The organism is Arenimonas sp. (genome assembly GCF_047602345.1).
GTDB lineage: Bacteria > Pseudomonadota > Gammaproteobacteria > Xanthomonadales > Xanthomonadaceae > Arenimonas.
Genome location: NZ_JASGHN010000010.1, coordinates 229559 through 285161 on the forward strand (window position 1 = coordinate 229559; position 55603 = coordinate 285161).

Below are 55603 nucleotides of genomic sequence, written 5' to 3' on the forward strand. Positions count from 1 at the left end.
AGGGCCAGCGTGAAGATCATGAAACCCAGGCCATGGGTGATGCCACTGGCACCGATATGGAAACCCTGGGTGCCGAGCAGCCAGGTCCCCAGTCCCGCACCGAACCAGATCAGCGGCAGGGCGCGCAGGGTTGCGCGCGGGAAGACCGTGCCGGTCAGCGTGCCCAACACCAGGATGGAGAACGCGTTCGAGCCCAGGTGGCCGACCGAGCCATGCATCAGCGGCGCGGTCAGGATGCCGACGAGCCCCTCCACGCGTTGCGGTTGTATGGCCAGAGCCTGTGTCCAAGGCCAGGCGTTCTGGGCGAAGAAGCACAGGCCCAGCAGCACGATGACCCCGAGGCTCAGGTTCAGCGCACGCTTGAACCGCGCCAGTACGCTCGGGGCCGCCGCGAGTTCGGCATCAGGGTCGGTATCGTGCAATTGCATACGCAGAACATGGGGCGTGGCGACGCCAACGCAAGGGCGCCGACGCCGCCACCCCAGCTTACGCGGCTTCCTGGGCCTTGTCCGCCGCGCGCGGCGGAATCCACAAACTCAACAGCATCGCGCTGCCGATCAGCGCCGCGACCACGCCCAGGGACAGGGCCACCGGGATCTTCACCACGTCCAGCAGCAGCATCTTGGCGCCGATGAAGATCAGCACGCAGGCCAGGCCGTAGGACAGCAAGTGGAATTTCTCGGCCATGCCGGCCAGCAGGAAATACAGCGCGCGCAAGCCCAGCACCGCGAACACGTTCGAGGTCAGCACGATGAACGGGTCGGTGGTGATGGCGAAGATCGCCGGGATCGAATCGACGGCGAAGATCACGTCGGTGACGCCGATCATCACCAGCACCAGGAACAGCGGCGTGTAACGCCGGCGACCGCCTTCGCCGATCCACAGCGATTCGCCGTGATAGCCGCGCGTCAACGGCAGGCGCGTCGTCAACCAGCGCAGCACGGGATTGTTTTCCAGGTTCGGCTGCTGTCCGGCGGCCCAGAGCATCTTCGCGCCGGTGCCGAGCAGGAACAGACCGAAGACGTAGAGAATCCAGTGGAACTGCGCGATCAGGGCCGCGCCGACGAAGATCATGATCGCGCGCAAGGCGATCGCGCCGAGTACGCCGAACACCAGTACGCGCTGCTGCGAGGCGGCCGGCACGCCGAAATAGGTGAACAGCATCAGGAAGATGAAGATGTTGTCTACCGCCAGCGCCTTCTCGACCAGGTAGCCGGTCAGGAATTCGAGGCCAATCCGGTCGGCGTCGACGCCGGGCATCTGGCCTTTCAGGTACCACCACAGGCCGGTGTTGAAGAGCAGGGCGAGCGCGATCCAGACCGCGCTCCAGGTCAGCGCTTCGCGCGCGCTGACCTTGTGCGGACCGTTCTGGCGAAGCACGAGCAGGTCGACCGCGAGGGCGATGACGATGAAGGCGGCGAATGCCGCCCACATGACAGGGGTACCGATGGTTTGCATGAATGAGCTCCCGAAATGAAAAAACCCCGCGCCAATGGCGCAGGGCTGTCTTTCGGACATACCTTCGCCACGGACGGGCGAAGGTCTTGCTCGCAGGTACTTTGCCTGCCTGCCGGACCGGAGGGTTTTACCCTCGTGATGACGATCCAGGCAGCGGGAGCTACTCCCCTTCAGGGCCGAGATTAACCCGGTCCGGGCGTGAAAGTCACGCGCAGGGCCGTCGCCCGGGCAGGGACCGTTACAATACGTGAATGAATACCCCTGCCCTGCCCGTCGTTCATCTGAAGATCGAGCGGCGCTCGAACCACCCCTGGATCTTCCAGAAGATGGTGGAAAAGCCCGTCGCCAAGCCCAAGCCCGGCACGATCGTGGACATCGTCGACGCCACCGGCGCCTGGGTCGGTCGCGGCTTCTACAACGGCCATTCGCGCATCGCCCTGCGCGTACTGACCGAGAATCCCGACGAGGTCGTCGACCAGGCTTTCTTCGCCGCACGCATCCGGCAGGCCATCGCGCTGCGTCGCGACCTGCTGCGCCTGGACGAAGTCAGCGACGCCTGGCGCGTCGTGCATTCGGAAGGCGATGGGCTCTCGGGCCTGGTGGTGGATCGTTACGGCGACCTGCTCGTCGTCGAATTCTTCTCGGCCGGCGCGTTTCGCCATCGCGAATGGATCTACGCCGCCCTGCGCGAGGCTTTCCCGGACTGCCGCTTCTATGCCTTCGCCGAAGAACATGTGCAGAAGCAGGAGAGTTTCGATTTCCGCGCGCCCGATGCGCCGACGCCGAGCGTCATCACCGAATACGGCCTGAAGTTCCGCGCCAGTCCGGGCAGCGGCCATAAGACCGGTTTCTTCGCCGACCAGCGCGACAACCGCGAGTTCCTGTCGCGTTTCACCGCCGGCAAGCGCGTGCTCGACATCTGCTGCAACTCCGGTGGTTTCGCCATCTACGCCAAGGCACGCGGCGAAGCCGAAGAAGTGACCGGCATCGACCTCGACGAGGAGATCCTCGAGATCGCCGAGAAGAACGCGCGCCTGAACAGCGCGAAGGTACGCTTCGTGCAGGCCGACCTGTTCCCGTGGCTGCGCGATGCCGGCGCGCGCGGCGAACAATTCGACGTCGTCATCCTCGATCCGGCCAAGCTCACGCGCGATCGGGACCAGGTGATTCCGGCGCTGAAGAAATACCTCGACATGAACAAGCTGGCGATGTCGGTGGTGAAGCCCGGAGGTATCCTGCTGAGCTGTTCGTGCACCGGCTTGGTCAGCGAAGAGCAGTTCCTCGACATGCTGCGTCGCGCGGCGTTCTATGCCGGCCGCACCGTGCAGATCCTGAAAGTCGCCGGCGCCGGCGGCGATCATCCGTTCATGGCGCATGTGCAGGAAAGCCGGTACCTGAAGGCCGTGTTCTGTCGCGTCGACTGACGCGATCCGCTGTTCGCCGCCCCCCGAAACACAGGATCCTCCGTGGACGCCATCGCCCCGCCCGCCCGCCGCGCCGCGCTTGCTTTCATCTTCGTCACGGTGCTGATCGACATCCTGTCCTTCGGTCTGATCATCCCGGTGCTGCCGCAGCTGTTGAAGCAATTCATGGGCGGCGACATCTCGCGCGCCACGCTCTGGCATGGCCTGTTCGCCACCGCCTTCATGGCGATGCAGTTCTTCAGCTCGCCGATCCAGGGCGCGCTGTCCGATCGTTTCGGGCGTCGACCGATCATCCTGATCTCGAACCTGGGTCTCGCCGTCGATTTCCTGATCATGGCGATCGCGCAGACCCTGCCGCTGCTGTTCATCGGGCGATTGCTGTCGGGCGTTACCTCGGCGAGTTTCAGCACGGCCAACGCCTACGTCGCCGACGTGACGCCGCCGGACAAACGCGCGGCGGCCTTCGGCAAACTCGGCATGGCCTTCGGCCTCGGTTTCACCCTGGCGCCGGTGTTCGGCTCCTTCCTGGGCAAGATCGACGTCCGTTTCCCCTTCTACGTCGCCGCCGGCCTGGCTTTCGCGAATTTCTGCTACGGCTACTTCGTCCTGCCCGAATCGCTGACGCCGGAAAATCGCTCGCCGCGTTTCGAATGGGCGCGGGCCAACCCGGTCGCCTCGCTGAGATTGCTGCGTGGGCATCCGGAACTGTTCGGCCTGGCCAGCGTCGTTTTCTTGATGGCCGTGGCGCACATGGTGTATCCGACCACCTTCGCGCTCTACGCCGATTATCGCTTCGGCTGGGATCAGAGCAGGCTCGAAATGGTCGGTTACACGCTGCTGCTCGTCGGCGTGCTCACCATCATCGTGCAGGGCGGCCTGATCGGACGCATCGTCAAGGCGTTGGGCGAGCGGCGTGCGCTGATGTTCGGCCTGATGTGCGGCATGCTGGGCTTCTTCTTCTACGGCTTGGCGCCGACCGGCTACTGGTTCTGGGCCGCGATGCCGATCGCGGCGCTCTGGGGCGTGGCCAACCCGGCCGCACAGGCGATCATGACGCGGCATGTGACGCCGCAGGAACAAGGGCGCTTGCAGGGCGCGATCGGCAGCATGAACTCCATCGCCGGCATCATTGCGCCGACCATGTTCACGCAGACCTTGGCCGCGGTCGCGCAGGCGCATGTGCATACCTTCTGGGCCGGCGCGACCTTCTGGCTCGCCTCGGCGATGCTGGCCATCGCCGCCTTGGTCGCCTGGCGCACGACGCGCGGCGAATAAGCCGCTGGCGTAGGATAGAACCCCCGAGGAGAACGCGCATGAGCGACAAGCCCACTCGCGAACAGGCCGAAGCCGCCGTCCGCACCCTGCTCAGCTGGGCCGGCGAGAATCCGTCGCGCGAAGGCCTGCTCGACACGCCCAAGCGCGTGGTCGAGGCCTATGGCGACTGGTTCTCCGGTTATGCCGAGGATCCCGAGGAGTTCCTGCGCCGCACCTTCGAGGAAGTCGCGGGCTACGACGAGATGATCGTGCTGCGCGACATCGAATTCGAATCGCATTGCGAACACCACATGGCGCCGATCATCGGCCGGGCCCATGTGGGCTATCTGCCGGACGGCAAGGTGGTCGGCATCAGCAAGCTCGCGCGCGTGGTCGAAACCTACGCGCGGCGCTTCCAGGTGCAGGAGAAGATGACGGCGCAGATCGCCCGCTGCATCGAGCACGTGCTGATGCCGCGCGGCGTCGCCGTCGTCGTCGAGGCGGCGCACGAATGCATGACCACGCGCGGCATCCACAAGCGTGGCGTCAGCATGGTGACCTCGAAGATGCTCGGCGCGTTCCGCGAGGACGCCCGCACCCGCACCGAATTCCTGCAGTTCATCGGCATGCAGCATGGGCGCTGAGGCGGCGGTATGATGTGCCGCGCGACCCCGGATCCGGCCAAGAACCCGATATGACCGCCCCCGACGCCGAGCTGCAAACACTGAAGGCGCGCCTGCAGCAAGCAGTGCAGGACGTCGAGGACGCCGAGCACGCACGCGACAAAGCCAATCTGGCGCGCATGAAGGTGGCCGGCCAGCTCAACACCTTGCAGAAGAGCCTGGCCGCGGCCGCACCCGACGGCAGTACGTCCGACGATCCGCAGACTGCGGCGCTCGAGCGCGTCGAATGGCTGGCCGTGCATGGCAAACCCGATCCCGAAGCGGCGATTGCCGCGAAAGCGGCCGAAATGGAAGCGCCGATGCCCAGTCGTGCCGTGCTCGAAGCCGTGCACACGGGCGCGCGCGCGTTCACCAAGGAACAGCTCGAATTCACCATCGGCGAAGTCATGGTATTGACCGGCTGGGAAATGACGCCGATCGAACTCCTGGCCAAGGGCCAGCCCTGGCTGGCCGAACAGGTGCTCAAGCACCAGGGCTCGATCGCGTAGCCGCGGATGGTTTTCGCCTTACGCACCGCAGCATTGCTCGGAACTCTTCTCCTGTCGTTGCCGACCGAAGCGCGCACGGTCTACCGCTGCGTGCGCGACGGCACGGTCAGCCTGGCCACCGCGCCCGAACCCGGTTCGAAGTGCAAGGCGATCGAGATCGACGACAACGCCGCGAAATTGCCGAATCTCTGGGGCAACCTCGGCAAGCACAGCGGCGTCCTGTACGAGCGCTGGCAGGATGGGCGCATGGTCTATAGCACGCGCAATCTGCCGGGCTCGATCGAAGTGCTGAAGTTCACAGTGCAAACGCCCGCAGCGGCGCAGGCGCATGCCGGCCTGGGTTCGATGGGTCCGCCGCGTACCGACGTGCAAGTGGCCGAGTTCCGCGCCGCCGCGAAATCCGCCGGCGTGGATGAGGCTTGGCTTCGCGCCATCGCGCATGTCGAAAGTGGCTACGATTCCAAAGCCGAGTCGCCCAAGGGCGCGCAGGGCGTGATGCAGCTGATGCCGGCGACGGCGACGCAGTATGGCGTCAAGGATCCCTTCGACGCGGCGCAATCGATCAGCGCCGGCGCGCGCCATCTGCGCGACCTGATGAAGCAGTACGGCGGCGACCTGTCGCTGACCGCCGCGGCCTACAACGCCGGCCCGGGTGCGGTGGCGCGCTACGGCGGCATCCCGCCGTATGCGGAAACTCGCGACTACGTCGTTCGCGTGCTCGCCTTGCACGAGCAGTACCGCAAGGCACTGTCGGCGAAGACGAAGAAGAAGAGCGATTGACCGGATCGCGTCGGCGCGCTTCAGCGCGTGGCGACGAGGACACCGATGCTGTCCGCCTCCTGGTAGATGGCGTTGTTGGCCGCCGTTTGCGCGAACTGGTTCAGGGCGTTGCGTGCCACGCCACTGTAGGCGATCGCCACCACCCAGCGCGCGCGCAGGTTGGGCGCCTGGTAGTTCTGGATCTTCTGCATGTCCGCTTGCGCGGCCGGCAGCAGCGCGGCGCCGGCATTGGTCGCGCTTTCCACCTTGAGCTCGATCGCATACGAGCCGTTGGCGTCGCCGGCGAGTACGTCCAGGCTCTGCGCGGCGTTCGGTGCGGGATAAGGGACTTCGCGCGCGGCGGAATCTCCGCGTAGCCGGAGCAGCACCACCAGTTCCACCTGTTGCCAGATCTCCCAGGCGGCGCCGGTACTGATCGCCTGGGCGATGTGCGATCGATCGATGATGAGCATGTTGACGATGTCGGTGTTGATCATGGGTTTCCTCCGGAACGCCCCGCTACGCCCACGACCCGTCTTGCGGGCCATGGGCGAGCGGGAGCGCCTCAGATGTTGAGGTTGCCGATCTGGGTCGATGCGTTGTTGCCGAGTTTGGTGATGACGGTGGTGCTGACCTGGTCCCACACGTCCTCGTCCAGGGTCATCGTCTGGGTGCCGTATTTCAACGTGACGCTCGAGCTGTTGTAGTTCGTCCAGAGGAATTCGGTGGTGGTTTCGGACGTCGTGAAGGTGAAGGCCGAACAGTTCATCGCCATCGTGTTGCGCGCGCCGTTGTTGTCGGTGACGGGCACGATCTGGAAATTGCCGCCGGATGTGCTGTGCGTGTGGCTGTCCCAGACCACATACCAGGGATCGTCGGTGCCCAGGTTCTTAAGCGCGTCGAGCGCCGCTTCGACCACGGCGACTTCAGGACCGCCGGCGACCGCCGCGGTGACGATCTCGATGATGGCGTTGTTGATCGAGAAGGACGAACCGGAGGCCTGGTAGGTCTGGAATCCGAAAGCCTGCGAATCCCAGCCGCAGATCTGCAGGACCTTCACGTAGTTGGCGTACCAGTTCATCACCTGCGCGGCGTCGTTGCGGTTGTACAGGGTGTCGGAATTCATCGCCGCCAGCAGGGTGCTGTTGAGCGCCGCGCTGGTGTGATCCGGGCTGACACCTGCGGTGAACGCGACCAGGCTGCCGCCGTCGACGTTGGCCTGGCCGTTGCTGCTAGCGGTCGCGCGCAGTTTCTGCGCGGCGGTCCGGGCTTTCGCCGCTTGCACTGCCGCGGCGCTCGGTTGCGGGATCGAAAGCGCCGACAGGGCGGCGATGCGGTCGGAAGCGGAAACTACGAGAGGCTTGGACATGGTCTCTCCTTGGGTTCAGGGCCGAGCTCGTCGTTCGGCCGGACGCCGGCGGCTGCCGGTGAGGAGGGAACATGAGCGTCGCGAACATTCGTTTCCGCGGCAATTCTCACAGGCTGCCTGTGACTTTTTCACCGGGCGGCGTCAGCCGCGCTTTCATCTTCACCAACCGAAGGGCAGCTTCTTGAGCAGGACGATGCGCTGGCCGGCGATGGAAAGATAACCGCGCGCGACCAATTGCTTGAGGATGCGGCTGACCATTTCGCGCGAGCAGCCGATGCGTTCGGCGATGGCCTGGTGCGTCAGTCGTTCTGACAGGACGCGATAGCCGTTGCTCTCGACGTGATCCAGCGATTCGAGCAAACGGCTCAGGCGCTGGTAAACATCGCCCAGTGCCAGGCTCTTGACGTCGTCGGTGGCGCGCCGCACGATGCCGGCCCGACCCAGTACTCCGATAAGATTAGGCGGCAGGACGAGGGCAGGCTTCATCTGTCGTCTCCGGCGCGCGCATCGGGGAGCCTAACACCCATCTTCGCGCGTTGGCCGAGAACACCGCGAACGGCTGCTCCGGAAAGAAGAAGGCCCGCGTTTCCGCGGGCCTGTCCGTGTCTCGCCGCCGTCGCCGTCAGGCCGCGATCTTTTCCGCCGCCGGATCGCGCCAGCGCGTCAGCAATTCTGCCCAACGCGCCTTGACCTTGGCGACGTTGCTTTCCTTGACGTGGCCATAGCCGCGGATCTGTTCCGGCAGACGCGCGATCTCCACCGCGAGCGCGTGGTTGCCCAGCGTCAGCCCGAGCAGCAGTTCGTCGATGGTATTGCGGTAGTCGACGATCAGCTGGCGTTCCATGCGGCGCTCTTCGGTCTTGCCGAACACGTCCAGCGCGCCGCCGCGCAGGAACTTCAGTCGCTTGAGCAGCTTGAACGCGGTGAAGATCCACGGGCCGTATTCCTGTTTCAGCAGCCGGCCCTCGGCGTCCTTCTTCGCCAACAGCGGCGGTGCCAGGTTGAACTTCACCTTGTAGTCGCCGTCGAAGGTATCGCGCAGGCGCTGCTGGAAATCGCCGGTGGTGTACAGGCGCGCGACTTCGTACTCGTCCTTGTAGGCCATCAGCTTGAAGGCATAACGCGCCACCGCTTCGGACAGGCCGGCGAAACCCGGCGTGCGCTCGGTCTCGGCGCGACGCACCTTCTGCATGAAGCTGGTGTACTGCTCGGCGTACTTCGCATCCTGGTATTCGGCCAGGAACTTCGCGCGCAGCGCGATCGCCTCGTCCAAGGTCTTCGCGACCTTGCCTTCGCCGGCGAAGGCGGCCGACGTCGCTTCCGCACCCGAGGCCATGAAATCGCTCGCGACCGGTGCCGCCGCAATGCCGGCGGCATGCTTGACCGCCTCGATGTCGTGCGCGGCCAGGCGGCCCCAGGCGAAGGCTTTCTTGTTCATCTCGATCGCCGCGCCGTTGAGTTCGATCGCGCGCATCAGCGATTCGAAGCTCACCGGTACCAGGCCCTGCTGCCAGGCATAACCGAGTACGAACAGATTGGTCGCGATCGCGTCGCCCATCAGCGACAGGGCCAGCTCGCTGGCATCGATGAGCATCGGGTCGCGTTCGCCCAGCGCCGTCTTGATCGCGGCAATGATGTCCTTCGCCGGGAACTGCAGATCGGTGTTGCGGGTGAAGGTGCCCGGCATCGCCTCGTAGGTATTGAGCACGACATGGCTACGGTCGGCGCGGATCTTGGACAGCGCCCAGTAATCGTTCACGACCACCATGTCGCAGCCGATCACCAGGTCCGCCTCGCCAGCGGCAATGCGCACGGCGTGAATGTCGGCCGGCGAGCGCGCGATGCGCACATGCGTCGTCACCGCACCGCCCTTCTGCGCCAGGCCTGTCTGGTCGAGCACGCTGCCGCCCTTGTGTTCCAGGTGAGCGGCCATGCCGAGCAGGGCGCCGATCGTCACGACGCCGGTGCCGCCGACGCCGGTGATCAGGATGTTCCAGGGTTCGGCCAGGTCGCTGCGGAAGGTGGGCATCGGCAGCGAATCGAAGTCCGCGCCGGCACCCGTGCCTTTCTTCTTCTTCAATCCGCCGCCATGCACCGTGACGAAGCTCGGGCAGAACCCCTGCACGCAGCTGAAGTCCTTGTTGCAGTTCGACTGGTCGATCTCGCGCTTGCGGCCGAATTCGGTTTCCAGCGGCAGCACCGACACGCAGTTCGATTTCACGCCGCAGTCGCCGCAGCCTTCGCAGACGGCGGCATTGATCATGGTGCGCTTGGCCGGGTCGACCATCTTGCCGCGCTTGCGCCGACGGCGTTTCTCCGCCGCGCAGGTCTGGTCGTAGATGATGACGGTCACGCCGGGAATCTCGCGCAGGCGCTTCTGCACCTCGTCCAGCTCGCTGCGGTCGCGGAACTCGACGCCATGCGGGAAGATCTCGGGCTTCGACCATTTGCCGATGTCGTCGCTGAGCACGATGATCGTCTGCACGCCTTCGCTGCGCACCTGGTGCGCGATGTCCGGTACCGTCAGCGTGCCGTCCACCGGCTGGCCGCCGGTCATGGCCACCGCATCGTTGTACAGGATCTTGTAGGTGATGTTGACCTTCGCGGCGATCGACTGGCGAATCGCCAGCGAACCGGAATGGAAGTAGGTGCCGTCGCCCAGGTTCTGGAAGACGTGCTTCTCGTCGGTGAATGGCGCCTGCCCGCTCCAGGTGACGCCTTCGCCGCCCATGTGGGTGAAGGTGTCGGTCTTGCGGTCCATCCAGGTCACCATGTAGTGGCAACCGATGCCGCCGAGCGCACGCGAGCCTTCCGGTACGACGGTCGAGGAATTGTGCGGGCAGCCCGAGCAGTAGTGCGCGGCGCGCGGGAAGTTCGCGCGCGGCAGCGCCAGTTCCTTTTCCTTCGCGGTGATCCACTGCAGACGCGATTCGATCGCGTCGCTGGTGAAGAAGCGCGCCAGGCGCTTGGCGATGACGCGGGCGATGCGCGCCGGCGTCAGTTCGTTCGTGCTCGGCAGGATCCAGTCGCCGGCCTCGTCGTATTTGCCGACGATGGACGGGCGCTTGCCGTGCTCCCAGTTGTACATGTGCTCCTTCATCTGCGATTCGATGAAGGAACGCTTTTCCTCGACGACGATGATGTCCTCGACGCCGCGGGCGAAATCGCGCAGGCCAATGGGCTCGAGCGGCCAGGTCATGCCGACCTTGTAGACGCGGATGCCGATGTCCTCGGCCATCTTGTGGTCGATGCCGAGGTATTCGAGCGCCTGCAGCACGTCGAGATAACTCTTGCCGGTCGTGATGATGCCCAGGCGCGCGCGCGGCGAGTCGAAGATGATCTTGTCGATGCGGTTGGCGCGGGCGAAGGCGACGGCGGCATCCACCGCGTACTGGTGCAGGCGCATTTCCTGGTCCAGCGGCGGGTCCGGCCAACGGATGTTCAAACCGCCCGGCGGTAGCACGAAGTCCTGCGGCAGCACGATGTCGAGCTGGTGCGGATTGACGTTGACCGAGGCCGAGGATTCCACCGTCTCGGCGATCGTCTTGAAGCCTACCCAGCGGCCGGTGAAACGCGACATCGCCCAGCCAAGCAGGCCCATGTCGAGGATGTCCTGCACGCCGGCCGGGTTCAGCACCGGCATCATCGCGCTGACGAATTCGAGTTCCGAGCCATGCGGTAGCGTGGACGACCGACAGGCATGGTCGTCGGCGGCCAGTGCCAGCACGCCGCCGAACTTCGACGTACCGGCGGCATTGCCGTGCTTGAACACGTCGCCGCAGCGGTCCACGCCGGGGCCCTTGCCGTACCACATCGAAAACACGCCGTCGTACTTGGCGCCCTGGAACAGGTTCGTCTGTTGCGAGCCCCAGACCATCGTTGCGCCGAGGTCTTCGTTGAGGCCGGGCGTGAATTCGATGGCGGAAGCCTTCAGGTGTTTCTTCGCCTTCCACAACTCCAGGTCGAAGCCGCCCAGGGGCGAGCCGCGATAGCCCGAAATGAAGCCGGCGGTATTCAGGCCGGCGGCGCGGTCGCGCATCTGCTGCATCAGCGGCAGTCGCACCAGGGCCTGCACGCCCGACAGGTAGATGCGGCCTTCGGCGCGCGTGTACTTGTGCTCGAGGGTGTAGTCGGTATCGACCAGCGGACTCGACGGGACAGGAACGGACATGGCGGGGCCTGCAAAGGCTGGAGCAAAGACTCGGAATTATAGCAGGGGCGGGGGTTTGGCCCGGTTTCGCCTTTGCCGCGCCTGGCCCGGCGCGCGCCTTGCAAGGCGCAGGACGCGGCGCGGGCGACCCTTCCGGCTGCACGACGCGGCCTGCCTAAGCCGTTGATTCGCCGAACGCAAAGCCATGGCATGCAATTTGGGTTGGGGAGCGTGCGCATCGTCCTTCGATGCCATAACCAAGGAGACCCCCCATGCGCCATTCGAAAACCCAGATGTTGCTGATCTCGATCGCCCTTGCCGGTGCCGCGCCGCTGGCGATGGCCCAGTCGGCCACCGACAACAAGACCACCGCCAATGAAGAGTCGCAGGCGCCCGTGAGCGACAGCTGGATCACCACCAAGGTCAAGGCGGATTTGCTGGTGACCGAGGAAGTGAAAGGCCTCGATATCAACGTTTCCACGACCAATGGCGTGGTGACGCTGGCTGGTCGCCTCGACACCCAGGCCCAGGTCGACAAGGCCATCGCCGTCGCCAAGGCGATCAAGGGCGTGAGCAGCGTCGACAGCAAGGCGCTGATCGTGAAGCCGGCCAAGTGATGCCACCGCGCGGGGCGCAAGGAGGCGCCTCGCTTCCAAGGACAGGAGACAGGACATGAACAACGACATCATCAAAGGGAAGTGGCGGCAGCTGGCCGGACGCATGAAGCGTCAATGGGGCCGGCTGACGGACGACGATCTGGCGGTGCTCGAAGGCACACGCGACTACCTTTCGGGTCGGATCCAGGAGCGTTACGGGCTCGCGCGAGAGGCGGCCGAGCGGCAGGTCCGCGAGTTCGAACGCCAGCTTTGAAGGCGGATGCCGGAGCCGCCCCGCGTACGGGGCGGCTTCTCATCGCGTTAACATTGCAATATGCATGATTGGCTGGGCGAAAAATCGGGCGATTCGCCCGGCCTGAGGGAGCTGCCCCGCGTAAATCGCAGGATTCAGGGGCTGGCACGGGCCTTGCGCCTTTGGTTTCGACTTCCCTTCAAGGACGAGCCCCCATGGCCAGCACCAAAGCCGCCAAGTCGACCGCCCCCCGAAAACTGGTCGACTCCAAGCTGCCCTTCCCCACCCGCCACGACCTCGATGCCAAGACCCGCGCCAAGGTCGCCGATGCCTTGAACCAGACCCTGGCCGAAATCTTCGATCTGCAGAGCCAGATCAAGCAGGCGCACTGGAACGTGAAGGGGGCCAGCTTCTTCGGCCTGCACAAACTGTTCGACGAAATCGCCGGCATGCTGACCGAACCGGTGGACTCCGTCGCCGAACGCATCCTGTCGGTCGGTGGTTTCGCCAAAGGTACGGTGCGCATGGCGGCCGCAGCCAGCAAGCTGCCCGACCTGCCCGCCGAATTCCGCCAGGAAGACATCGTCGGCGATATCGCCGATCGCGTCGCACAAGCGGCCAAGGGCGTGCGCACGCGCATCGACAGCACCGAAAAGGCCGGCGACAAGGTCACTTCCGACCTGTTGATCGATGTCGCCGCCGCGCTCGACAAAGCCCTCTATTTCCTCGAGGCCTACCAGTTTCGCGGCCAGGCCTGAACGATGCGGAGCACGGCGTGAACGCTAACTTCAAGACTCCAGAACCCATGGTTTCGACTTCCAAGGACACCCCGCCCACCGGGCGCATCCTCGCTATCGACGACGACGCCGGCCTGCTGCAGAACTTCGCGCTCGCGCTGGGCAAGGACGGCTACAAGGTCGTGACGGCCGAGACATTGGCCGACGGCCTGCGCCTGGCGGCCACGCAGCCGTTCCATGCCTGCCTGCTCGACCGCAACATCGGTTACGACTCGGGCATGGATGCCCTGCCGCGGTTGCGCGAACTCGCGCCGTTGATGCGCATCATCATGGTCACGGCGCATGCCGGCGTCAGCGACGCCGTGGCGGCAATCGCGCAGGGCGCCAGCGACTATCTGGTGAAGCCGTGCTCGCCCGAACAGTTGCGAATAGCGGTCGCGCGCCAGGTCGATACGCGGCGCATGCTCGACCGACTCGATGCGCTCGAACACGAAGCCGGCGAATCGATTCCCGAACTGGACAGCCGCAACGCGGCGATGCGCGCCGCCATCGACATGGCCCTGCAGGTCGCGCGCACCGACGCGAACGTATTGCTGCTCGGCGAAAGCGGCACCGGCAAGGGCGTGCTGGCGCGCGCGATCCACGCCGGCAGTCCGCGCAAGGACGCGGCCTTGGTGACGATCAACTGCCCCTCCCTGTCGGCGGAGCTGCTCGAAAGCGAGATGTTCGGGCATGCCAAGGGCTCGTTCACCGGCGCCAGCCAGGCCACGGTCGGTCGCGTCAGCCACGCCGACGGCGGCACCATTTTCCTGGACGAGGTGGGCGATTTCCCGCTGGCGCTGCAACCCAAGCTGCTGCGCTTCATCCAGGACAAGGAATACGAACGCGTCGGCGAACCGACCACGCGCAAGGCCGATGCGCGCATCGTCGCGGCGACCAACCGCGATCTCGATGCGATGGTGCAGTCGGGCGAGTTCCGCCTCGACCTGCTGTATCGCCTGAACGTCATCAGCATCACCCTGCCGGCGCTGCGCGACCGCCTCGAAGACCTCGAGCAGCTCGCGACCGGCTTCGTGCGCAAGTACGCCGCCAGCTACGGCCTGCCGGCGCGGCGCTTGGCGCCGTCGGCGATGATGCAGATGCGCGCTTATGCCTGGCCGGGCAACGTGCGCGAACTGCAGAACATGATGGAGCGCGCGGTGATCCTTTGCCGTGGCGAGGAGATCGGTCCGGAGCTGCTGAGCCTGGACCGCGGCGACACCGCCCGCACTGAGGCCAATGCCGGCGCGCCGATCTCGCTCGAGGCGCTGGAGCGACTGCACATCGAACGCGTCCTGGCCGTCAGTCACAACCTGGAAGCGGCCGCGCGCACGCTCGGCATCGATTCGTCCACCCTGTACCGAAAACGCAAGGCCTACGGTTTGTAGCCCGCAGCAAGGCCCGTCGGTACGACGGGAAGCATCGCAGCACGGACCGGTTCCGTGGACAAGGATCAGGACGGGACCACGACGAGACGCATGGACAGCCGGCAAACCAACGACACGACGACGCTCAGTCCTTCCCGATCGCTGCTGGGTTTGTTGGGTTGGATCGTGTTAGTGGTCGGCCTTGGCGGCGCAATGGGCATCTTCTTCGGTCCCGACGCCTGGTACGCGCGGCTGTTGAAGCCCACCTGGAATCCGCCGAACTGGTTGTTCGCCCCGGTGTGGACGACGCTGTATGCGCTGATCGGCATCAGTGCCTGGCTTGTGTGGCGGCAGCAGGATGCGGCATCCGCGTTGCGCCGGCGCGCGATGACCCTGTTCTGGATCCAGTTGGCGCTCAACCTGGCCTGGACGCCGATCTTCTTCGGTTTGCACCAGCCCCTGTTGGCCTTCGCGGAAATCTGCCTGTTGTGGATCGCCATTCTCGCGACGGCCGTGGCTTTCGGGCGCGTGCGCGCGCTGGCGGGCTATCTTTTCGCGCCGTATCTGCTTTGGGTGTCTTTTGCGCTGATACTCAATGGCACGATCTGGCTGATGAACGCATGACATCGTCGCGGGCGCGACAGGGCGCCGGACGCGAGCACTAGGGGCGGCACGATGGGGGGAACCCGCAGCATCCAGTTCGGGCACCGCGTGAACCATGGCCTGTTGGCCATGGCGTTCGCGCTCATCGTCGCGACTTCGTTCGTTTCGGTCTGGTCGATCAATGCGCTGGGCGAATCGATCGGCCGCGTCGCCCATACCGACGAGGTCAAGGCCGCCATCATGCGGCTCGACGCCAGCCTCGGCGATGTCGAATCGAACGGTCTGCGCTACATGGTGACCGGCGAGTCGGAGTACCTGATGTCGCATCGCTACGCGCTCGACGAAATGATGCGTACGATCGATCAGCTCGGGCCGATGACGCAGGACAATCCGTACCAGGTCAAAAACCTGCGGGCGACGATCGAGCTGTACAACGAACTGACGGAGCGCTCGCGCCTCGGGTTGGCGATGAAGCGCCAGGCCATGCTCGAAGGCGACGAGCGCGCGCCGCTCGAGCGCGTGCGCGAGGGCAGCGGCAAGCGCCTGATCGAACGCATGCGCAAGGTCTTCCGGCAGATGCTCGTCGAAGAGGACCGCCTGAGCACCACGCGTGCCGACGAGCGCGATGCGTTGATCAAGCAGACCAACGCCACCGTGCTGATCGCCAACGGCCTGGCCCTGGTCGCCGGCCTGCTCGGCTTCCTGGCCATACGGCGCTCGCAGCGCGAGTCGGAAAGCCTGCTGCTGGCCGAACTGAAGGCAACGCAGGCCCGGCGCGACAGCGAGGAGAAAAGCGTTTTCCTCGCCAACATGAGCCACGAGATCCGCACGCCGATGAACGCGATCTTCGGCTTCACCCAGCTTCTGTCGGAGACGGTAACCGGCACCGTGGAGCGGGAGTGGGTGAGCTCGATCAAGAAGAGCGGACAGGTATTGCTGTCGCTGATCAACGATGTTCTCGACCTGTCGAAGATCGAAGCAGGCAAGCTGAAACTCAACCCGCAGCCCACCGATCCGGGCGAGGTGCTGTCGGAGATCATCGACCTGTTCTACCCGCAAGCCGCCGCCAAGGGCATCTTCCTGACCGGTGAAGTCGAGGGCGGTCCGGCCCGCGCGTTGATGCTGGACGCGCAGCGCCTGCGGCAGATCCTGATGAACCTGATCAGCAACGCGGTCAAGTACACCGAGCAGGGCGGCGTGATGGTACGCATCGCCCTGCGCAGCGGCCACGATCCGCGCCTGCGCGACCTGAGTCTCGTCGTCAGCGACAGCGGCGTCGGCATCGAGGCCGATCAGCGGCCGCGCATCTTCGATCCTTTCCACCAGGCCGACGCCCCCGATGGTCGCGTGCGTCCGGGCACGGGCCTGGGCCTGAGCATCACGCGCCGCCTGGTCGATGCGATGAAAGGACGGATCCATGTCGACAGCGAACCGGGCAAGGGCTCGGTGTTCCTGGTCGAGATCCCCGATGTTCCGCTCGCCACGGAGCAGGCGTTGTCGCCGCAAGCGTCCGACGAGGCCGTCGATTTCGACAGCCTGCCGCCGCTGAACGTGCTGGTCGTCGACGATGTTGAATGGAACACCGAAATCGCCCGCGGCTACCTGCGCAACAGTCGCCACACGGTGAACGTGGTATCGGACGGAGAAGCTGCGGTGGCGGCCACGCGGCGCCTGCGACCCGACGTGGTGCTGATGGACCTGCGTATGCCGCGCATGAACGGCTACGAGGCGCGCGACGAGATCCGCGCCGACCCGTCGGTGAAAGGCACGGCCATCGTCGCGGTGACCGCATCGAGCGCCGAGCACGAGGACCGCGCGCAGTATTCCGGGTTCGACGGCTATGTGCGCAAGCCTTATACGCCGAAGGACTTGTATTCGGTGCTGCATCGCCTGTTCGGACCGGCGCCGCCGGCGTCCGCAACCGCCAGCCATCGCTCCAATCAGGAAGCGACGCTGGCGAAAGTGCCGCCGCCGTCGGCCGAAGTGGCGGCGGCCTGGCGCGAGTTGCAGGCGGAGTTCCTGCCTTTGCGGCGTTCCATGCGCATGCGCGAGATCGATGCGGCCGCCACGCGCCTGCGCGAACTGGCGGAGCGTTGGCCGAACACGGACCTGGGCCATTGCGCCCAGCGCCTGCACGCGGCGGTCGAGCGTTTCGACGTGGTGGCGGTAAAGCAACTGCTGGACACCTTGGCCGAATGGCCGGAGGCATCGTGCGATGACTGAACAAGGGAATGCGCGGCAGGTACCCGTCGTCCTGCTGGTGGACGACCAGCCGGCGAACGTGCGCGTCGTCGGGCAACTGCTGGCGCGCGCCGGTTTCGACGTCGTGCCGGCGCTCAACGGCGAAGACGGGCTGGCGCTTGCCACCGATCGCGCTCCCGACCTCGTGCTGCTCGACATGCGCATGCCGGGGCTCGGCGGTTTCGAAGTGCTGCAGGCGCTGCAGGCGCTGCCGGCCACGCGCGAAGTGCCGGTCATCTTCCTGACCGCCGACGACGAGCGCGACAGCCTGACCCGCGCCTTCGCCGCCGGCGCGGTCGATTACATCGTCAAACCCTTCGTCGCCGAAGAACTGCTGGGTCGCGTTCGCACCCACATCGAGCTCAAGCAATCGCGCGACGCGCTCAAGCGCATCGCCAACGAGCGCCAGCAGATGGCCGATACGATCGCGCACGACTTGCGCAACTACTTCACCAATGTGCTGTTCGCCGCCGACATGCTGCGCGATCCGGACCTGCCGCTGGATACGCGGCTGCGCCTGGTCGATTCGATCCGGCAGTCGGGCGACTCGGGCATGCTATTCCTGCAGGCGGTGCTGGAACACCAGGGGCATGAGGCGCAGGGCGTGGCCCTCGCGCGCCTGGATTCGCGCATCCTGCTCGAAGACGTCGCCGCGCTGCTCGAACCCCAGGCGCGCGCCAAGGGCATCGCCATCGAAGTGCGCGCGCAGGAGCCGGTGCAAGTGCTGGCGCAACAGGCCGGCGCCGTCCATGTGCTGCAGAACCTGTTGTCGAACGCGATCAAGTACTCGCCGCCGCAGGGCGAGGTCACGCTGCAGGCCATCGTGTACGGCCGCGGCGGTCGGCTATCGGTGATGGATCGCGGCCCGGGCGTATCGAAATCCGACCAGGCCAAGCTGTTCCAGCGCTATGTACGTCTGTCGGCGCAACCCACGCAAGGCGAGTCTTCGACCGGTCTGGGCCTGGCTTTGGCCAAACAACGCGCTCGCACGATGGGCGGCGATCTGTGGTACGACCCGCGCGAAGGCGGCGGGTCGATCTTCACGCTGGAACTGCCGTTGGCCTGAGCATCGCGGGATGGCGGTTCGAGCACGGACTGCGACGAGATTTCGACAATGATCCGGCCCGCGCCGTCCCTGGCACGGGCCGGATATCGCGCCGCGAGCGTCCCTCCCGCCGCGCGAAACGGCCGCCGCTTGCGTGCGGCCGCGCCAGGCGCATCCCTGCGCCTGGAAAGCTTGCCGCAGTCAGGCGCGACGACGGCCGAAGATCAGCGACAGCACGAACAGAACCAGGAACACATAGAACAGGATCTTGGCGATGCCGACGGCAGCGCCGGCGAGGCCGCCGAAACCGAGCACGGCGGCGATCAGCGCGATGACGAGGAATACAACGGCGTAGTGCAGCATGGTCGTTCTCCGTAGGGTCGAGGCAGGCCTTCCTTCGCCTGTCGGAAAGTACCTCTCACATTCCGTGCCAACACCTGCGATCGCACCGGAATGCGCCATTTCGGGCGCCAACGCGCGGCGCGGCGGCGTTCCAGTCGACCGGCGATGTTGCGATATGCATCGCGACGACGGGGCATCGTGCATTCGGCGCGATGGTCGGTGGCGACGCCGCAATGTGCACATCGTCGCCATCTGCATCGGGCGAAACAGCGAGGCAAAGCCGTCGCGAGGCGTGTGAAGCGCGCGCTTGTTCACGGTTTCCGCGTGGCACGGAACTTGATGCGTTCACCACGAGCACGAGCTCACCCTGACATGGAGTCGCCATGAACAAGCTCACCCCCACCTTGCTCGCCCTTTCGATGACGCTCGCCTTGTCGGCCTGCAATCGCCAGGAGACGCCGAGCGAAACCAACCAGGATGTCGCCGAGGCGCAGGCGGAAGCGCAGACGGAAGTCACCGACGCCGCGCACGATGCCGCGGTCACGGCCGCCGAGGGCCACGAGGACGTGGTCGCCGCCGACGCCGGTTCCGACAAGATGGATGCGCAGGCCGACGCCAGCGCCGACAACGCCGACGCGCAGTACGACCTGGCCCTGGCCAAGGCCGATGGCGACCTGAAGGTCGCCAAGGAACGCTGCGATGCCTTGCCGTCCGACCAGCAAAGCGCCTGCAACAAGACGGCGGAAGCCGCTTACGAAACGGCGAAGGCAGCGGCCCAGACCGCGCGCGACGCGGCCAAGGCCGCGGCCGACGCAATCCAACAGTAAGCACTATCGCAGCCGGTGCAGATTGCATGGCGCCGGCTGCGTCAATCACACATGACGCACTCAACGGCAGGAATGCCGACGAAAGGAGACGGACAACATGAGTCATACGCCTAGTCATTCTCTGGTCGAACTGGTGCATGCCCTCAATGACGGCATCGCCTTCTACGACGAAGCGCAGAAGCTGACGAGCGATTCGCAAATCGCGGCGACCTACTCGCGCTTTCGCAGCCTGAAGACGGCGATCGCTTCGGACCTCAACGCCGAGATCGCCTTGCAGGGCGAGGTGCCGCATACCGACGGCACCTGGGCCGGCGCCTTGCGCAAGGGCTATGCCGACATCGCCGCCAAGATGTCCAGCGACCCGAACCAGAGCTTCCTCAACCACGTGGAAGAACAGGAAGATCGCGTGCTCGATGCCTTCCGCATCGCCAGCACCACCGATCACTCGCCGCGCGTGCGCGAGCTGGCCAAGCAGCATCTGCCGGACGTGCAACGCATGCACGACGAGATCCGCAGCCTGCAATACAACGTTAAGCCGCACTGAGCGCGGTGGCGCGATCAGGAAAGGACAAGCAACCCCGAAGGCGCCCCGGCCCGGCCAAGGAATGGCGGGTCGGGGCGCTCTTCCGTGCCGGCAGCGCGACGAGTAGAGTCGAGGCCTGAGTTCACGTGAGGGGACGCGATGAGCCTGGCCGGTCTGCGGGTGATGCTGGTGGAGGATCACGGGTTCCAGCGTCGGCTGGGGCTGCGCCTGCTGTCGGACCTGGGTATCGCCGAACTGACCGAAGCCGCCGACGGAATCCAGGCCCTGGATCTGTTGCGTCGCACCGAGACGCCGCCGGATGTCGTGCTGGTCGATCTCGACATGCCGGGCATGGATGGCATCGAGTTCATCGGTCATGTGGCGCAGGAGCGCCTGGCGCGCTCGATCGCCGTGGTCAGCGCGATGGATCCGGCCCTGCTGCATACGGTGCAGGTCATGGCGAAGGCTTCCGGCCTGCGCGTGCTCGGCGCGGTGGAGAAGCCCCTGTCGCCCGGCAAGCTCACGCACGTGCTGTCGATGTTCGAGGCCGGCCCCGGCCCCGTCGGCGAAGCGGCTGCGGTCGAAGTCACGCTCGACCAGGTGCGCGATGCCCTGGCGAACAATCAGATCCAGCCCTATTTCCAGCCGCAGGCGGAATTCAGCAACGGCAAGGTGGTCGGTGTCGAGGCGTTGGCGCGCTGGCGCTTGCCCGACGGCAGCATGGTGCCGCCGGCGGTCTTCATCCCGCTGGTGGAAAACGGCGGGCTGATCGACGATCTGACCTTGCACATGCTGTCGGCGAGCTGCCGTTGGTGGCAGGAGTGGAAACGCGCTGGACTGGACCTGCGTATTTCGGTGAACGTTTCGGCGCATAACCTGGTTGGCCCCGAAGTCGCCGACCGTTACGAGCGCATCGTCAACGAGCACGGCCTGTCGCCGGAATACCTGATCCTCGAGATCACCGAGAGTTCGGTCATGAGCGATACGGCGCGTGGCCTGGGCATGCTGGCGCGCCTGCGCCTGAAAGGCTTCGGCCTGAGCGTGGATGATTTCGGCACCGGTTATTCCTCGCTGGCGCAGTTGTCGCAGATCCCGTTCACCGAACTGAAGATCGACCAGGGCTTCGTCGGCGGCGCACCCGACCAGCCGCGCAAGCGCGCCGTGATCGAAGCCAGCCTGGACCTTGCGCGCAAGCTCGAGATCAGCGTCGTGGCCGAAGGCGTCGAGACGATGGACGAGTGGCAGTTGCTGGCCCAGCTCGGTTGCGATTACGCCCAGGGCCATCTGATCTCGCGGCCGGTGGCGGGCGAAGAACTGCCGGCCGCCATCCAGCGCTGGCGCGAGACCAAACACTGAGCAACATGCTCGCCCTGGGCAAAAAGCTCAGCATCCGCCGTCAGCTCCTCGGCCTGTTCGGCATCGTGCTGATCGGTGCCGTCATCGTGCAGGCGCTGGACGAACGCGAACGCCGTCTCAACGCCGACGCGCTGGAACAGCTGCGCGACGATTCGCTGGTCAGCATGCGGCGGATCAAGGCGGTGTCCGACGCCTACGGCCTCGACTACGTCGATACCACCTTCCGCGTGCGCAACTACCTGATGAGCTGGGAAGAGGGCCTGCAGGTGTTGACGGCGGCCGAACAGCGGGTCGACGCGCACTGGCGCACCTTGCGGCAGTCTTCGCCCGGCAAGGAGCAGCGCGATCTGATCGCGCAGATCGAAACCGCGAAAGTACGCGCCGATCGCGCCGGCCGCACCCTGCGCGGCATCCTGCAGCGCAAGGACATCGTCGCGCTCGGGCGTTTCGCCGATACCGAACTGTATCCGGCCATCGACCCGGTCACCACGCGGCTGAAATACCTGAGCGACCTGCAGCTGATCGAAGCCGACCGGCGCGTGCAGGCCGCGGCCAAGCGCGCGCGCGATGCCGCCTGGTTGCGCCTGGTGCTGACGATGATCGGCCTGGCTGCTTTCGCGTTCTTCGCCCAAACCATCCTGCGCAACATCTACAAGGGCGTGGAGAGTCTGGGCGACCTGGCCGGACAGATGCGCCGGCACGACTACATGGCGGTGCCGCGCTTCCGCGCCGAAGGCGAGCTCGGCGACGTGCTCGACAGCTTCCTGATGATGCGCGATGAGGTGCGGCGCTTCGAGTCCGAACTCAACGAACAACTGCTGCGCAACGAACAGGTGCGTGCGAGCCTGCAGCAGAGCGAAGTGTTCCAGCGCTCGCTTTTCGCCGCCGCGCGCGTGGCGGTGATGTCGATCGACCTCGACGGTCGCTTCACCAGTTTCAACCCCTACGCCGAGAAGCTGACCGGCTATCGCGCCGGCGAGATGATCGGCGGCAGGAACATCAACCGCCTGATGCGCCAGGACGAAGTGCAACGCATCGCCGATCGCCTGACCGCCGCGCTCGACCGGCCCGTGCCCGCCGACGAGCGCGTGATCCCGGTGATGATCGAGCAAGGCCTGCCGCCGCAGGAATGGACGCTCAATCGCAAGGATGGCGGCGCCCTGACGGTGTTGATGGCGACGTCCTCCATGCGCGACGAAACCGGCAAGGTCGTCGGCTATCTCGCCGTCGCCACCGACCTGACCGAGATCAAGCAGCTCGAGACCAAATTGCGCGCCAGCGAGCAGGCCGCGCGCGACGCCAATCTCGCCAAGAGCTCCTTCCTGGCGGCGATGAGCCACGAAATCCGGACGCCGATGATCGGCGTGACCGGCATGCTCGAAGTGCTTTCGCATTCGGCCCTCGACACCGACCAGCGCCGCACCGTGCACGTCATCCAGCAATCGGCCGCATCGTTGCTGCAGATCATCGGCGACATCCTCGACTTCTCGAAGGTCGAGGCCGGCCGGCTGGAACTGTCGCCGAGCACGATCGACTTGCGTCGCCTGCTGCAGTCCACCGTCGCCAATTTCACCGGCGCGGCGTCGAGCAAGGGCCTGGTGCTGAACGTGGCCACCGCCGAGCGCATCGGCGCCGCGCATGTCGCCGACGGCTTGCGCCTGCGGCAGATCCTGTCGAATTTCCTGTCGAATGCGATCAAGTTCACCGAAGCCGGTTTCGTCGAGGCCGTGCTGGAATACGAAGGCCGCGAGGACGATCGCGATCGCCTCGTGTTCCGCGTCACCGATACCGGCATCGGCGTCACGCCCCAACAACAGGCACGATTGTTCCAGCCTTTCCAGCAGGCCGAAGGCAGCACGACGCGCCGATTCGGCGGGACAGGACTCGGTCTAGTGATCAGTCGGCGATTGGCCGAACTGATGGGCGGCGACGTGACGATGGAAAGCACGCCCGGCGCCGGCACGAGCCTGCGCCTGCGCGTGTCGTTGCCGCGTGGCCGCGTCGAGGACATCGAGCCGGAAATCCATGCGCCCGGCGCCGCCGCCCAGTTCCAGCCGCGCGCCCTGCCGACGCTGGAGCAGGCCGAACGCGAACGCAGCCTTGTGCTCGTCGTGGACGACCACCCGACCAACCGGCTCGTCGTCGGACGCCAGCTCGCGCTCGCCGGTTACCTGTGCGAGACGGCCGACGATGGTCAGCAAGGCCTGGAGCAATGGCGTAGCGGACGATTCGCCCTGGTGCTGTCCGACGTGCACATGCCGGTGATGGACGGTTACGAAATGGCGCGCGCGCTGCGCAAGGAAGAGACGCGCGACAACAAGGCGCGCACGCCGGTGATCGCCTTGACGGCGGCTGCCTTGAAAGGCGAGGCCGAACGTTGTCTCGCGGCCGGCATGGACGATTACCTGGCCAAGCCGGTCAGCATTCCCGATCTTGCGGCGTGCCTGCGGCGCTGGTTGCCGCATACGGCGCCAGCGGCGGACGAAGCGACGCCCGTACTGGCCGCGCCCGTACTGCCGCAGGTCTCCGGCGCGCCGCAGGCCCTGGATGCGTCCGTGCTCGAACAACTCACCGGCGGCGATCGCGGCGAAATGCGCGCCGTGCTCGACGATTTCCTCGATAGCTGCAGTCGCGATCTCGTCGCGATGCAACGCGCGCGCGAGGCCGGCGATGCCGTGCAGCTCGCACGCGAAGCGCACAAGATCAAAGGCGCCGCGCGCCTGGTTGGTGCCGGCGAACTGGCCCTGGCCGCGTCCGAACTCGAACTCGCCGCCAAGGGCAACGATTGGCCGCAACTGCTGCCGCTGACCGCCGATGTGCAGACGGCGGCACGGCGGCTGGCGCTGCATGTGAAGCAGCACTATGGCTGAATTCGAGCTATGGACGGCGGGGCGCGCGGCGAAGGCGATCTTCGCTACCGCCGCAGCATTGGTGTTGATCGGGGTAGCGATTTGGCTCGCGAACTGGTCCGACAACTATCGGTCTACCGAGCTCACGCAGGAAAAGGCTTTCGCACGCATGCGTGGGCTAGCCGGACCCGACGCCCTCGATTGCGGGCAGGTTGCAGGGGGCATGGATGCTTCGCCAGCGTTGCGCTGCCTGGAGCGCGCGATGCGCGAAGGGCGCCCCTTTTGGATCGCTCGAGAAAACAGCTTTCATCCTCGGGTCGCGATGGAACCGCATTGGATGGGATACACGCGTAATCGCGCGGGACGGCAGAGCCTGGTGATCTTCTATGAACCCGTCTCCGTCGATGCAACCGGCAGCCTGCAGGTGCGGGGTTGTCCGCGCATACAGTTGCGACTGGACGATGGCCTTCCTGGCCCGACATGCATCGAATACGTCGACGGAAAGCGTTACCAGCTGCCGCCCTTTTGGTTCAAGTGGCGAACGCGCCCGGCAGAGTAGCGATCAATCCGCCGGCACCGTGCGCGTGCGCGCCCATTCGCGCAGCGACGCGACTTGTTCGGCCATCAGTACCGACAACGGACGCGTCTGTTGAAGTTCGGCCAGCAACGTGGCCTGGTCGAGCTCCTGTCCGGCCGCGTGCGCGGCGTACAGCGAGCTGACGACGGCCTGTTCGATCTCCGCGCCGGAAAACCCCTCGGCCGCGTCCGCCAGCGCCGGCAATCCGAAACGCAACGGTTCGATGTTCCGTTTGCGCAGGTGCAGGCGGAAGATTTCCATGCGGACTTCGAGAACGGGCAGGTCGACGAAGAAGATCTCGTCGAAGCGGCCTTTGCGCAGCAGTTCCGGCGGCAGTTCGCGTACCGCATTGGCCGTGGCGACGACGAAGACGCGACTCTTGCGCTCGGCCAGCCAGGTCAGGAAATAACCGAGCACGCGCCGCGACACGCCGCCGTCTTCGCTGCTGCCCGAACTGGCCAGGCCTTTCTCAAGCTCGTCCATCCACAGCACGCAGGGCGCCAGCTGTTCGGCGGCCGACAGCGCGTCGCGCAGGTTCTTCTCGGTTTCGCCGTGGTACTTGTTGTACAGCGTGCCGAAATCCAGGCGCATCAACGGCACGCCGAAACCGCCGGCGACGGCCTTGGCCGCCAGCGACTTGCCGCAGCCCTGTACGCCGAGCAGCAGAATGCCTTTCGGCGGATCCAACCCCGGCGGCAATTGCGCATTGGCGAACACGGCGCGACGTTGGCCGATCCAGTGCTTGAGGCGATTGAGTCCGGCGACGTCGGCGAATTGCGCGGTGTCGTATTCGAAATGCAGGTGGCCGCTCTTGTTGAGCAGCTCGAACTTGAGCTTGGCCAGTTCCGGTAGGTCGCGTTCGCCGATCGTGCCATCGCTGAAAATCAGATGCCGGGCGATGCGGCGCGCGTCGCTCAAGGCCAGTCCGCGCAGGTTGCGCACGATCGCCGTCAGCGCGTTCGGATCGACCTCGACGCGACGGCCGGCATTCTCGCGCTGGTAGGCCAGGGCTTCTTCCTTGACCATCTTCAGCAGGGCGTTCTCGTCCGGCAGGCGCAGCGAGAACCGCACGGCCAGCGCTTCGAGATCGGGCGGCAGCTCGACCTTTCCGCCGACCAGCACCAGGGTGTGTTCTTCGCAACCGCGGCGCTGGGCGATCTCGCGGATCGTGCGTTGCGTGCTGGCGTAACCGAGATAGGGCGCGGCGTCGAGCAGCAGGTAGATGCCGCGCTGGTCGTGGCCGCGGATCGCCTGCAGCGTGGTGCTGATGTCGGGGGCGGTTTCCGGCGGGTCTTCCCGGTCCAGGTCCACCCGGCGCAGGCCTTCGGTGATCGACCACCGGTACAGGGCGCGGAACACGTTCAGCAGCACATGGCGGAACAGGTCCACCACCCGACCCTCGTCCGGGGTCTCGATGACGATCAGGGGGGTGTTGGCGCGGATCAGCGACGCGAGGTCTTGCAGTTCGGACATGGCGGGGCAGCGGCGTGGCAGCGCGCAAGATACCAGCAAGACGCCGGCCGCGGGGCCTCGCCTTCCTTCCCCGGCGCGGGCCTTGTAGAGTGCCCAGACCCCCTCAGCGAAGAGGTCCGTCATGCGCACGGTATTGGTCGCCAGTTCGAAAGGCGGCGCGGGCAAGACCACGATGTCCACGAACCTGGCCGCCCATTTCGCGCTGGACAAGAAGCGCACCGCCCTGGTCGATGCGGACCGGCAGAAATCTTCCACGCACTGGTGCGAGAAGCGCGCCGGCATGGCGACCGCGGTACTGCCGGTCGACGGCACGCGTCGCAACTGGGAAAAACATGTGCCCGACGACGCACAACGCATCGTCATCGACGCACCGGCTGGCGCCTATGCCGAGGAACTGGACGCTTTCCTCGAACTGGCCGACGTGGTCGTCATGCCGATCCTGCCTTCGACCATCGACCTCGAAGCGGCCGTGCCCTTCCTCAACACGCTGGCGGTGCATCCGCGCGTGAAGAAAGGCAAGGTGCGCGTCGGCCTGGTCGGCAATCGGCTCAAGCCCTGGACCTCGGCCTCGCAGCAGGCGATGGCGCAGCTCAAGGCCTGGCCCTATCCGCTGGTCGCCGAGCTGCGCGACACCCAGGCCTATGTGCTGATGGTCGCGTTGGGCAAATCGGTGTTCGACTATCACTCCGAACAGATCCGCAGCCATCAGGAAGATTGGGCGCCGCTGCTGCGTTGGTTGAAGAAAGCCTGAGGCCCACCGCCATCCACGGGGAGAACGAATGCGCGAACTGATCCTGCTGCGCCATGCCCATGCCGAGTCCGCCGCGCCGGGCCAGGACGATATCGATCGGCCGCTGTCGCGACAGGGCCAGGCCGAAGCCGAAATGGCCGGGCAATGGTTGAAAAAGGAAAACCTGGTGCCCGACTTGGTGCTGTGTTCGCCGGCGCGACGCACTCGCGAAACGCTCGAGCAGGTGCTGCAGGTCGTCGGATACGTCGACCAGCGGCAGGAGGCGCGCATCTACGAAGCGACGCCCGGAACGTTGGTCCAGGTCGCGGACGAACATCGCGATATCGGCCGCGTGTTGCTGGTGGGGCACAACCCCGGCCTCGAACAGGTCGCGGCCCTGATGAGCTCGGGCCAATCCGGCGACTTTCGCGGCATGCCGGCCGGCAGCATCGCGGTATTGCGCCTGCCGGCCGAAGCCGCGCTCGAACCGGGGATCGCGCAGCTCGCCGCTTTCTGGTGGCCCTGATCCGATGGGCCTGCGGCAGGGCCTCGCGTTCTGCCTGAGTTTGTGCGCCGGTGCGGCGTTGGCGACGACGAGCGCGCGACCTGCGATGCCGGCGCAGACCGCCTGGACGATCGATGGTCCGGCCTCGGTCGCGCAGTTCTGGACGCATCCGCGCCTGTTGCCGCGGTCCGGCGGACGCTTTCGCGAAGTACAGGGCGAGCTGCGGGGTTCGGCGCAGACCGGATGGCAGGTGCAGGTGCGCATCGACACGCGCAGCCTCGATTTCAAGGGGCCGGGCTGGATGGAGCGCCTCACGCGCTCGGATGCCTTCCTCGCGATCGATCGATTTCCCGAGATCCGTTTCCATTCCGGGCACTTTGCCGACAGCGTGTTGCAGCATGGCGGCGAACTGCATGGCGAACTGAGCCTGCGCGGACAGACGCGGCCGGTGGTGTTCGAGCTCAAACCCGGCAATTGCGGCCCGACCGCGACGGAATGCCTGCTTCAGGTGAACGGGCGGGTGAATCGGCATAATTTTGGCATGGGCGCCTACCGCCTGACCTTGCGCGACGAGGTCGACATCGACCTGCAGGTCCGCCTGCGTCCGGGAGCGCCTCCTTGATCCTGATCCACCGACTCGCCCTCGCCTTGTTCGCGCTCGCGCTGGGTGCCTGCGCGCACCTGTCGCCGCAGCAGCGCCTCCAAGCCAGCGAGTACGCCGAGCGCGCGCAGGCCACCGACATCGAATGCCCGGACAGCGGTTGCGAACTCGCCTCGCCCCTGCACGATCTCGGTCCGCAGGCCGTGGCGGCATCGACCGAAGCGGCGCCGCGTCATGCGGTGGTATTGCTCGATCGCGGCCAGGACGCCTTGCTCGCGCGCGTGCACCTGATCCGCAGCGCGCGCCGCTCGATCGACCTGCAGACGTTCCATTTCGATCGCGACGACAGCGGCACGCTGGTGCTGGACGAACTGATGGCGGCGGCGAAACGCGGCGTGCGCGTGCGCCTGCTGCTCGACCAGCTCGGCGGCCTGACCGATCCGGAACTGCAGGCCGAGCTGGCCGGCTTCCACCGCAATTTCGAACTGCGCGTCTACAACCCCGTGTTCGACCAGGCCCGGGTGGCGCCATTGGAGTTCTTCGCCGGCATCGTGCTGAAGTTCCGCGACATCAACCAGCGCATGCACAACAAGCTGATGGTGGTCGACGGTCACAGCGCCATCATCGGCGGCCGCAACATCCAGGACGACTATTACGACTGGAACGACAAGTACAACTATCGCGATCGCGAACTGTTGATCGCCGGGCCGGTGGCCGCGGCGATGGTGAGCAATTTCGAGGCGTTCTGGACCGATCCGCGGTCGCAGCCCGCCTCGCGGCTGGGCGATGTCGCCGAGGTGCTGCTGGCGAACCAGGGCCCGCCGGGACGGCCCGAGCTCGAACGCAGCGAGCGCGTGCTGGCGATGGAAGCTGCGGCCGGCGACGCGAGCGCCGTGTTCGCGCGCCTGTCGCCCTCCCTGCTGCAGGTGGGCCGGGTGGATTTTTTCGGCGACCTGCCGATCAAGCACGACGACGCCGGCAAGAGCCGCGACGACGCTTCGCGCGCCCTGCTCGAACTGCTGGAGAGCACGCAGGAAGAACTGCTCGTGCAGACGCCTTACCTGGTGATGTCGCGACCGGCCCGGCAGATGTTCCGCCGCATGTACCGTCGCGACGATCCGCCGCTGGTGCTGGTCTCGACCAACTCGCTGGCGGCCACCGACGCCTTCCCCGTCTATGCGATGTCGCACAAGTACAAGCGCCTGTACCTGCGCGAGCTCGGTTTCGAGATCCACGAATTCAAGCCGTTTCCGCTGACTGCGCCGATCGATCTCGCGGCCACCGGCGCCAAACTCGACTTGCCGCAACCTCCGCCGGGGGAGCCGGCGGCAAAGGTGAACTACGATCGCAACGATGGCCCGGTGCCGCTCAAGCGCGCCGGCGTGCGCATCGGGCTGCATGCCAAGTCGATGGTGATCGACGAGCGCATCGGCGTGGTCGGCAGCCACAACTTCGATCCGCGCTCGGCCGACTACAACACCGAAAGCATGGTCGTCGTGCACGACGAGGCCTTCGCCAGCGCACTGGCCGCCAGCATCCGCAACGACATGGCGCCCGAAAACGCCTGGACGATCGCACCGCGGGAAAAGCTGCCGGTGGTGGCGCAGCTCAACTACAACCTGGGCAAGCTTTCCGAGAAGCTGCCGATCTTCGACATCTGGCCCCTGCCCTATGCCACCAGTTTCGAGCTGAAGCCCGAATGCCAACCCTTGCCGCCGGGCGACCCGAAGTTCTACCAGTGTTACGAGGCGGTCGGGGATTTCCCGGAAGTGAACCTGAGCCTGAAATCGGTCTATACGCGCATCCTGACGGCGTTCGGGGCCGGTCTCATCCCCATCCTGTGACCGTTCCGCGACGGGCCGCATGGCGATGGCGACATGGCCGCCCGTCCTGCAAATCGGCGTATTCCATGTCGTTCCATACGCCCAGAACCCCGACCTTTCAGCATTGACGCGGCCTGCGCCTGCGCCTAGGCTGCGAGGTCTCGTGAAGCCTTCCGGAAGCAGCCATGCCCCTTGCCATCAGCTTTGAACTCTCCGACCGCGATCTGGAGCACTTCAACAACGCCATCAAGGCTGCGCGCGACGCGGCGGGACACATGAGCCCCGAAGCGGTGATCGAAGCGGCCGGCAAGCTGCTGCAGGGCGCGGCCAAGCACGAAGTGCCGGATTTCATCGCCGTGCGCCTCGAGCGCCTGGACGCGCTGATCGGCATGTTGCGCGACGAAGGCTGGGCCTTGCCGGAAGCCGATCGCCAGCACGTGTTGTCGGCCTTGGTGTACTTCGCCGATCCGAAGGACATCATCCCGGACACCGTACCGGTACTGGGCTATTTCGACGATGCCATCGCCATCGAAATGTGCGTGAAGGAACTCAAGCACGAACTCGACGCCTACGAAGAATTCTGCGAGTTCCGCCAGAACGAAGCCAGCCGTCGCGGCCAGGATCCGTCCACCGTCGGTCGTGCCGATTGGCTCGACGCGCGCCGCACCGAATTGCAGGAGCGCATGCACCGCCGCGCGGCCCGCGATTTCGGCACCGGTTACGGCGACAGCTCCGGTTATGCCCGCGCCGGCTACACCTCGGCCTGGCGCCCGAGCATGCTGCGCGTGCGCTGAGGCGCAGCCTGTCCATGGCCCGAAGCGCCCGAGAGGCGCTCCGGGCGATTCCCTAGCACTGCGAGCACGCCCGCATGACCGGCCCGTTCAAGCGACGTCCTTCCCTGGACGAACTCAACGCCCATGGCGCCAATACGGTCCTGACCCATCTGGGCATCGTCTTCACCGAACTGGGCGAAGACTTCATTCGCGCCACGATGCCCGTGGATGCCCGCACGAAGCAGCCCTACGGCCTGCTGCATGGCGGCTCTTCGGCCGTGCTGGCCGAAACCCTGGCCAGCGTCGCCGCCAATCTCTGCGTCGACGACCCGATGCAGCAACAGGCCGTGGGCCTGGAGTTGAATTGCAATCACCTGCGCGCCGTCACCGAGGGCCATGTCGTCGGCACGGCGCGCCCGCTGCACGTCGGGCGCCGGACCCAGGTCTGGGATGTCCGCATCGAGGATGCGCAAGGGCGCCTGAGCTGCGTCTCGCGCCTGACCCTGGCGATGCGGGGCTGAAGCGACCGGGCAGGATGCAGGGCCGCCGAGGCGCGAAGCGTACGCCCGCGTCGGGTGCAGGCTCTAATCGGCTTCGGGCACAATCGCGGCAATGTCCGCTGCCCCCCACGCGGTGACGCCTTCTTCCGACTGGCGCCGGCCGTTCCGCTACCTCTGGCGATTCCCGGCCCTGCTCCTGCATGTGGTCGTCGGCCTGCCCATCACGATGCTGATGATCAACGGCCTGTGCGCGAAGTTTTCCTTCCGCGGCGAGCGCCTGGACCATTGGGCGGTACGCATGTGGTCGAAGATCATGCTGCGCTGCTTCGGTCTGCGCACGCGTCGCTACGGTACGCCTTTGCCCGGCGCGGTGATGTTCGTCGCCAACCACGTCAGCTGGATCGACATCACCCTGCTGCACAGCCAGCGCTGGATGGGTTTCGTCGCGAAGGCGGAAATCGAACGCTGGCCGTTGATCGGATGGCTCGCCAGTCGCGGCGGCACCATCTATCACCATCGCGGCAACAACGAATCCTTGCATGGCGTGATGCACCAGATGGTGCAGCGCCTGGAAAGTGGGCTCGCCGTCGGCGTGTTTCCGGAAGGCCGCACCACCGATGGCCGCGCCATCGGCGTCTTCCATGCGCGCATCTTCCAGCCAGCCGTGCTGGCCAACGTGCCGGCGCAGCCGGTGGCGGTGAAATACGGCGCCAAGGGCAATGCCCAGGCCATCGTCGCCTTCGCGCCGCGCGAGCACTTCATGGGCAATTTCCTGCGCCTGCTCGGCGAACCGGGACGCGTGGCGGAAGTGCATTTCCTCGAACCGGTCGCTGCCAGCGAAGATGGCCGTCGCCGCATGGCCGACACCTGCCGCGAGCGTATCGTCGCGGCGATGGCAGCGGCACCGGAGGCTTGATGGTGCCGTCCTATCGCGCGCCACGATTGCTGCGCAATCCGCACCTGCAGTCGGTGCTGAGTTCCTTGCCTTTGCGCCGCGCGGCCGGATTGCGCGCGCTGCAACGCATCGGCGCGCGCACGCAGGATGTCGTGGTCGAAGCCGGCGACGGCGTGCGCCTGCAAGGCTCCCACAGCACCTTGTCGGGGCGCGAAGCGAAGGCGCTGGTGTTGCTGTTGCACGGCTGGGAAGGCAGCAGCGAATCGAGCTACATGCGCCACACCTGCGCGCACCTGCTGGCGCGCGGCTTCGATGTGTTCCGGCTCAACTTCCGCGACCACGGCGACAGCCATCACCTGAACCGCGAGATCTTCCATTCCTGCCGCCTGCAGGAAGTGGTGGAAGCCGCCGCCTGGATAGAAAAAAACTATCCGGCACCGGCCTTTCTCGCCGCCGGCTATTCCCTCGGCGGCAACTTTGCGCTGCGCCTGGCTTTGGCCGCGCCCGAGGCCGGCATCGGCCTGCGCCATGCCGCCGCCGTTTGTCCTGCCATCGATCCGGCCGCGATCCTGCATGCGCTGGAAACCGCGCCGGCGATCTACCAGTGGTACTTCCTGAAGAAGTGGCGCGATTCGCTGCGCAAGAAGCGCGCGCTGTTTCCCGACCACCACGACTACGACGAGAAGGTGCTGGCGCAGGATCTGCGCGGCCTGACGCGCTGGTTGGTCGAACGCCATACCGACAAGGGCAGCCTCGAGAATTATTTCGACGGCTATGCGATCGCCGGCGGGCGCTTGTCGCAATTGCAGGTGCCGGTCAGCGTATTGGCGGCGGCCGACGACCCGGTCATTCCGATCGATACCGTGCGGGCCTTGCAGCTACCGACGCATTCGCGCCTGGAGATCGCCGAACACGGCGGCCACTGCGGTTTCATCGAAGGCTCGGACCTGCGCGGCTATTCCGAGCGTTGGGTCGCCGCAAGACTGGAAGAAGCCTTGGGCGAAACCTCGTCGACGCAGGCGGCCTGAAACTCAGCTGGTTGTTGCACCGAAATACAACCACGCCAGCAACGCCCCGCCGAACACGATGCGATACCAGGCGAATACCGTGAAGCGATGCGTCTGGATGTAACCGAGCAACCATTTCACCGCGACGAAGGCGGTGATCGCCGACGCGACGAAAGCGACGCCGAGCGCGGTCCAGTCCTCGTTCGCCACGCCGCCATCCTTGAGCATGCCGAGCAGCTCGTAACCGGTCGCGGCGAACATCGTCGGAATACCGACCAGGAAGGCGAACTCGGTCGCCGCGCCGCGCGAACTGCGCCCGAACAGCAGGGCCGCGAAGATCGCCGCGGCGCTGCGCGAGGTTCCCGGGAACACGCCGGCAACCACTTGCGCCAGGCCGACGAGCGCGGCGGTGCCCCAGCCGATGGCGTCCGGGTCGTCGTCGGGCAGGTCGGGGCGGCGTGCGTCGATCGCTTCGACGCCGAGGATGACGAAACCGCCGATCAGCAGCGCCCAGGCGATCGGCGCGATCGTCTCGGGCAATTCGAAACCGAGCTTCTTCACGATCACGCCGAAGATCGCGGTGACGCCGAAAGCGAGTGCCAGCTTCAGGACATAGTCGCGCTTGTTGCGTTCGCGCCAGCCCAGGGCCAGCTGCCACAGGCGTTCGCGATAGATCAGCACGACAGCGAGAATGGCGCCGGCCTGGATCGAGATGTTGAACAGGTCCGAACGCGCGCCGAGCCAGTGTTCGGCGATCAGCAGGTGGCCGGTGCTCGAGATCGGCAGGAATTCGGTGATGCCTTCGATGATGCCGAGCAACAGCGCGGCCAGCAGATCGCTCATTCTTTTCGTTCGTGGGGGCGGCGCGACATTGTTGCAGATTGTCGCAAGCGCGCAGTGGGCATGCGTTTGACCGCTAACGGCGTGGCGAAGGCCGGTGCCGGCAACCATTTTGAGTCGCCGCCCGATATCGGCTTGGTCAAAACAGTCGCCGGCACCGGCCTCTAGTCGCTGAGGTCAGCCTGGACAAAGCACCAGCGAGGCGGGAAGGCATTCGGCGGCGTTCGGAGACCGCTGGTGGGGCAGGCCTTTCGATCATGGCGCCGACGGATTTCGACGGAGGTCGAGGACGGCGGGGGTTCCTCAACCAAGCCGATATCGGGCGGCGACTTAAGCGACCTCCGCCATCCTTGCCCCTTCGCGCCAGATTGAGGGCATGTCGCTCGTAATGGTGCAGATAAAACCAAAGAAGCACCATCTTGGTGCTAATGGCGCTCACGCGGCTGAAGCAAACTTTTGAGAAACAAAGGGTTACTGCCGGACCGGTCCTGGCACGCCCATTGCTCTCGTTTCGCGTCCCCTTCCCTGCCGGAGTGATCCCATGTCCCTCGACTACATCAACAAGCTGATCAAGGACCACGCCATCGAGTTCGTGGACCTGCGTTTCACCGACGTGCGCGGCACCCAGCACCACGTCACCTTCCCGGTTTCCATCATCGAACCGGCCCTGTTCGAAGACGGCAAGATGTTCGACGGTTCGTCGATCGTCGGTTGGAAGGGCATCAACGAGTCCGACATGATCCTGTTGCCGGACGCCGACACCGCCTTCCTCGATCCGTTCTACGCCGATCCGACCCTCGTGCTGATCTGCGACGTGCTCGATCCGGCCACGATGCAGGGTTATTCGCGTTGCCCGCGCGGCGTCGCCAAGCGCGCCGAAGCTTTCCTGAAGGCCAGTGGCATCGCCGACCAGGCTTTCTTCGGTCCGGAGCCGGAATTCTTCATCTTCGACGGCGTGCGTTTCGCCAACGACATGGGCAAGGTCATGTACGAGATCTTCTCGGATGAAGCGGCTTGGGAAACCGGCGGCAAGCAGGGCGGCGCCAATCACGGCTATCGCCCGACCGTGAAGGGCGGCTATTTCCCCGTGCCGCCGACCGATTCGCTGCACGACATCCGCGCCGAGATGTGCAAGACGCTCGCCGCCGTCGGCCAGGAAGTCGAAGTGCACCATCATGAGGTCGCGAACGCCGGTCAGTGCGAGATCGGCACCAAGTTCAATTCGCTGGTGAAGAAGGCCGACGAGCTGTCGACGATGAAGTACGTCATCCGCAACGTCGCGCATCGCAACGGCAAGACCGCGACCTTCATGCCCAAGCCCATCGTCGGCGACAACGGCAGCGGCATGCACGTGCACCAGAGCCTCGCCAAGGGCGGCACCAACCTGTTCACCGGCGACGGCTACGGCGGCCTGAGCCAGATCGCGTTGTGGTACATCGGCGGCATCTTCAAGCACGCGCGTGCGATCAATGCCTTCGCCAACTCCACGACGAACAGCTACAAGCGCCTGGTGCCGGGTTTCGAAGCGCCGGTGATGCTGGCTTACTCGGCCCGCAATCGTTCGGCGAGCTGCCGCATTCCTTACGTCACCAACCCCAAGGCGCGCCGCATCGAGATCCGTTTCCCGGATCCGATGAACTCCGGTTACCTCACGTTCGCCGCGCTGATGATGGCCGGCCTCGACGGCATCCGTAACCAGATCGACCCGGGCGCGCCCAGCGACAAGGACCTGTACGACCTGCCGCCGGAAGAAGAAAAGAACATCCCGAAGGTCTGCCACTCGCTCGACATGGCGCTCGAAGCCCTCGACAAGGATCGCGACTTCCTAAAGGCCGGCGGCGTGTTCTCCGACGATTTCATCGACAGCTACATCGAGCTGAAGATGGGCGAGGTGACCAAGTTCCGTGCCGCAACCCACCCGTTGGAATACAGCATGTACTACGGCCTGTAATGGTCGACGCGACAGCGCGCATGGAAATCCGCGCCATCGGGCCGGGCCACCCCGCGGTGGCCCGGTTGCTGGACGAACATCTGCAGGGCATGGCGCAGCTTTCGCCGCCCGAAAGCATCCACGCGCTCGACCATCACGCCTTGCTGCAGCCGGACATCAGCTTCTGGAGCGTATGGCGCGAAGAGTCCTTGATGGGCTGCGGCGCGTTGAAGCGTCTCGACGAGACCCACGGCGAAATCAAGTCCATGCGCACGGCGGCCGCCTTCCTTCGCCAGGGCGTTGCCGCGTTTGTTCTGCAACACATCCTCGATGAAGCCGCGCAACGCGGTTTGCGCAGGCTCAGCCTCGAAACCGGATCGATGGACGGTTTCGCGCCGGCGCATCGCCTGTACGAACGCTTCGGTTTCGTGCGCTGCCCGCCGTTCTCCGACTACCACGACGATCCGAACAGCCTGTTCTTCAGTCGCGAACTCCCTTAGCGTTGCGCCTCAACGTGGGATGGTTGCCGGGATGGCCAGCCGCTCCGGCGCATACGAGTAGTGCCAGGGCTCGTTCGGTGTGCGTAGCGGGCCGACGAAGGCGGGTGAGGCCTCGCGCACGGCGCGCTCGAGCTTCTTCGTCCAGCCCGTGCGCACCCAGTCCTGCGCGATGCGCTGCGAATCGGTGCCGGCGATCAGCACATCGCCGCGCTTGATCTGGAAATCGAAGGCGCGCGCCTGACCATGCGGCGACAGGCCGGGCGCGGCCAGGTTCGGCGGCGGTGAAGGCACCCAGGCCGCGAGCCATGCCGCGAAACTCTCGCTACCGGGCTTGCAGACCGAGCGCGCGGCCGCCGCCAAGGCGTCGGCGGTCTTGCCGACGGAGGCGTTGCTGTTCCAGCGCTGGAGTTGCAGATCCAGGCTGCGCACTTCGCGGTTCACGTACAGCGCATAACCGGGATTGAGCGCGGCGAAACGCCGTTGCACCTGTGCGATCTGCTCCATCGCCTGCGCATATTCCGGCGAGGCTTCGTAGCTGCGGATCTGCTCGTCGGTCCAGCTCCAGCGCAGTGCGAGATCCTTCTCCGCGCGCAGGTAACTGCGCAGCGCCAGCAGCTTGCGTGGGAAGCCCTCGATGCGCGCCAGGGCCTGCTGCGCCGGCATGGGCACCCGGGTGGCAGCGGTCTGCAGGCACAGATTCATGTCCGGCGGCGAGTCGGGAATCATCGTCGCCGCAGGCGCCGGCGTCGCGAGCGCGACACCGGACGCGAAGAGGGCGTAGCGAAAACGACCGAGCGGCATGGGTCGATGATAGCAACGGCGACGCCGGGCACTCCGAATGGCGGCTGTATGCGTCGCCCGCCCTTGCGGGGCATGCGAAGGCAATGCGTTTGTCGTCGCCAGAAAAGAACGGCCCGGAGATCCGGGCCGTTTCCTTCTGCGCGCTCTCGCAAGCGGAACGAGAACGTCAGTTCGCCGCCGTGGTCGCCTTGCCGCCGATATTGCGATCGAGGAAACGCAGCAGTCGCGCGTAGAACTCGTACTCGTAGCGGTCGAGCGTGATGCTGTGACCGGTCTGCGGGATCTCGAAGAACTCCAGCGACGCGTTGCGTTCTTCGAGTGCTTCGCGCATGCGCAGCGCATGCTTGAGGTCGACGCGGCCGTCCAGGCGGCCATGCGCCAGGAAGACCGGCACCTTCAGCTTGTCGACCTGGTTCAAGGGCGAATTCGCCGCGAGCTCGGCCGGATCCTTGCCGAGGGCGCGTTCGAGATAGGCCTTGCCGTAGTCGCTGCGCCGGATATCGCCCCAACGATACATTTTCGACAAGTCATAAACGCCGGACAGGCCGATCGCGCACTTGTACATGTCGGGGTAGCGGATCGGCTGCATCATCGCGGCATAACCGCCATAGCTGGCGCCGTAAACGCAGACGCGTTTCGGATCGGCGATGCCCTGCGCCAACACGTGGCGCGTGACATCGGCGATATCGTCCTGCATCGCACCGCCCCATTGCCGCAGGCCGCGGTCGGCGAACTGGCGACCGTAACCGCCGGAGCCGCGGAAGTTAACCGCCAGCACCGCGTAGCCATGTTGCGCCAGGATCTGCCACTCCGGGTCGTAACCCCATTCGTCGAAGATCTCGAACGGACCGCCATGCGGCAGCACCACCAGCGGCAGGTTCTTGCCGTCGCTGCCCGGCGGCAAGGTCAGCACGCCGTGCAGCGGCACGCCATCGCGACTGGCGACCTGCACCGACTGCTGCTTTCCCTGCTTGGCGGGATCGATCCAGGGCTTGCGACGCGACAGCAGCTTCGCCTTCATCGCCTTGCGGTCGAACAGGATGAACGTGCCGGGGTCGCGATCGCTGGTCGCCAGCACGATGATCCATTGGCCGTCTTTCGAGGCGCTGTGCACGAACACTTCTTGCCCCGGGAAAGCATGGTGCAGGTCGCTCAGTATCTGAGCGTCGGGATGCTGCTTGTTCCAGAACTCGACGGTGGGTCGCGTCGGCTGGTAACGCGCGCCGACGATGTCCTTGCCATCGAGCGAACGCAGCATGCGGATCGGATCGGAGGCTTCGTTCGTGTACACCGGCGTGCGCGCGCCGGTGGCGAAATCGTAGCGCTCGATGATGTCGGTGCCTTGCTTGCGCTGGCTCTGCACCAGCCCGTAGCTGCCGTCGGCGGCCACGAGCAGGGGAATGATGTCGACACCGGTCTTGCTGCTGTCGTTGAAGATCGACCAAGTGCCGGCGCTGTCGCGTACCCACGAGCGCGTGGTGCCATCGTCTTCGGTGCCGTAGGCGAAGCGCGCGTTGCCGCGGCGATCGGCCAGCATGCCGGTGTCGGCCGGGCCTTCCACCAGCAGGTCGCCGGCCTTGCGCAACTTATTGACGTCGGCCTTGCGCAGCTGCGGGATGCACTTGCCGCCGCTGCTGGTCGGCGAGCAGCGGTAGACGAGGATGTGGTCGGGGTCGTCGTCCAGGGTGGAATAGAAGGTGCCTGGCAACTGGAAGGTATCGCCGCCGTCGATGCGGATCACCGACAGCTTCGGCTCGACCATGGTCATGCCGAAATAGCCGTCGACGCGATTGGCGCCGACGATGATGCGCTCGTCGTCGAGCCAGATGATCGTGCTGATCTCGCCGCCCTTGCCCGGGTCGAGGTTCAACAGCGGTTCGAGCGTGTCGCGCTTGTGGATCGAGACGACCGATCCTTCCGGCATGCGACGCTCGATGGCGATCAGCTGTCCGTTCGGCGACAGTCGGAACTGTTCGAACTCGGCGCGCTTGAGAAGCGATTGCGTCAGCGCGTCGGCCTGCGGCGCATCGTCGGCGAGCGCCGGCGGCAGCGAGGCCAGGGAAAGGGCCGTCGCGAACAAGGCCGGCAGGAAACGGTGGTGCATGGAGAACTCCTCGAATCAGGCCGGCAATTTTGCCGCAGTCGATGTCGGTCGTGATCCGCCCGGCGGAAAATTGTGGGCGCCGTCGCACTGGCCCCTGCGCGATCCGTCAGGTTTGCACTATGATGGTGCAATGAGTGTCCCTGATCGCCCGGACCTGGACCAGCTCGCCACCCCCGTCGCCTGGTTGGACGGCGAGGGCCGCGTGGCGGGTTGCAATCCCGCTTTCGCCAGTTGGCTGGGCGTCGGGGCGCGTCGCCTGCAAGGCCTGATGCTCGACGAGCTCGATCGCGAGAACGGCCGTCTCTCGGCCCTGCTCGAACGCCTGCCCGATCCGGGGCAGGCTTTGCGCGTGCATCGCGCGCAGCTCGGGCCGCCGCTCGGACGCGAGCATTTCGCCGAGATCTGGTTGTCGCGCGACGACCACGACGGCGTTCGCCTCGAAGCCCATCCGGCCGAAGAATTTCCCGGCGAGGATCCCGCCACCGCGCTGCCGGCGGCGCTGTCGGCCGCGCTGAAAGGGCTTGCCCATGAAATCCGCAACCCGCTCGCCGGCCTGAAGGGCGCGACGCAGCTGCTTGCGCGTCGCGCGCAGCAGCGCGGCGACAGTGAAGACGAACGCGAACTGATCGGATTGCTCGGCAGCGAAGTCGATCGCCTGGCAGCGCTGGTCGATCGCCTGATGAATCCGGCACCGCCGCGCGAGCTCGTTGCGCTGAACATCCATACCGTGCTCGAACGCGTGCGCCAGCTCGCCGAAGCCGAGGCCGGCTGGGCGGTGCGCCTCGTACGCGACTACGATCCGAGCTTGCCCGATCTGTTCGGCGATGCCGATCGCCTGACGCAATCGTTGTGGAATCTCGTGCGCAATGCGCTCGAATCCGGCGCCGGCACGGTGTCCTTGCGTACGCGCGCCGAACATCATGTCCTGATCGGCGACCGATCGCATCGCCTGGCCCTGCGTGTCGAGATCGCCGACGACGGCCGCGGCGTTCCGGAGGACCTGGCCGAGCGCATCTTCCTGCCCCTGGTGTCCGGTCGTGCGGAAGGCACCGGGCTCGGCTTGCCGCTGGCGCAGCAGGTCGCGCGCGAACACGGCGGTTCGCTGGGATACCGCTCGCGTCCGGGCCATACCGTGTTCACCCTGTTGTTGCCGGTCGCCGATCCGGAAGAAGAGGAGGCAGGCGATGACTGAGTCGCAGCGGATCTGGGTCGTCGACGACGACCGCGCCGTGCGTTACGTGCTCAGCGAAGCGCTGCGCGACGCCGGTTATCGCGTGCAGTCCTACGATAGCGCGCGCGCCGCGCTGGACGCGCTCGATTCCGAGGCGGCGCCGGCCCTGGTCTTCACCGACGTGCGCATGCCCGGCCTCGACGGCCTGGGTTTTCTCGACCTGCTGAAAGCGCGCAGGCCGCAGCTGCCGGTGATCGTGATGTCGGCCTATACCGATGTCGCCAGCACGGCCGGCGCGTTCCGCGGCGGTGCGCACGAGTTCCTGTCCAAACCCTTCGATCTGGACGAAGCAGTGGCGTTGGCGGCGCGGGCGATGCCGCAGGCGGAAAGCGATGTCGATATCGCGGCCCCGCCCGAAGCGGCCGGCGTCGCCCGCTCGGAGTTGGTCGGCGACGCGCCGGCGATGCGCGAACTGTTTCGTGCCATCGGTCGGCTCGCCCAGGCCCCGTTGTCGGTCCTGATCACCGGCGAAACCGGCACCGGCAAGGAGCTCGTCGCGCGCGCCTTGCATCGCGAATCGCCGCGCGCACGCAAGCCTTTCGTCGCCCTGAATACGGCGGCGATCCCGGCCGAGTTGCTCGAAAGCGAATTGTTCGGCCATGAGGCCGGCGCGTTCACCGGCGCGAACAAACGCCACGTCGGACGTTTCGAACAGGCCGACGGCGGCACGCTGTTTCTCGATGAGATCGGCGACATGCCGGCCTCGCTGCAGACGCGCCTGTTGCGCGTGCTGGCCGAAGGCGAATTCTTCCGCGTCGGCGGGCGCGAACTGATCCGCGTGGACGTGCGCGTGATCGCGGCTACTCATCAAGCGCTGGAAACCCTGGTCGCGGACGGCCGGTTCCGCGCCGATCTTCTGCATCGCCTCGACGTCGTGCGCCTGCGCCTGCCGCCCTTGCGCGAGCGTCGCGGCGATATTCCGGCCCTGGCGCAACGTTTCCTGGTGGCCGCTGCGCAGAAGCTCGGCGCCCCCGCCAAACGTTTCCAGTCCGATGCGCTGAAACGTCTCGAACAGCACGATTGGCCGGGGAACGTGCGCGAGCTGGAGAATCTCTGTTGGCGGCTTGCGGCGTTGGCGCCCGGCGAAAACATCACGTTGCGCGATCTGCGCACCGCGTTCGAGCCCGCGGCGATGCCGGCAAGCGCTGCCGGGGATTGGTCGCAGTCGCTGTCGAACGCCGTCGCCGGCGCGCTGGCGCGCGGCGAGAGCGATCTGCATGAGCGGCTGCGCGCGCGCTTCGACCAGGTGTTGCTGGAAACGGCACTGGAGCACACCGACGGGCACCGGCAGAAGGCCGCCGAACGCCTCGGCTTGGGCCGCAACACATTGACGCGTAAACTCGGTAGCACCCGCTCTCCGCGCGAACGTCCATGAAGCCCGTCCAAGCCGCCGACATCGTCGTCCGCGCCGCACGCCGCGAAGACCTTTCGCTGCTCGTGCGCTGGGCCGAAGCCATGGCGCTGGAAACCGAACAGAAGCAGCTCGACATCGCCATCGTCGAGCCCGGCATCGCCAATGGCCTGGCCGATCCGGAACGCAGCTGCTACTTCATCGCCGAGCGCGTCGGCGAACCGGCCGGCACGATGATGTACACGCGCGAGTGGAGCGATTGGCGCAATGCCTGGTGGTGGTGGATCCAGAGCGTTTACGTGCCACCGGAGCATCGCCGGGTGGGCGTGTATCGCCATCTGTTCGCGCATGTGCGCGAACTGGCGCGCGCCGAACCGGACGTGTACGGCCTTCGCCTTTACGTCGAACGCGACAACGTATGGGCGCAACGCACCTACGAACAGCTCGGCATGGCCGATGCGGGTTATCGGATGTACGAGATCCGCAAGTAGGAGCGGCGTCAGCCGCGATCCAGTCTTTGTCTCGGGTCGGTGTCGACCGGGCAATCCACGAAGACGACATTCAGCGCATGGCCCTGCAGCAGAGCCGCGATCTGCTTCTGCCGCATCAGGAAGCGTTCGTAAGCACGCGCTTCGCGTGCGGCATCGGCGTCGTGCGGCGCGTAGCCCCGAGCCTTCCATGTGTCGACGTCGAAACGCGCGATGCGCACCGCGCCGTCGCGCCAGAGCAGCAAGGGTTCCGGCGGCGCGTCCAGCGCGCAACGTTCCTCCGGCGCCAGCAGGGCCGTTTCGATCAGGGGCCACAAGGCGGCGAGACCGGCGTGCTCGTACTGCATCGCCGTCATCGCCGCCAGGTCGTGCGCGGTGAGGTAACGCGCGTGTTCGATCGCCGCGCCAAAGTGGTCTTGCGCCAGCAGGGCGGTGTCGGCGGCGGCCATGCCGGTTTCGAGCAGGGTCTCTTCCAGGGCCGCGCCGACCTGCGCCATCGTCGCGTCGTCGCCGCGCAACACGAAGGGCAGCAGGCGCAGCGGCCCGCCGGCATAGTCCGCCTCCGGCGCCAGCGAGGCCGGCAAGATGCCGTCTCGCGCACCGAACGCGATGACCCGCGCATCGCCGCGCGCCGGCGCCTGTGCGATCAGGCGTTCGAGCTCGGCATGCCGCGGCCAGCCCGGGCGCAGCAGTTCCACCGGGTCGAACAGCGCCGCGACGATCGCCAGGTCCAGCCCGGCCGCGGTCGGAACGAAGCGGGCGAGGTCGCGCGCGATCCGTTCGGCCAGCTCGCCCGCCGCCGCTTGGCCCAGGAAAGCGTGTTCCGGCGCGCTGCCGGGGCTGAGTTCCAGCGCCAGGGCGCCGAGACAGGAGAGGCGATCGGACATTGCGTTCCATACGCCAGGGTTTGGAATCCCCGGGCGAGGTCGGTAAGCTAGGGAATCCCAGATTATGCCAGCGCCCCGGCGCGGGCCCCGCCGCAAGGAACCGCCATGAAACCCGTCCGCCGCGTCGCCATCCTCGGAGGCGTTCGCATCCCCTTCGTGAAGAACAACACCGCCTACTTCGATGTCGGCAATCTCGGCATGTCGATCACGACGCTCGGCGCGCTGGTGGAGAAGTTCGGTCTGCAGGGCGAAGTGCTGGGCGAAGTGGCGATGGGCGCCGTGCTCAAGCATTCGTCCGACTGGAATCTCGGGCGCGAGGCCACGCTGTCGTCGGGCCTGTCGCCGTTGACGCCGGGCATCACCTTGCAGCGCGCCTGCGGCACCGGTCTCGACAGCGTCGTGCTGGTCGCCAACAAGATCGCGCTCGGCCAGATCGAAGCCGGTATCGGCGGCGGTTCCGACACCACCTCCGACGTGCCGATCGCGGTGAACCCGCGCCTGCGTCGCCGCCTGCTCAACGCCAACATGGCGAAGAGCTTCGGCCAGCGCATCGGCGCGATGCTGAAAGGTTTCTCCTTCTCCGAACTGAAGCCGGAATTCCCCGGTGTCGGCGAGCCGCGCACCGGCAAGTCCATGGGCCAGCATTGCGAGATGATGGCCAAGGAATGGCAGATCCCGCGCGAAGCGCAGGACCAGCTGACGTTCGAATCGCATCGCAAGGCCGCCGCGGCATACGAGCGCGGGTTCTTCGACGATCTCGTCGTGCCCTTCCGCGGACAGAAACGCGACGGCATCCTGCGCCCCGATACGACCCTGGAAAAACTCGCGACGCTGAAGCCCGCGTTCGACAAGACTTCGGGCAAGGGCACGTTGACCGCCGGCAACTCGACCAACCTGTCCGATGGCGCCTCGGCGGCGCTGCTCAGTTCGGAAGAATGGGCGAACGCGCACGGCAAGGAAATCCAGGCTTACCTCGTGGACGCGCAGGTGGCGGCGGTGGATTTCGTCGGCGGCGAAGGCCTGCTGATGGCGCCGTGCTGGGCGGTCGCCCAGCTGCTCAAGCGCAACAACCTCACGCTGCAGGATTTCGATTTCTACGAGATCCACGAAGCCTTCGCCGCGCAGGTGCTGTGCACGTTGAAGGCCTGGGAAGACGAGAAGTTCTGCAAGGAGAAACTCGGCCTCGACGCGCCGTTGGGCAGCATCGATCGCGCCAAGCTCAATGTCGTCGGCAGTTCGCTCGCGGTCGGCCATCCCTTCGCGGCCACCGGCGCGCGCATCGTTGCCACGGCCGCGAAGTTGCTGAAGGAAAAGGGCAGCGGTCGCGCCCTGATCTCGATCTGCACGGCCGGCGGCATGGGCGTCGCCGCCATCGTCGAGCGCTGAATCAGCGCAGGATATCCGGCCAGTTCGACCACCAGCGCTTCGGCTGGCTGGGGTAAGCGTCCCACCAGCGATTGATCGCAGCGATGTCGCCCTGCGCCCAGGCCGCGCGGTGTGCGGCGTCGTCCGCGCGCACGCCCAGGGCCTGCGCCAACCTCGGATAGAGCGCGCTGTCGGCCAGCGCCGGCCGTTGCGACAAGAGATAAAGCAAGGTGTAGACGTCGACCTGGCGAGCGAGGTTCGCGATGCGCTCGGCATTGGCCGACAAGGCCGCGCGTTCGTGGCGCTCGTCGAGCTGCTGCTGCAAGCTCAGCACGGCGGCGGCGAATTCCGGCGATGCGTCCGGCCGCAAGGGCGCGGCCGGATGCGAATCGTCGAAACGCAATTCGTAACCGGCCGGCAACAGCACGTCGCGGCGGGCGACGCGGTACTCGATCCAGCCGCTGCGCACATAGACGCGACCGCTGCCGTCGCCCGCTTTCCAGATGTCGAAATCGCAGCCGAGGTCGACGACTTCGGCCGAATCGCTGTCCACGCCGAAATACCCCGGCGGCGCCCAGATGCGCGCGCGCATGTGACCGCTGTCCAGGCGCACGCGATGATGCGCGCGCCGCGTTTCCACTAGCTGCAAGCGCGATCCAGGTGACAGCGTCACGCGACCGATGCGCGCGACGTCGATGTCGAACGATTGATCGGCGCCGGTTTGCAGCCAATCGCCGGAGCGCAGCTGCGCCACGCCCGAAGCGCCAGCGTCGCCATGCACGCGCCAGGCGGCGCCGTCCTGCCAGGCCAGGCGATAGGAATTCAGCGCCACCAGCAGCAGGCTGGCAGCAAGCGCGGCGGCGACGAAACGCGGCCACCGTCGCCGTTGCTCGCGGGCGATGGCGCGCGGCGTCCATTCGCCGCGGCCGCGCGCGCGAAGACCGAATGGCGCCAGCTGCGTCTGCAGGCGCCGCAGCTCTTCGTCGGCCTGCGCTTCGCGCGGGTTCCACAACGCGTCGTGTTTGTCTTCGCTCATGTTCGTTCTCCCCGCGCGTTCACGCCAAGCGCGACGCGCAGTTTCTCCATGCCGCGATGCAGATTCACCCGCACCGACTCCGGCGTCAGCCCGGTCAATGCCGCGATCTCCGGACCGCTCAAGCCTTCGACCAGGCGCAGCATCAACGGCTCGCGATACGCCTCGGGCAGCGTGGCCACCGCGCGCAGCACCCGTTCGGCCTCGGAGCGCTGTTCCGGTGATGCGTCCGTCGAGGCGAAATCGGTCTCGTCCTGCACCGCCACTTCCCGCGCGACTTCCGTCGTCGGCAAACGGCGCGCGATCGCCGCGATCCAGGCGCCAAACCGTTGCGCCTCGCGAAGTTGCGCCAGCCGCGCGAACGCCAGCGCAAAACACTCCTGCGTCAGCTCGTCGGCCAGCGCTGGCCGGACGCGGCCCAGCAGGATGCCGTGCACCAGCGGGGCGAACCGCCGGTACAGCTGTGCGTAGGCCGCCTGCGATCCGCGTCGGGCCTCATGCACCCAACGTTCGATCGCCTGCGGGCCGCCGATGTCGCCGCTGACCTCGTGCAAGGATCGATCCCGTGGCCTGTCAGGCAAGAGTGGGCGAGAGGGCCCTGCGTTAACAAGCCCGGCCGTTAACGCTGTCGCCGGTTGCGCGCTCTTGCTGGCCAGGACACGGAAGGAGAACGCCATGCGCGCCTGGTTGATTTGCCTGTTGCTGCTGCTGTTGTCGACGGAGGTCGCCGCGGCGGGCATCGCCCGCTGGGATGCCTTGCCGGCCGTCGATGTCGAGCACCTGCAAGGCCCGTATGCGGGCCGCAACGTCTGCCCGATGTGCATGCATGGCTACGATGCGGGCATGCTGCTCTTCCTGCCGGTCGGTACGAAGCCGGCGGATGCGCATCGCATCGCGCGCGCGATGCAGGCGACCAGTGCCAGCATCGGCGATCCGCGCTTCCGCCCTTTCCTGGTCTTCACCGGCGGACAGCCTTCGCCTGCGCTGCTCGCCGCGGTGAAAGGCGGACACGACAACTGGTACGTGGGCGTGCTGCCGCCGGCGCGACTGGCCGAGTTCTCGCGCGATTTCCGCCGCGACCTGGACGAGCGCGCCTGGGGTTATGTCTTCTCGCAACGACGCCTGTTGTTGTCGTTCGAGCCGCTCGACGGCCCGACCGATTGGCCGGCGCAGTTAGGGCGAACTTCGGCGTATGCGATGCAGTTCCTGCGGGCTACTTATGCCACGGCGGTCGCCAAGGGAAATCCGGATACGCCGAAAGGCGCGCTGTGGTCGGCGCCGATGCGCCTCGACGCGCACATCGCCTTCACGAAGAACGCGACCGAACGCAGACCGCTGTGCTTCGGCGAGAAACTGCCCGCAGGCGATCGCGAAGCCCTGGTCGGCGTGTCGTCATCGTCGCGTCGCTGGTGGGCGCGTACCGATGCGCAGGGCTGCGTCGAACTGCAGGGCGCCGCGCCCCCTGGACCGATGCGGCTTGAACTTTTCCGCGTGCTGCAACCGACCGCACACTGGCAGCTCGATGACGCCGCCTGGCGCGAAGGCCGGCGCATCGACGTCAGCGACAGGAAGACGGAAAGCGATCGCGTCACCGGACGCGAACCGATCGTCGGCCTGCCCTGCGAGAACTGCGAACTGGTCTTCCGCGGTTTGCCGGCGCAGATTCCGACTTCCGGTCGCATCGCACCCGCCAATGAGCCCGGCCAAGCCCTGAGATTGAGCGGAACCGTGCGCGACACGGCCGGGCGACCGCGCGCCGGCATCGTCGTTTACGCTTACCAGACGGACAACAACGGCGAGTATCCCCGGATGGCCGGCATACCGCATGGTCGCCTGCGCGGATGGGCACGCAGCGATGCGCAGGGGCGTTACGAACTGCTGACGATCCGCCCGGCCGGCTATCCGGGTGCGCGCACGCCGCAGCACATCCACATGCATGTCATCGAACCCGGTCGTTGCACCTACTACCTGGGCGACGTGTTGTTCGACGACGATCCGCGTCTGACCGACGCGCATCGCCGCAATCCGGCGGCGCAGCGCGGCGGCAACGGCGTCGTTCGTCCGACGGGCGATGCGCGCAGCGGATGGAAGGCGGTGCGCGATATCGCGCTGGGGCAACAGGTGTCGGGCTATGCGGGATGCGGCGCCGGCACGGGGCGGGATGCCTGAAACACGACGGCGGGCAGCGTAGGATGCACGCATGTCCGCCGTACTCTCTGCGCTGAAAGCCGACATCACCTCATTGGCGGTGGACGTCATCGTCAATGCAGCGAATTCGTCCCTGTTCGGCGGCGGTGGCGTGGATGGCGCGATTCATAGAGCCGCCGGACCGGAGCTGGTGCACGAGTGTCGGTTGCTGGGCGGTTGCCGCACCGGCGAAGCGAAGATCACGCGCGGCTATCGCCTTCCCGCACGTTGGATCATCCACACCGTCGGTCCGGTCTGGCGCGGCGGTTTGCAAGGCGAAGCGCAGTTGCTGGCCGACTGCTACCGCAACAGCCTGCGACTGGCCGCGGAGAAAGCGGTGACGAGCCTCGCCTTTCCGGCGATCTCCACCGGCATCTACGGCTATCCGAAAGCCGAAGCCACCGACATCGCCGTCCGCACGCTGCGCGCTGCGCTCGCTCAGGCGCCGTCGCTGCGCGAAGTGATCTTCTGCTGTTTCTCCGACGAGGATCTGGCGCTGTATCGCGCGCGCCTGGCGCGACCCGATTAGGATCCGTTGCGGTTCGACAGATAGTCCCAGAACAGCCGGCGCAGTTCGTCGAAGTCGATCGCCAGCGCGTTCGAGCTGATCGCGATGGGACTGCCGCACATGCGGAAGTTGGCGCGATTGATCGCGCGACGGAAAGCGTTGCCCTGCTCGATGTATTTCTGCGGGTTCACCAGTTTCACCACCAGCATCTTCTGTCGCTGGATCTGGTAGACGTCGACCCCCGTCACGTCCGACCAAGGCACGAAGCCCGAGGCCAGCGCGCTCGAGCGGTGACTGAAACCGCGCTCGTCCAGCACCAGGCCCGGCGCGCGATCGAACAGTTTGAACAGGCCAAAGACGGCACCGAGGCCGAAAAATGCGATCCCGAACATGCCCAGCGCATGCACTATCACTGGATTGCCCAGGCGGCGGGTCTCGCGGATCGTGGCGTCGTCCAGCGTCGCCATCCAGGCCGATCCGAGCGCGAGCACGATGGCGCCCAGCACCAGCAGCACCAGTTTCATGCGGCTATAGGGAATGGCTCGCGTTCGGTTGGTCGACATCCGGCGCTCCACAACGGCTGCCGCCAGCATAACGGAAGCTAGGAAGACCTTGCTTCGCTCTCCGGCAGATAGTCGCCGAGCAGTTTGCGCTCCATGCCATTGCCCCAGCCGCAGCCGTGATCGCTGGTGATCTGCGCCTGCCCGCGCGGACCGATGCGGTGTTCGCCGAAGCACAGCAAGCCAAGGATGTTTCCCGGACGCAGGTGGAAACTGGCCCAGCTCAGGGGCGAATCGCCGGCAGCATCGCGGGCCGACGGATCGGCACCGTTCGCCAGCAAGTACTCGATCGTCTCCGCATCGGCATAGGCGGCGGCGCGATGCAGGGGCGTTTCGCCCTTGCAGCGCACGTCGCGCATGAAGGCGCCGGTTTCGGCCCCAGGCACGGTACGCGCGGTGACGTCAGCGCCGCGTTCGACCAGCAGGCGCACGACGTAGAAGTAGTAGGGACGGCCTGCTTTCGACAAGGCCGAATGCAGGGGCGTCTCGCCGCTGTCGGCTTTCGCGTGGCGCGGATTCGCCCCCTGCGCCAGCAGGAAATCGCAGACCTTCCAGTGGCCGAAGAACGCGGCATGGCCCAGCTCCTCGTCCAGCGAGATGCCGGGCAAGCGACCTTCCGCCTCCAGTACCGCCTTCAACGCCGTCGTGTCGTTGTAATAGACGAACCACTGCAGGGGGCGGATCGTACCGCCCGTCAACAGCGCCTCCCGGTTCGGTCGTCGCAGCAGATCGAAGACATGGTCGGTGCGTCCGCCGGCGATGCGTTCAAGCAGTTCGTTGTCGTCCATCGCACACTCCTCGCAAGGCGTACGGCAGCCAGCATAGCGCCGTTCGCGCCCTGTCCAGTTCAGCGCGTGCGCGAGACCCGATATTCCCAGGCGATGCCGACAACGGCTCCCAAGAGGACGATCAGGGCCGTCAGGGTTTCGGCGAAGACATCGCCCGAGAGCCGGCCATGAACCAGAACCGCCATGCCGATCGCCACAAGCAGCGACACAGCGAAACGCCACCGGATGACCAGGTCGACAAGCGTCGTCAGCAGTTCCAGCAGATCGAGCATGACGCGGATCGTTTCTCGGAGGCGACGGTGTTTGTTGGCAATTGTACGCCTGGTCTATCGTCCAAGACTCAGCGGGGTTGGTCGGGCCCAAGCTTCTTTCGCCACGCCCTGAACACCAGCAGCCCATAGGCGACCAGCAACGCCGGGAATGCCATCACCGAGAACATGGTGATCCGCAACACGATCAGGTAGGCGACGTCGTTCGGGCTCGCATCCTCTGCCCGGATGCCCGCCATCAGGTTGAACACGACGTGTTCGAGATTGAGGATGCTCAACACCGTCACGATCAACGTGAGTGGGAGCAGGCTGGCGATGAGGACGATCAGAGGCTCGAGCCTGGCCACCCGATGCAGGAAGACCATCAGCAAGGCCACGCGCCACGACGCCACGATGCCGAGGAACCAGGCATTGGCCGCCTGCGCCGCAGGCAAGGACATGAAGCGTTCGACCGGGATCGCATACAGCAGCGCCGGCGCAGAGCAGAACGTGACGAACAGCAGCACGTTGCGGAACTGCCAACGTTCTGGCCGCAACGGCAAGTAGATCAGCCAGAGAAGACTGGCCAGGACGACGACATAGGCGATCGAACCGAGCCCCAGGTTCTGCCAGAGTTGCGCCTTCGGGTTATCCCAATAGCGGCCAACGCCGGCGAGGAACGTGACGATGAACCCGTAGGCAAGATACGGTTTCCAATGCACGGCAATGCCGCGACTCGGTTGCCGGAATCCCAGCAGCTTGAACTGATCCGAGAGGATGTCGCGCAGCATTCCGCGCTCAGTCCGGCCGCGGCTTCACGCGGCGGCTCCAGCGCATGCCGTAATGAATCAGCATCCAGACGAGGGTGAGCAGCAGCGCCAGCTTCATGGCACTGTCGGCGACGCCTACGCGGAAGATGGGCCCGCCGAACAATGCCCAGGCCGCCACGGCGTAGAGCAACAGTCCATGCACGTCGAAGATCCGGCGAAGCATTGGAGACCAGCGGCCCTTCACGATCAAGGCGAGAAAGATCGGTACGAACAACAGTTGCAATCCAAACAACCACGGCGCCTGCTTCTGGCGGAACGAATCGGTATACGCCAGCGCCTCGTACGCAGCGGGCGCGGCGCGGCCGCCGAGGAAAACATCGAGCAACCAGGTCGGGTTCGCGAGCAGATAAACACCGCAGAGAATGCCGATCACGCCCATCGCCAGCCCGGCGCGGTTCACCGGCAGGTTATCGCCGACGCGCGGTTTCCATTCCGCCGATTCGGGCCAGCGTCGCCGCGCCCAAGCAGCGGAACCAAAACCGACGACCAACAGGCCGAGCCAGCACAAGGACGGCACGAACAGCGAAGCCCACCAAGAGCCGATCGCGCTCAACCAGTATCCCGACAACGCCAGTGGCAACACGGCCAGTGTCCGCACCAGGACGACGACCGCCACGCCGGCGACAGCCAGTCGCAGGAAAGAACGGCCGTCCGTCGGATCGATCAACGTCAGCGTCGGTTGATAACGCGCGGCGACATCGGCCGGACGACCGAAACCGCGCAGCAATTCCATCGCCATCGCCGCATCGGCTTCGCGTCCGGTGAACTCGGCCTTGCCCGCCAACTCTTCGCCGAGCAGCGCGCGCAGTTCGAAGGCGACGTCGTTGCGCTGCCGGCGCGGTAGCCGCGCGGCGACATCGGCGACATAGGACTCGATCAGCTCGTTCGCGTTCATGCTCAGTCCTCCTTCAACAGGCGATGCATCGCCTCGTTCATGCCCTGCCAGGACGCGGTGAGCTGGGCGAGCAAGCGGCGGCCTTCGTCGTTGAGCGCGTAGTAGCGTCGGGGCGGGCCGTCTTCGATCTTCCATTCGCTGGCGAGCACGCCCTGCGCCTCCAGCCGGCGCAGCAACGGATACAGCGTGCCTTCCTCTATCGGCATGCCGCGTTCGGCCAGCGCCTGGCGCAACTCATAGCCGTAACGCGGCGTACGCAGCTGCGACAGCGTCGCCAATACCACGACACCGCGCCGCAATTCGAGTTCGAGTTTTCCGAAAGCGTCGGAATCGGCCATGCCCGGAATGGTCTGTGGTTCCACGCCCGAAGTAAACCTCGCTCAACCCACGCGCGCGAGGCGGCGGATCGCCAGGCCGCCGAACAGCACCGTCGTACCCACCAACACGCCGGCGGCGAGTGCGGGCGGCACATAGGTGAACTGCTTCACGCCGGCAAGGCCCAGCGCGAGCTGGTCGAGATGGAAGGCGGGCCACAGGATCACCCAGCGCTCGAGCGAGGCGGGCAGCGGAATGAACAGGCCCGACAGCCACATCATCGGCAAGAAGAGCAGGTTGCCCCAGGCCGGCGCGGCCGAACCCGACGACATCGCGCCGATCAGCAGGCCCATCGCCGAGAACGGAATCGTGCCGACGATGAGTACCGCCGCGATGGTCACGACTTGGCCCGTGCTGATCGTCAACTTACCGGCGAACAGCGCCGCCGCCACGACCAGGCCTACCGACAGAGCCGAGATACCCATGCCCATCAGCATCTTCGCCACGATGCTCGCGCCTGGCGGCAAGGGCATCGCGCGCTTGAGCTTGAGCAGGCCGGCTTCGCGCTCCTGTGCCAGGATCACGCCGCTGAAAATGCCGGGCATCATCGCCGCCATCGATGCGAAACCCGCGAACAGATAGTCCGCGATGCCGGCGCCGAAGGGGCTGTGCGCGCCCGCATTGCCACTGATGATGACGCCGAACAAGACATAGATCGCGACCGGCACGGCGATGAAAGGCAGGGCGAAGCCCGTCGTGCGCAGGGCGCCGAGCATTTCGTACTTCGCTTCCATCAGATAGGCGCGCAGCAGGCGCGCGACCGGCAAGGGACGGCGGTCGAAGGCCGTGGCGTTGATGGCATTGGCGACGGTGTTCATGCGGCCTCCCGCGTGAGTTCGGTGAAAGCTTCGGCTAGGCTGGCCTGCCGTACTTCGAGATGGCTCAGGGCCGGATCGGCCTCAAGCAAACGACGCACCACGGCCTCGGCATCGGCGGCGGTGACATGCACGAGCCGCGCATCGCGCACGGCATCGACGACACCGGGCCAGCGCCGGATCGACTCGACGTCCAGGGCGCTGGCGCAGCGGATGCTCTTGCGCATCACCAGCGCACGCATGTCGTCCACGCTGCCTTCGGCGACCAGGCGGCCCCTCGCCATGACGGCGACGCGATCGGCCAGGGCTTCGGCTTCTTCCAGGTAGTGCGTGGTCAGCACGATCGAACATCCTTCGGCGATCAGGGCGCGGATCGCGCGCCACATCGCCTCGCGCGCCTGCACGTCGAGACCGACCGTCGGTTCGTCGAGGAAAAGCAGGCGCGGGCGACCGGCGATCGCGACCGCGAATTGCACCTGGCGTTTCTGCCCACCCGATAGTTTGTTGTAACGCGTGTCGGCGAACGCTTCGATGCCGGCCAGCGCCACCGCCGCGTCCACCGTCAGCGGATCGCGATAGCTGCTCGCGGCGAGCGCGATGTGTTCGCGCGCATTCAACATCGGCGCGAGGTTCACATCCTGCATCATCACGCCTATGCCGAGGCGGCTATGCACGTCGGACGGCGCGCCGCCCATCAGTTGCACGAGGCCGGTATCGGCCTGCAGCGTACCCAGCCAAAGACCCATCGCCGTCGTCTTGCCGGCGCCGTTGGGGCCAAGCACGGCCAGCAGTTCGCCCGGCATCACCGCCAGGTCGAGACCATCCAGGGCCAGTGTTTCGCCGTAGCGTTTGCCGACGCCGCGCAACTGCGCGACCTGCATCGCACCATTCGCCGCGCCTGTCGTAGTCGGAATCGCCAGCGTCGCCTCGGCCTTCGCGTGGCGCGGATAACGCCGCCCGTTCAGCACTTCGCCGATGAAACCCGGACGCACGATCCAGTGATAGCTGGCGAACAGCAGGCCCAGTGTGATCGCGACGATCAATGGGAACTTGAGCGACCAGTGCAGGGGCCAATGCATCATCGTCACCTGCAGGCCGAACACGATCGGCAGGTGTGCGAGATAGAACCAATAGGCTGCATCCGCCAGATACCTTCGGGCGGGGCTTTCTGTCGCGAAGAAACGCAATGCCGCGCCGACCAGGCCGAAGGTCCAGCACCAGATGGACAGCGTATAGGCCGCTGCATACACCAGTCGATTCGAGGCCGGGCCGGCGATCGCATAGGGATCCACCGACGGCGTCGTGCCGATCAGCGAAATGCAAAGCGTCGTCAGCGCGATCGCGAGCACGAGATGGATCGCCCATTGCCCACGCAACACCTCCAGCCATTCGCGGCGCCGATGCAGCCACCAGCCGAACCCGAACGCGATGCCGTAGCCGAGCATCGCCGGCAGTTGCGGCGTCAGGCCGGTGTCGGGCGTGGGAATGCCGAACCACAGCGGCCAGTCCGGGGACAGGTACAACAACGCGCACAGGGGCGCCGCCAGCACGAAGGGCACGAGGAACCGCGACAGCATTCCGCCGACGATCGCATCGATGCGCGTGCGCAGCGCGGCACCGCGATCGATGGCGATCAACGCCGCGCGCAGTACCAGCGCCAGCGCGTAGAAGATGCACAGGTAGTACAGGAACCACAGATGCGTCAGCGGGAATCCCATTGGCGGAGGCGCCACGCCCGTCGCCGCCGCGTTCGGGAAGGTGCGCGATAGCCCCCAAAGCAGGATGCCGATCGTGATCGGCGCGAGCACGAGCCAGCCGGCCGTCATCGGCACCAGGATGCGCTTGGCGCGATCGGCCACGAAACCGCGCGCGCCACGACGATGGAAGAGCAGGCGGGCGAAGAAGCCCGCGATCATGAAGAACAGGCTCATCCTGAAGGCATGGATGACGTAGAAGCTCAGCGCCAGCGTCGTGCTGGGCGAGTTGTCCTGTGCCGGAATCGGCAGGAAGAAGGACATCGTCGCGTGCAGCACGATGCCGAGCAGCAGCGCGAAACCGCGCGCGGCGTCGAGCGCGTGCAAGCGGTCGGATTCGGGAAGGACCGGGGTGGCGGCGCTCATGGCCTGGCTCCTGGGAACCGGGGAAAGGCGGCCGACGGCGGCCCGGACCCGTGGAGCGCACAGTACTGTGCAACACACAGTAAGTCAATATGGCTGGGCGAGAACGGATCTGCTCAGTGAATATATTAATAAAAACAACAAGTTATAATGAATCCCGGCCCAGGGAAGGCCTTGGCCGCGATCAGACGCCCGCCGAACGCATCGCCAGGTAAGCGATGATCGCCACGAGCACCCAGAACAGCAGGCCGACGATGGTGGTCGTTTCGGCCAACACGGTGCGCGGGGGACGGTCTTCCGGTCTTGAACGCTTTCTGCGCTGTCGGCGCTTGCCGCGAACAGGCTTTTCAAACGGCTCCACGGAATACGCGCCTAGCGAAAACAGTGGAACGATCACAGAGCCGGTCAGATAGCCAACGGCGTAAGCGATCAGCTCGAACACGAACCGCAGCAGGATTTCGAACAGGAATTCGGCGGGCATGCGCGTCAGACGCTATCAGCCC

General features: G+C 66.0%; 57 protein-coding genes and 1 pseudogene (2 of these 58 cut by a window edge). 33 read left to right on the forward strand and 25 right to left on the reverse strand.

The annotated features are described in order from the left end of the window. Both QM707_RS13815 and QM707_RS13820 read right to left on the reverse strand, forming a co-directional pair. On the reverse strand, positions 1-428 hold the 5' portion of the coding sequence (locus QM707_RS13815) for a rhomboid family intramembrane serine protease (RefSeq protein ID WP_415002456.1). Its footprint begins 343 nt before the window's first position; the window shows 428 of its 771 coding nt (coding positions 1-428); its start codon is at positions 426-428; the stop codon falls past the left edge of the window. 58 nt (positions 429-486) lie between these two features. Continuing rightward, positions 487-1458, reverse strand: coding sequence for a TerC family protein (locus QM707_RS13820; RefSeq protein ID WP_415002457.1), 972 nt, complete (start codon positions 1456-1458; stop codon positions 487-489). Between the two features lie 251 nt (positions 1459-1709). Between QM707_RS13820 and QM707_RS13825 the strand changes: the two genes are divergently transcribed. Genes QM707_RS13825 through QM707_RS13845 form a run of 5 tightly spaced genes read left to right on the forward strand, consistent with a single transcriptional unit; the run spans position 1710 to position 6087 of the window. Beyond that, entirely contained in the window at positions 1710-2882 is a 1173-nt protein-coding gene (locus tag QM707_RS13825) for a class I SAM-dependent rRNA methyltransferase (RefSeq protein ID WP_415002458.1), read from the forward strand. Between the two features lie 42 nt (positions 2883-2924). Then, positions 2925-4157: a TCR/Tet family MFS transporter gene (locus QM707_RS13830; RefSeq protein WP_415002459.1), complete on the forward strand. Its 1233-nt coding sequence runs from the start codon at positions 2925-2927 to the stop codon at positions 4155-4157. A 38-nt stretch (positions 4158-4195) separates the two neighbouring features. Beyond that, complete coding sequence (gene folE, locus QM707_RS13835) at positions 4196-4780, forward strand: GTP cyclohydrolase I FolE (protein WP_415002460.1); 585 nt, start codon at positions 4196-4198, stop codon at positions 4778-4780. 50 nt (positions 4781-4830) lie between these two features. After that, positions 4831-5307, forward strand: coding sequence for a hypothetical protein (locus QM707_RS13840; protein WP_415002461.1), 477 nt, complete (start codon positions 4831-4833; stop codon positions 5305-5307). A gap of 6 nt (positions 5308-5313) precedes the next feature. Then, positions 5314-6087, forward strand: coding sequence for a lytic transglycosylase domain-containing protein (locus QM707_RS13845; RefSeq protein ID WP_415002462.1), 774 nt, complete (start codon positions 5314-5316; stop codon positions 6085-6087). A 20-nt stretch (positions 6088-6107) separates the two neighbouring features. On the opposite strand, the gene QM707_RS13850 is transcribed toward QM707_RS13845, so the two are convergent. The 4 genes from QM707_RS13850 to QM707_RS13865 all read right to left on the reverse strand — a co-directional run bounded on the left by QM707_RS13850 (position 6108) and on the right by QM707_RS13865 (position 11606). Next, positions 6108-6563 carry a hypothetical protein gene (locus QM707_RS13850; protein ID WP_415002463.1) on the reverse strand — a complete coding sequence of 152 codons (456 nt, stop codon included), beginning with the start codon at positions 6561-6563 and terminating at the stop codon, positions 6108-6110. 68 nt (positions 6564-6631) lie between these two features. Continuing rightward, positions 6632-7435 carry a hypothetical protein gene (locus tag QM707_RS13855; protein ID WP_415002464.1) on the reverse strand — a complete coding sequence of 268 codons (804 nt, stop codon included), beginning with the start codon at positions 7433-7435 and terminating at the stop codon, positions 6632-6634. A gap of 159 nt (positions 7436-7594) precedes the next feature. Continuing rightward, positions 7595-7921, reverse strand: coding sequence for a Crp/Fnr family transcriptional regulator (locus tag QM707_RS13860; protein ID WP_415002465.1), 327 nt, complete (start codon positions 7919-7921; stop codon positions 7595-7597). Positions 7922-8057: 136 nt separating this feature from the next. After that, a complete protein-coding gene (locus QM707_RS13865; protein ID WP_415002466.1) occupies positions 8058-11606 on the reverse strand; it encodes an indolepyruvate ferredoxin oxidoreductase family protein in 3549 nt (1182 codons plus the stop codon). Positions 11607-11857: 251 nt separating this feature from the next. Here QM707_RS13865 and QM707_RS13870 point away from each other — a divergent pair, with 251 nt between their 5' ends. From QM707_RS13870 to QM707_RS13900, 7 genes are all read left to right on the forward strand, one after another. Continuing rightward, positions 11858-12202 carry a BON domain-containing protein gene (locus QM707_RS13870; RefSeq protein ID WP_415002467.1) on the forward strand — a complete coding sequence of 115 codons (345 nt, stop codon included), beginning with the start codon at positions 11858-11860 and terminating at the stop codon, positions 12200-12202. A gap of 55 nt (positions 12203-12257) precedes the next feature. Next, positions 12258-12455 carry a CsbD family protein gene (locus QM707_RS13875; RefSeq protein ID WP_415002468.1) on the forward strand — a complete coding sequence of 66 codons (198 nt, stop codon included), beginning with the start codon at positions 12258-12260 and terminating at the stop codon, positions 12453-12455. 194 nt (positions 12456-12649) lie between these two features. Beyond that, entirely contained in the window at positions 12650-13192 is a 543-nt protein-coding gene (gene dps, locus QM707_RS13880) for a DNA starvation/stationary phase protection protein Dps (protein WP_415002469.1), read from the forward strand. Between the two features lie 47 nt (positions 13193-13239). Further along, positions 13240-14598 (forward strand): sigma-54-dependent transcriptional regulator, encoded by a 1359-nt coding sequence (locus QM707_RS13885; RefSeq protein WP_415002470.1) that lies wholly within the window; start codon positions 13240-13242, stop codon positions 14596-14598. Positions 14599-14688: 90 nt separating this feature from the next. Continuing rightward, positions 14689-15201, forward strand: a complete 513-nt coding sequence (locus QM707_RS13890; RefSeq protein WP_415002471.1) for a TspO/MBR family protein — start codon at positions 14689-14691, stop codon at positions 15199-15201. Positions 15202-15252: 51 nt separating this feature from the next. Beyond that, positions 15253-17403, forward strand: coding sequence for an ATP-binding protein (locus QM707_RS13895; RefSeq protein WP_415002472.1), 2151 nt, complete (start codon positions 15253-15255; stop codon positions 17401-17403). Next, positions 17396-18487, forward strand: a complete 1092-nt coding sequence (locus QM707_RS13900; protein ID WP_415002473.1) for a response regulator — start codon at positions 17396-17398, stop codon at positions 18485-18487. The genes QM707_RS13895 and QM707_RS13900 overlap by 8 nt, the downstream gene beginning before the upstream one ends. A 180-nt stretch (positions 18488-18667) precedes the next feature. Here the strand turns inward: QM707_RS13900 and QM707_RS13905 are convergent, their stop codons facing one another. Beyond that, on the reverse strand, positions 18668-18829 hold the full coding sequence (locus QM707_RS13905; protein WP_415002474.1) for a DUF1328 domain-containing protein: 162 nt from the start codon (positions 18827-18829) through the stop codon (positions 18668-18670). Positions 18830-19191: 362 nt separating this feature from the next. Between QM707_RS13905 and QM707_RS13910 the strand changes: the two genes are divergently transcribed. From QM707_RS13910 to QM707_RS13930, 5 genes are all read left to right on the forward strand, one after another. Then, a complete protein-coding gene (locus QM707_RS13910; protein ID WP_415002475.1) occupies positions 19192-19635 on the forward strand; it encodes a hypothetical protein in 444 nt (147 codons plus the stop codon). 97 nt (positions 19636-19732) lie between these two features. Continuing rightward, complete coding sequence (locus tag QM707_RS13915; RefSeq protein WP_415002476.1) at positions 19733-20179, forward strand: PA2169 family four-helix-bundle protein; 447 nt, start codon at positions 19733-19735, stop codon at positions 20177-20179. A 138-nt stretch (positions 20180-20317) separates the two neighbouring features. Next, positions 20318-21514 carry an EAL domain-containing protein gene (locus QM707_RS13920; RefSeq protein WP_415002477.1) on the forward strand — a complete coding sequence of 399 codons (1197 nt, stop codon included), beginning with the start codon at positions 20318-20320 and terminating at the stop codon, positions 21512-21514. A gap of 5 nt (positions 21515-21519) precedes the next feature. Further along, on the forward strand, positions 21520-24384 hold the full coding sequence (locus QM707_RS13925; RefSeq protein WP_415002478.1) for an ATP-binding protein: 2865 nt from the start codon (positions 21520-21522) through the stop codon (positions 24382-24384). After that, on the forward strand, positions 24377-24922 hold the full coding sequence (locus tag QM707_RS13930; protein ID WP_415002479.1) for a hypothetical protein: 546 nt from the start codon (positions 24377-24379) through the stop codon (positions 24920-24922). Before QM707_RS13925 ends, QM707_RS13930 begins: the two co-directional genes overlap by 8 nt. Before the next feature lie 3 nt (positions 24923-24925). Here the strand turns inward: QM707_RS13930 and QM707_RS13935 are convergent, their stop codons facing one another. After that, positions 24926-26413, reverse strand: coding sequence for an AAA family ATPase (locus QM707_RS13935; protein WP_415002480.1), 1488 nt, complete (start codon positions 26411-26413; stop codon positions 24926-24928). 121 nt (positions 26414-26534) lie between these two features. On the opposite strand from QM707_RS13935, the gene QM707_RS13940 reads away from it, so the two are divergent. The 8 genes from QM707_RS13940 (at position 26535) to QM707_RS13975 (ending at position 33268) form a co-directional block, all read left to right on the forward strand. Then, positions 26535-27164, forward strand: a complete 630-nt coding sequence (locus QM707_RS13940; RefSeq protein ID WP_415002481.1) for a ParA family protein — start codon at positions 26535-26537, stop codon at positions 27162-27164. A 28-nt stretch (positions 27165-27192) separates the two neighbouring features. Continuing rightward, positions 27193-27669, forward strand: a complete 477-nt coding sequence (locus tag QM707_RS13945; protein ID WP_415002482.1) for a SixA phosphatase family protein — start codon at positions 27193-27195, stop codon at positions 27667-27669. Between the two features lie 4 nt (positions 27670-27673). Further along, entirely contained in the window at positions 27674-28270 is a 597-nt protein-coding gene (locus QM707_RS13950; protein ID WP_415002483.1) for a YceI family protein, read from the forward strand. Continuing rightward, entirely contained in the window at positions 28267-30093 is a 1827-nt protein-coding gene (locus tag QM707_RS13955) for a phospholipase D-like domain-containing protein (RefSeq protein WP_415002484.1), read from the forward strand. Before QM707_RS13950 ends, QM707_RS13955 begins: the two co-directional genes overlap by 4 nt. A gap of 164 nt (positions 30094-30257) precedes the next feature. After that, positions 30258-30866, forward strand: a complete 609-nt coding sequence (locus QM707_RS13960; protein ID WP_415002485.1) for a YkvA family protein — start codon at positions 30258-30260, stop codon at positions 30864-30866. A gap of 74 nt (positions 30867-30940) precedes the next feature. Further along, positions 30941-31366, forward strand: a complete 426-nt coding sequence (locus QM707_RS13965) for a hotdog fold thioesterase (RefSeq protein ID WP_415002486.1) — start codon at positions 30941-30943, stop codon at positions 31364-31366. Between the two features lie 91 nt (positions 31367-31457). Continuing rightward, positions 31458-32261 (forward strand): lysophospholipid acyltransferase family protein, encoded by an 804-nt coding sequence (locus QM707_RS13970; RefSeq protein WP_415002487.1) that lies wholly within the window; start codon positions 31458-31460, stop codon positions 32259-32261. After that, the gene (locus tag QM707_RS13975) at positions 32261-33268 is read left to right on the forward strand and encodes a YheT family hydrolase (RefSeq protein ID WP_415002488.1); all 1008 of its coding nucleotides are present in this window, start codon (positions 32261-32263) and stop codon (positions 33266-33268) included. The genes QM707_RS13970 and QM707_RS13975 overlap by 1 nt, the downstream gene beginning before the upstream one ends. Before the next feature lie 3 nt (positions 33269-33271). On the opposite strand, the gene QM707_RS13980 is transcribed toward QM707_RS13975, so the two are convergent. Next, positions 33272-34090 (reverse strand): undecaprenyl-diphosphate phosphatase, encoded by an 819-nt coding sequence (locus QM707_RS13980; protein WP_415002489.1) that lies wholly within the window; start codon positions 34088-34090, stop codon positions 33272-33274. Between the two features lie 538 nt (positions 34091-34628). Between QM707_RS13980 and glnA the strand changes: the two genes are divergently transcribed. Together glnA and QM707_RS13990 are read left to right on the forward strand one after the other, a co-directional pair. Next, the gene (gene glnA, locus QM707_RS13985) at positions 34629-36038 is read left to right on the forward strand and encodes a type I glutamate--ammonia ligase (protein WP_415002490.1); all 1410 of its coding nucleotides are present in this window, start codon (positions 34629-34631) and stop codon (positions 36036-36038) included. 20 nt (positions 36039-36058) lie between these two features. Beyond that, positions 36059-36517 carry a GNAT family N-acetyltransferase gene (locus QM707_RS13990; RefSeq protein WP_415002491.1) on the forward strand — a complete coding sequence of 153 codons (459 nt, stop codon included), beginning with the start codon at positions 36059-36061 and terminating at the stop codon, positions 36515-36517. Positions 36518-36526: 9 nt separating this feature from the next. Here the strand turns inward: QM707_RS13990 and QM707_RS13995 are convergent, their stop codons facing one another. Continuing rightward, positions 36527-37318, reverse strand: coding sequence for a hypothetical protein (locus tag QM707_RS13995; RefSeq protein ID WP_415002492.1), 792 nt, complete (start codon positions 37316-37318; stop codon positions 36527-36529). Between the two features lie 166 nt (positions 37319-37484). Continuing rightward, positions 37485-39422 carry an alpha/beta hydrolase family protein gene (locus QM707_RS14000; RefSeq protein WP_415002493.1) on the reverse strand — a complete coding sequence of 646 codons (1938 nt, stop codon included), beginning with the start codon at positions 39420-39422 and terminating at the stop codon, positions 37485-37487. Positions 39423-39552: 130 nt separating this feature from the next. On the opposite strand from QM707_RS14000, the gene QM707_RS14005 reads away from it, so the two are divergent. Genes QM707_RS14005 through QM707_RS14015 form a run of 3 tightly spaced genes read left to right on the forward strand, consistent with a single transcriptional unit; the run spans position 39553 to position 42495 of the window. Further along, a complete protein-coding gene (locus QM707_RS14005; protein ID WP_415002494.1) occupies positions 39553-40614 on the forward strand; it encodes a two-component system sensor histidine kinase NtrB in 1062 nt (353 codons plus the stop codon). Then, on the forward strand, positions 40607-42028 hold the full coding sequence (gene ntrC, locus QM707_RS14010) for a nitrogen regulation protein NR(I) (RefSeq protein ID WP_415002495.1): 1422 nt from the start codon (positions 40607-40609) through the stop codon (positions 42026-42028). The genes QM707_RS14005 and ntrC overlap by 8 nt, the downstream gene beginning before the upstream one ends. Next, on the forward strand, positions 42025-42495 hold the full coding sequence (locus QM707_RS14015; RefSeq protein ID WP_415002496.1) for a GNAT family N-acetyltransferase: 471 nt from the start codon (positions 42025-42027) through the stop codon (positions 42493-42495). Before ntrC ends, QM707_RS14015 begins: the two co-directional genes overlap by 4 nt. Positions 42496-42503: 8 nt before the next feature. Here the strand turns inward: QM707_RS14015 and QM707_RS14020 are convergent, their stop codons facing one another. Next, positions 42504-43379 carry a hypothetical protein gene (locus QM707_RS14020; protein ID WP_415002497.1) on the reverse strand — a complete coding sequence of 292 codons (876 nt, stop codon included), beginning with the start codon at positions 43377-43379 and terminating at the stop codon, positions 42504-42506. Positions 43380-43484: 105 nt separating this feature from the next. On the opposite strand from QM707_RS14020, the gene QM707_RS14025 reads away from it, so the two are divergent. Further along, positions 43485-44765 (forward strand): acetyl-CoA C-acetyltransferase, encoded by a 1281-nt coding sequence (locus QM707_RS14025; protein ID WP_415002498.1) that lies wholly within the window; start codon positions 43485-43487, stop codon positions 44763-44765. Between the two features lies 1 nt (position 44766). Here QM707_RS14025 and QM707_RS14030 read toward each other — a convergent pair whose 3' ends face one another. Together QM707_RS14030 and QM707_RS14035 are read right to left on the reverse strand one after the other, a co-directional pair. Beyond that, positions 44767-45780 (reverse strand): hypothetical protein, encoded by a 1014-nt coding sequence (locus QM707_RS14030; protein ID WP_415002499.1) that lies wholly within the window; start codon positions 45778-45780, stop codon positions 44767-44769. Further along, positions 45777-46331 (reverse strand): RNA polymerase sigma factor, encoded by a 555-nt coding sequence (locus tag QM707_RS14035; RefSeq protein WP_415002500.1) that lies wholly within the window; start codon positions 46329-46331, stop codon positions 45777-45779. Before QM707_RS14035 ends, QM707_RS14030 begins: the two co-directional genes overlap by 4 nt. 121 nt (positions 46332-46452) lie before the next feature. Here QM707_RS14035 and QM707_RS14040 point away from each other — a divergent pair, with 121 nt between their 5' ends. Continuing rightward, positions 46453-47946, forward strand: coding sequence for a hypothetical protein (locus tag QM707_RS14040; protein ID WP_415002501.1), 1494 nt, complete (start codon positions 46453-46455; stop codon positions 47944-47946). 31 nt (positions 47947-47977) lie between these two features. Then, positions 47978-48493, forward strand: a complete 516-nt coding sequence (locus QM707_RS14045; RefSeq protein WP_415002502.1) for an O-acetyl-ADP-ribose deacetylase — start codon at positions 47978-47980, stop codon at positions 48491-48493. Here QM707_RS14045 and QM707_RS14050 read toward each other — a convergent pair. The 11 genes and pseudogenes from QM707_RS14050 to QM707_RS14100 form a co-directional block, all read right to left on the reverse strand. Continuing rightward, positions 48490-49035, reverse strand: coding sequence for an STM3941 family protein (locus tag QM707_RS14050; RefSeq protein ID WP_415002503.1), 546 nt, complete (start codon positions 49033-49035; stop codon positions 48490-48492). The genes QM707_RS14045 and QM707_RS14050 overlap by 4 nt on opposite strands. A 38-nt stretch (positions 49036-49073) precedes the next feature. Then, a complete protein-coding gene (locus QM707_RS14055; protein ID WP_415002504.1) occupies positions 49074-49820 on the reverse strand; it encodes an ankyrin repeat domain-containing protein in 747 nt (248 codons plus the stop codon). 59 nt (positions 49821-49879) lie between these two features. After that, on the reverse strand, positions 49880-50092 hold the full coding sequence (locus QM707_RS14060) for a hypothetical protein (protein WP_415002505.1): 213 nt from the start codon (positions 50090-50092) through the stop codon (positions 49880-49882). 68 nt (positions 50093-50160) lie between these two features. Continuing rightward, positions 50161-50859, reverse strand: coding sequence for a hypothetical protein (locus tag QM707_RS14065; RefSeq protein WP_415002506.1), 699 nt, complete (start codon positions 50857-50859; stop codon positions 50161-50163). Positions 50860-50866: 7 nt separating this feature from the next. Beyond that, positions 50867-51793 carry a hypothetical protein gene (locus QM707_RS14070; protein ID WP_415002507.1) on the reverse strand — a complete coding sequence of 309 codons (927 nt, stop codon included), beginning with the start codon at positions 51791-51793 and terminating at the stop codon, positions 50867-50869. A 2-nt stretch (positions 51794-51795) separates the two neighbouring features. Beyond that, positions 51796-52131 carry a PadR family transcriptional regulator gene (locus QM707_RS14075; protein WP_415002508.1) on the reverse strand — a complete coding sequence of 112 codons (336 nt, stop codon included), beginning with the start codon at positions 52129-52131 and terminating at the stop codon, positions 51796-51798. A gap of 42 nt (positions 52132-52173) precedes the next feature. Next, positions 52174-52986, reverse strand: a complete 813-nt coding sequence (locus tag QM707_RS14080) for an ABC transporter permease (protein WP_415002509.1) — start codon at positions 52984-52986, stop codon at positions 52174-52176. Next, positions 52983-53864: an ABC transporter ATP-binding protein gene (locus QM707_RS14085; RefSeq protein ID WP_415002810.1), complete on the reverse strand. Its 882-nt coding sequence runs from the start codon at positions 53862-53864 to the stop codon at positions 52983-52985. The genes QM707_RS14080 and QM707_RS14085 overlap by 4 nt, the downstream gene beginning before the upstream one ends. A 138-nt stretch (positions 53865-54002) precedes the next feature. Then, a pseudogene (locus QM707_RS14090) lies at positions 54003-55103 on the reverse strand (acyltransferase family protein); the annotation flags it as partial. A 181-nt stretch (positions 55104-55284) separates the two neighbouring features. Beyond that, entirely contained in the window at positions 55285-55581 is a 297-nt protein-coding gene (locus QM707_RS14095; RefSeq protein WP_415002510.1) for a hypothetical protein, read from the reverse strand. A 15-nt stretch (positions 55582-55596) separates the two neighbouring features. After that, a protein-coding gene (locus QM707_RS14100; RefSeq protein ID WP_415002511.1) for a YybH family protein crosses the window boundary here: on the reverse strand, positions 55597-55603 show its end. It continues 398 nt past the right edge of the window; the window shows 7 of its 405 coding nt (coding positions 399-405); its start codon lies beyond the right edge, outside the window; its stop codon occupies positions 55597-55599.

Coding starts and splice junctions, on each gene's coding strand:
- QM707_RS13820 (WP_415002457.1), bottom strand. CDS start 1,458: ATGCAAACCATCGGTACCCCTGTCATGTGGGCGGCATTCGCCGCCTTC.
- QM707_RS13825 (WP_415002458.1), top strand. CDS start 1,710: ATGAATACCCCTGCCCTGCCCGTCGTTCATCTGAAGATCGAGCGGCGC.
- folE (WP_415002460.1), top strand. CDS start 4,196: ATGAGCGACAAGCCCACTCGCGAACAGGCCGAAGCCGCCGTCCGCACC.
- QM707_RS13840 (WP_415002461.1), top strand. CDS start 4,831: ATGACCGCCCCCGACGCCGAGCTGCAAACACTGAAGGCGCGCCTGCAG.
- QM707_RS13845 (WP_415002462.1), top strand. CDS start 5,314: ATGGTTTTCGCCTTACGCACCGCAGCATTGCTCGGAACTCTTCTCCTG.
- QM707_RS13850 (WP_415002463.1), bottom strand. CDS start 6,563: ATGATCAACACCGACATCGTCAACATGCTCATCATCGATCGATCGCAC.
- QM707_RS13855 (WP_415002464.1), bottom strand. CDS start 7,435: ATGTCCAAGCCTCTCGTAGTTTCCGCTTCCGACCGCATCGCCGCCCTG.
- QM707_RS13860 (WP_415002465.1), bottom strand. CDS start 7,921: ATGAAGCCTGCCCTCGTCCTGCCGCCTAATCTTATCGGAGTACTGGGT.
- QM707_RS13865 (WP_415002466.1), bottom strand. CDS start 11,606: ATGTCCGTTCCTGTCCCGTCGAGTCCGCTGGTCGATACCGACTACACC.
- QM707_RS13870 (WP_415002467.1), top strand. CDS start 11,858: ATGCGCCATTCGAAAACCCAGATGTTGCTGATCTCGATCGCCCTTGCC.
- QM707_RS13875 (WP_415002468.1), top strand. CDS start 12,258: ATGAACAACGACATCATCAAAGGGAAGTGGCGGCAGCTGGCCGGACGC.
- dps (WP_415002469.1), top strand. CDS start 12,650: ATGGCCAGCACCAAAGCCGCCAAGTCGACCGCCCCCCGAAAACTGGTC.
- QM707_RS13885 (WP_415002470.1), top strand. CDS start 13,240: ATGGTTTCGACTTCCAAGGACACCCCGCCCACCGGGCGCATCCTCGCT.
- QM707_RS13890 (WP_415002471.1), top strand. CDS start 14,689: ATGGACAGCCGGCAAACCAACGACACGACGACGCTCAGTCCTTCCCGA.
- QM707_RS13895 (WP_415002472.1), top strand. CDS start 15,253: ATGGGGGGAACCCGCAGCATCCAGTTCGGGCACCGCGTGAACCATGGC.
- QM707_RS13900 (WP_415002473.1), top strand. CDS start 17,396: ATGACTGAACAAGGGAATGCGCGGCAGGTACCCGTCGTCCTGCTGGTG.
- QM707_RS13905 (WP_415002474.1), bottom strand. CDS start 18,829: ATGCTGCACTACGCCGTTGTATTCCTCGTCATCGCGCTGATCGCCGCC.
- QM707_RS13910 (WP_415002475.1), top strand. CDS start 19,192: ATGAACAAGCTCACCCCCACCTTGCTCGCCCTTTCGATGACGCTCGCC.
- QM707_RS13915 (WP_415002476.1), top strand. CDS start 19,733: ATGAGTCATACGCCTAGTCATTCTCTGGTCGAACTGGTGCATGCCCTC.
- QM707_RS13920 (WP_415002477.1), top strand. CDS start 20,318: ATGAGCCTGGCCGGTCTGCGGGTGATGCTGGTGGAGGATCACGGGTTC.
- QM707_RS13925 (WP_415002478.1), top strand. CDS start 21,520: ATGCTCGCCCTGGGCAAAAAGCTCAGCATCCGCCGTCAGCTCCTCGGC.
- QM707_RS13930 (WP_415002479.1), top strand. CDS start 24,377: ATGGCTGAATTCGAGCTATGGACGGCGGGGCGCGCGGCGAAGGCGATC.
- QM707_RS13935 (WP_415002480.1), bottom strand. CDS start 26,413: ATGTCCGAACTGCAAGACCTCGCGTCGCTGATCCGCGCCAACACCCCC.
- QM707_RS13940 (WP_415002481.1), top strand. CDS start 26,535: ATGCGCACGGTATTGGTCGCCAGTTCGAAAGGCGGCGCGGGCAAGACC.
- QM707_RS13945 (WP_415002482.1), top strand. CDS start 27,193: ATGCGCGAACTGATCCTGCTGCGCCATGCCCATGCCGAGTCCGCCGCG.
- QM707_RS13950 (WP_415002483.1), top strand. CDS start 27,674: ATGGGCCTGCGGCAGGGCCTCGCGTTCTGCCTGAGTTTGTGCGCCGGT.
- QM707_RS13960 (WP_415002485.1), top strand. CDS start 30,258: ATGCCCCTTGCCATCAGCTTTGAACTCTCCGACCGCGATCTGGAGCAC.
- QM707_RS13965 (WP_415002486.1), top strand. CDS start 30,941: ATGACCGGCCCGTTCAAGCGACGTCCTTCCCTGGACGAACTCAACGCC.
- QM707_RS13970 (WP_415002487.1), top strand. CDS start 31,458: ATGTCCGCTGCCCCCCACGCGGTGACGCCTTCTTCCGACTGGCGCCGG.
- QM707_RS13975 (WP_415002488.1), top strand. CDS start 32,261: ATGGTGCCGTCCTATCGCGCGCCACGATTGCTGCGCAATCCGCACCTG.
- QM707_RS13980 (WP_415002489.1), bottom strand. CDS start 34,090: ATGAGCGATCTGCTGGCCGCGCTGTTGCTCGGCATCATCGAAGGCATC.
- glnA (WP_415002490.1), top strand. CDS start 34,629: ATGTCCCTCGACTACATCAACAAGCTGATCAAGGACCACGCCATCGAG.
- QM707_RS13990 (WP_415002491.1), top strand. CDS start 36,059: ATGGAAATCCGCGCCATCGGGCCGGGCCACCCCGCGGTGGCCCGGTTG.
- QM707_RS13995 (WP_415002492.1), bottom strand. CDS start 37,318: ATGCCGCTCGGTCGTTTTCGCTACGCCCTCTTCGCGTCCGGTGTCGCG.
- QM707_RS14000 (WP_415002493.1), bottom strand. CDS start 39,422: ATGCACCACCGTTTCCTGCCGGCCTTGTTCGCGACGGCCCTTTCCCTG.
- QM707_RS14005 (WP_415002494.1), top strand. CDS start 39,553: ATGAGTGTCCCTGATCGCCCGGACCTGGACCAGCTCGCCACCCCCGTC.
- ntrC (WP_415002495.1), top strand. CDS start 40,607: ATGACTGAGTCGCAGCGGATCTGGGTCGTCGACGACGACCGCGCCGTG.
- QM707_RS14015 (WP_415002496.1), top strand. CDS start 42,025: ATGAAGCCCGTCCAAGCCGCCGACATCGTCGTCCGCGCCGCACGCCGC.
- QM707_RS14020 (WP_415002497.1), bottom strand. CDS start 43,379: ATGTCCGATCGCCTCTCCTGTCTCGGCGCCCTGGCGCTGGAACTCAGC.
- QM707_RS14025 (WP_415002498.1), top strand. CDS start 43,485: ATGAAACCCGTCCGCCGCGTCGCCATCCTCGGAGGCGTTCGCATCCCC.
- QM707_RS14030 (WP_415002499.1), bottom strand. CDS start 45,780: ATGAGCGAAGACAAACACGACGCGTTGTGGAACCCGCGCGAAGCGCAG.
- QM707_RS14040 (WP_415002501.1), top strand. CDS start 46,453: ATGCGCGCCTGGTTGATTTGCCTGTTGCTGCTGCTGTTGTCGACGGAG.
- QM707_RS14045 (WP_415002502.1), top strand. CDS start 47,978: ATGTCCGCCGTACTCTCTGCGCTGAAAGCCGACATCACCTCATTGGCG.
- QM707_RS14050 (WP_415002503.1), bottom strand. CDS start 49,035: ATGTCGACCAACCGAACGCGAGCCATTCCCTATAGCCGCATGAAACTG.
- QM707_RS14055 (WP_415002504.1), bottom strand. CDS start 49,820: ATGGACGACAACGAACTGCTTGAACGCATCGCCGGCGGACGCACCGAC.
- QM707_RS14060 (WP_415002505.1), bottom strand. CDS start 50,092: ATGCTCGATCTGCTGGAACTGCTGACGACGCTTGTCGACCTGGTCATC.
- QM707_RS14065 (WP_415002506.1), bottom strand. CDS start 50,859: ATGCTGCGCGACATCCTCTCGGATCAGTTCAAGCTGCTGGGATTCCGG.
- QM707_RS14070 (WP_415002507.1), bottom strand. CDS start 51,793: ATGAACGCGAACGAGCTGATCGAGTCCTATGTCGCCGATGTCGCCGCG.
- QM707_RS14075 (WP_415002508.1), bottom strand. CDS start 52,131: ATGGCCGATTCCGACGCTTTCGGAAAACTCGAACTCGAATTGCGGCGC.
- QM707_RS14080 (WP_415002509.1), bottom strand. CDS start 52,986: ATGAACACCGTCGCCAATGCCATCAACGCCACGGCCTTCGACCGCCGT.
- QM707_RS14085 (WP_415002810.1), bottom strand. CDS start 53,864: ATGCAGGTCGCGCAGTTGCGCGGCGTCGGCAAACGCTACGGCGAAACA.
- QM707_RS14095 (WP_415002510.1), bottom strand. CDS start 55,581: ATGCCCGCCGAATTCCTGTTCGAAATCCTGCTGCGGTTCGTGTTCGAG.